Origin of the sequence: Streptomyces sp. NPDC058307 (genome assembly GCF_042880295.1) — a bacterium.
Taxonomy (GTDB): domain Bacteria; phylum Actinomycetota; class Actinomycetes; order Streptomycetales; family Streptomycetaceae; genus Streptomyces.
In genome coordinates this window covers 1-41,769 of the sequence record NZ_JBHVYZ010000072.1, presented here as the reverse complement: position 1 = coordinate 41,769, position 41,769 = coordinate 1, and the positions used below count along the sequence as shown (strand labels likewise).

Below are 41,769 nucleotides of genomic sequence, written 5' to 3'. Positions count from 1 at the left end.
TCCCCACCCGCTGACTCCCCTGACCCGAAAACACCACACCCAACCCACCACCACCCACACACCCCGCCACCACACCCGAAGCCCCACCACCAGTGCCCCGCGCCACAGCCCCCAGACCCTCTACCAACCGCCCACGCTCGTCACCCACCACCACCAACCGATGCGCAAAAGCCACCGACCGCGACGACGCCAACGACAACGCCACATCACCAACAGGCAGTTCAGGGCGCGCATCGGCGAACTCCCGCAACCGCCCCGCCTGCTCAGCCAACGCCGCCTCGGACCGCGCCGACAGCACCCACGCCACAGGACCCGCAGATGATTCGACTGCGCTGGGAACGCCGGGAGGCACGGGAGGCACGGGAGCCTCCCCGACCACCACGTGGCAGTTGGTACCGCCCATGCCGAAGGAGCTGATCCCGGCGATGAGCGGCTGCTCGGCGCGCGGCCAGGGCGTGGTGCTGGTCTGCACCCGCAGGTTCAGCTCATCGAGCGGGATCTGCGGGTTCGGTGTGCGGAAGTTCAGGCTGACCGGGATCTCGCGGTGGCGAATGGCCAGCGCCACTTTGAGGACGCCGACGATTCCTGCGGCGGATTCCAGGTGGCCGATGTTCGTCTTCGCCGAGCCGACGAGCAGCGGGCCGTGTTCGCGGCGGTTCCTGCCCAGCGCCGCGCCGAGCGCTGCGGCCTCGATCGGATCGCCCAACGGGGTGCCCGTGCCGTGCAGCTCGACGTACTGCACGTCTCCCGGCTGCAGGTCCGCGAGCTGGTGCGCGCGCCTGATGACATCTTCCTGCGCCGCGCTGTTGGGAGTGGTGAGGCCGTCGCTGACACCGTCGTTGTTGATGGCGCTGCCGCGTATGACGCAGTACACGCGGTCGCCCTCGGCCAGGGCTTTCGACAGCGGTTTGAGGACCATGACGGCCCCGCCCTCGCCGCGTGCGTATCCGTTGGCGCGCGCATCGAAGGTGTAGGAGTGCCCGTCCGGCGAGAGGCCGCCGAATTTCGCTTCTTCGGCCGCCGTCTCCGGGCTGATGCTGAGTTTGACCCCGCCGACCAGGGCGATGGTGCATTCTCCGCGGCGAAGGCTGTCGCAGGCGAGGTGGACGGCGACCAGCGAGGACGACTGCGCCGTGTCCACGGTCATGCTCGGACCGGCCAGCCCGAGCGTGTACGAGACACGGTTGGCGATCATCGCGCGTTGCAGACCCGCGTTGCTGTGGGCTGTCGTCGCGCCGGGGCCGCCTTGGCGCAGCAGGGTGGCGTAGTCGTCGCGGTTCGCTCCGATGTACACGCCGACCCGGTCGCCCCTGACGCTGCCGGGTACGATCCCGGCGTCTTCAAGTGCTTCCCAGCCGAGTTCGAGGGCCAATCGCTGCTGCGGGTCGATGGCGACGGCTTCACGGGGGGAGATGCCGAAGAATTCGGCGTCGAATCGGTCGACGTTCTCCAGATATCCGCCGAATGCAGTGCCCGACAGGGATTCGCTCACGCGTGACTGGTCGAGCTCCTGTCGGTCCGCCGGGACCTTCGTGATGGCGTCGCCGCCGCTGCGCAGAAGGTGCCAGAACGCACCGAGGTCCGGCGCCTTGGGCAAACGGCATGACATTCCGACGATGGCGATCAGGTCGTCCTGCGGAGGCAGTTCTTGAGCGCTTGTCATGTCCGTCCCCATGTGAAGAAGAAGGTCCACGTCTCAGAAGGTCAGAGCAGGTCCCCGCCGACGGCATCGACCTATGGCGTGCCCGCCCCGGACGTAAAGGTGCGGCGACAGAAGTGGCGGACGTACAGGGCCGGGGCGCGCTGACAGCGGTGCCGCGCCACCGGGTGCCGGCCTTCGGGCACGCCACGACGGTTTCTGCCGCCGGCCGCCCGTACGCGCCCCGCGGCGGGCCGGCGATCATGCACAGAGTCGAGCCGGCAACGCGAAGAAGTGCCGTCTGTCAGCCGCTCTCGGCAGTTGACCGAGCCGGTGCGGTGTGCTGCCGAAGACCTGCATCAAGTTCACGAACCAACCCTTCGGTCCTTCATGACTGGGTTGTTGGGAACGCTAACTTCCCTGCCGACCGCCCATAATTACGCCGTTCCACGGTGTACCCATCGGGAGGGCAGCGGCCGTCCATCGGCCGGCGTCCGTGGGCCGAAAGGCCGAAGACGGCGAGCACGACGGCATGCGGCCCCGGAACCGCCACTGGTTCCGGGGCCGCCCAATACATGACGTCACGTCATATCAGCTCAGGTCATCGCAGTCGCACCGTGGCCGTGCCCGCCCCGGCGACAAGGAACATCGCGCCCAGTATCAGCCAGCCGGTCATACCGAAATGAATCGCGGTCGAGGTGATCAATACCGGGCTCAGGAGTCTGCCCGCCGCGACGCCGCTGTTGAACACGCCGAGATATTCTCCCGTGTTCTTCGGATTCGCCAGTCCGAAGCTGAGCGCCCAACCCCCGGCGGAGGAAAGGATTTCACCGAAGGTGAATGCCACGATCCCCACAAGGAGGATCGTGGTCGCCAGCGGCCGGGCGACTCCGTGCGCCAGCCCGAACAGCAGGCACGCCGCGGCCAGCAGAGCGCCCGAGCGCAGGCAGGCGCGAACGCCCTGACGCGGTGTCTCGACACCGCGCCCGACTCTGACCTGGAGGAAGATCACCATCAGCGTGTTCACTGCCATGAGCACGGATATGACGAAGCGCGGGACGTCCCCTGACCGCACGATCCACAGCGGTACGCCCACCTCCAGCACTCCCACCTGTACGGCGAGCACGCCGTTGAACACGGTCAGCAGCACGTAGGCGCGGTCGACCTGGGGGAGCCGGAGCCGGAGCCGAAGCCGCCTGCGTGGGGTCCCGGTGGCGCCTGAGGCCGGCCGAGGCCCGGCCGGTGCGGGCGGGACGGACCCGGCCGCTGCCCCCGTGGTGGACCCGGCCGGTGCGGGCAGCGTCGCGACGCCCGATGCCGGCGTGGGGTCGACGACGGCCGGTACCGGCGCGGCGGGTACGGCGACCGGCAGTCGCAGAAGCAGGAGCGCCGCGCCGAGGAAGGTCACCGCATCCAGCACGATCATCGTCTGGTACACGGCGAGGGTGTCGTACTGAAGGGCGATCGCGGCGACCATCGACCCGGCGCCGATGCCGATGTTGCTGACCACCCGTAGCACCGACCGCCCGTACACGCGGGTGTCCGGCGGCAGCGCGACGGCGATGAGCGCGCTGCGTGCGGTGAGTGCCGCCTGGTCGACGAAGGTGACGAGACAGGCCAGGGGCACGAAGACGACCATCGAGCGAACCATCGTGTAGCCGAGGACACCGGCCGTCTCGACACAGAACAGCACGGTCAGGGTACGTCTGGCGCCCCAGCGGTCCGCGAGCCGTCCTGCGGGCACGCCCGCGAGCACGCCGCCGACCCCCGCGATCGTCAGACCCAACCCGACCTGGCCGGTGGTGAGTCCGGCGGACAGCGTGAAGTAGACCACGCTGACCGCGATGAACAGCCCGTTGCCGAAGCTGCTGACAAGGGTCGCCCAGACGAATGTGCGGAGGGTGGGCTGCTGCGGCACCAGACGGGTGAGCACGCTTCGCTGATCCAATCTCAGGCCACGTCTATCCGCAGGGCCGCTCCTGCCGCGTCCAATGCGGTCCGGCACTCCTCGATCGTCTCGGCGACCGCGGTGGCGTAGGCGACGCGGCCGACTCGCATGCCCTTGGGTGGCGGGGACACGGTGTCTCCGGGGGCGGCGATGAGGTAGGTGCGCTCGATCGCCGGGGGAAGCAGGGAGGGCTCGAAGCGGAGGTCGGCGATCGTGGTGTCGTCCTTGTCCGCGTAGTAGAAGCGGATGCCGGCCACGCGTTTGCGACTCGCCGTCAGGTCGGCTTCCTCTCCCATGGACACCGCGGCTGTCACCACGCCGGGATCGATCCCGGTGGCCAGCATTCCCAGGTACGGGATCAGGTCGCCACCGGCGCGCGCGTTGACCTCGATCAGCTTCATGCCGGTGGGGGTCAGCTTGAACTCGGAGTGGGTCACGCCGTGGGTGAAGCCGAGGGCGCTGTGGATCTCGGTGAGCACACCGGCCAGTTCGGGGGAGGTGAGCAGTTCGTCCCCGGCGTCGACGTAGTGCCCGATCTCCTCGAAATGGGGCGGATACCCGATCACCTTGCGGGCCACGAACACCGGGGTGACCTTGCCGTCGCGGATGACGGAGTCCACGCTGATCTCGGGGCCGTCGAGATACTCCTCGACCAGCACCGGGGCTTCGTAGGCCGGCCCGTGCGGGTCGGTGGTGCTCCGGGTGGACATGAAGTGCTCGGTCAGGTCCTCCGGGCCGTCCACGCGGACCACGCCGAAGCTGCCGCCGTAGCCGCGCGGTTTGATGACTGCCGGATAGCCGGTCCTGCCGACGACCTGACGGGCTTCTTCGAGGGTGTCCACCGCCAGGGAGATCGGCTGCGGCACGTCGGCCGCTTCGAGCAGGACCCGCGTCCGGTGTTTGTCCCGGCAGTTCTGGACGGCGGCGGGGTCGCTCGTGGGCAGACCGAGGGCGCTCGCGATCTCCGCGGCGGCGCCGACCGGGGCGTCGCCCCAGCACACCACGCCACCGACCGTTTTGGACTCGGCGACCTTGCGGGCTGCTGCCACCATCACGGTCGGATCCGTGGTGCTGGGCACCACCGTCCAGTCGGTGATGTGCTCCTTTTCCCAGGTGGGTTCCGCGGTGGTGAACATGTGAATCGGGTAGGCGCGACCGGCGGACCGCAGGAGGTCTTCACGGTACATTCGCCTGCCGGTGGCGATGACGAGCAGCAACAGTACTGGTTGGCCTTGCTTTTGCTGAGATTGGTCCGACAATTTCGGCACCTCCGGTTGTCGCACTCCGCCACCGACAGGCGAAGATCCACATCTGTTGTACACGGCAGGTTGGACGGTCAGAAAACACGGTGGCCGCTACGGGTCCTTCAGACCGTTGTGGGGCGGTCCTCGTGTGTTGGCCCGGCCACTTCGCGAGATCCCGGTCCCGGCCCGTGCGAGAAGTGCGAGGTGTCGGCATCGCCTGTGTACGCGGCCAGTTCCGGGGCGTCCGGCGCAAGGTCGAAGAGATCGGCGAGCATGTCCACATACCGCTCACCACCTGGTGCGGCGACCATTTCCTGGACGCGCACCGTGGGCGCGTGCAGTATCTTGTTGACCACTCTTTTGACTGTCTGCGCGACCGCGTCGTTCTCGCGCTCATCGAGGCCGGGAACCCGGGTGGCTAACCGGGCTAATTCTTTGTCGACGACGGATGCCGCTTTGTCCCGCAGTGCCGCGACAGCGGGCGCCACCGCCTCGGCGCGGCGTTTCGCCCGGTAGTCCGCCTCCTCCTCGGCGATAATGCGCATGACGCCTTCGATATCGGCTTCGGTGGCGTTATTCCAGTCGGCGAGGTCGTCCAGACTCACCAGGGTGACATCCTGGTGCAGCGCGGCTTTCGGGTCGATGCTGCGCGGAGCGGCGAGGTCGAGGAGGGTCACCGGGCCGCGCACCATGTCCGCGGTGATCACGTACTCGCCGGTACCCAGGCAGGACACCACCAGGTCGGCGTCGCGGAGCGCTTCCGGTACGGCGGCGAGGGGGATCGCCGTGGCGCGCACGGGCAGGTCGTCGGCCAGCCGTTCGGCGCGTTCCAGGGTCCGGTTCGTCACGGTGACGGCGGCGATCCCCCGTGCGGCCAGGGTTTTCGCGGTCAGCGTGCCCATGGAGCCCGCTCCGAGGACCAGTGCGTGCTTTCCGGCGAGCGGTCCGACGATGTCCAGGCCCACGGTCACCAGCGAGGCGCCGACGCGGTTGACGTCCGTCTCGGATCGGGCACGTTTGCCGACCCTCAGCGCACTCTGCATGATGCCGTGGAGCACTCTGCCGACGGTGCGACGCTCCTGCGCGAGCTGAAACGCGGTGCGCAGCTGGCCCACGATCTGGTCCTCGCCGACCACCATCGAGTCCAGCCCCGACGCTACTTTGAACAAGTGCTCAAGTGCGGTGTCGTCCGCGAATTCGTAGAGATACGGAACGAGTCGGTGGGGCGCGATGTCGCAATGGCGGACGAGCGCATCGGTAATGTTCTTGACGCTCTGCGCGCGGTTATAGACATCGGCGTACACTTCTACGCGGTTGCAGGTCGCCAGGACCACACTCTCGCGTATTCCCGTGGCGCGCTGGACCTCACGCAAGAGTTTATGGACTGTGTCACCGGTGATGGCCGCCTGCTCGAACACGTCGGGCGGGGCACTCCGATAGCTTAACCCTAAAACTAAGAAACTGATGACGATCCCCCTGACTTGACGATCCTATCAGTGGCATCACAGTGTAACCGCACTCTTTTCGCGCGCGGGGGGAGTCGGGGAAGCAGAATTCTGCCTTTCTCGTGCCGGTCGGACATAGCCGGTATGTACGTGTTACCCCCGAGTCAACCGATTCCGAGTTTCGCGAGGAATGGGCGGGCCGCGCGCGCTGGATCAGCTCCGGGCGTTGACGGGGAGACGAATTCGCTGGTCACCGGCCGAAGACCGCGCATGGGCCGCCGGTATACGGTCAGGCCGTCGGCAGAGCAACTCCCTTGCGCGTGACCGCCACCCGGGTGGCACAGTGTCCAACCGGGCCATCGCGGCACTCCCCGCCGTGGAGGCCGCCAGGAGGTCGGAGCCCGCCGTACCCGGCGGCTTCCGGTCACGCCGCCGTACACGCGCCACTATGCCGACAATTGGTCGGGAAAACCTTTCGGAAGCCCGGAGTACGATAGGCGGTGATCCACCATCCATCGGGAGTTGATCACCATGCCAACATATCTGGTCGGCTCGCGGGCAAGTAACTTGGCCAGAACGCAGGTACGCGAATATCTCGCCCCTATTCGTGAGCGCTTTCCGCACGTGACGTTCACGCACCGGGTAATTCTCGAGGGCGGAGACCGGGATCGGAACTCCCTGACGTCCGAGGTCTCGGCCGTCAGTGGCGGAAGCGCGTTCAGCACCGAGCAAGAGGCGGCACTTGCCAGGGGTGACGTGGACGTGGTGATCCACTCCCTGAAGGATCTTCCCACCGCGAACCCTCCGGGTCTGATCCTGCTGCCTCCGCCGGGCCGCGAGGACGTACGGGACGCCCTGTGCGGATCCACGCTGGCCGGGCTGCGCAAGGGTGCGCGGGTGGGTACGGGCGCCGCTCGGCGCATCGCTCAACTCCTGGCGGTCCGCCCCGATCTCGAGGTCGTCCCGATCCGGGGAAACGTCCCGCCCCGGCTGAAGAAGATCGAAACCATGGGCCTCGATGCCGTGGTCCTGGCGGCTGCGGGCCTGCGCCGCCTCGGCCTCGACCACGCGATCGGTGAACTTCTGCCCCTGGACCTGTTTCCCCCCTCGCCCGGCCAGGGCGCCCTGGGCGTCCAGGTCCGCGAGGACAACGAGGCTGTTCGGAAGATCCTCTCCACCGCCGCCGACCATGCGGTCGATGCGCAGGTGCGGGCGGAGCGGGCCCTTCTCGCGGAGCTGCACGGGGGTTGCAGCGTGCCGGTGGGTGCCTACGCCGAGACCGGACCGAACGGCTCTCTCACGCTTCACGCGCAGGTCACGTCCCCGGACGGGACGCAGCGGGTGTCCGGGGTGATGACGGGCCGCGCCAGTGAACCGGAGAAGCTGGGCACGGCTCTGGCCGAAGAACTCATCGGCCAGGGCGCGCGCGAGATCCTTTCCCCGCGGGCCCACGCCGAGGTCTAGCCGGCAAGCAGGCGGCCCCTGCGCGTGATCGAAGGCGACCACAGCCTTGATCGCTCGCAGGGGCCGTTCTCTTTGCGGGGGTCACGCCAAAGTGCGCGCCAGTTCCGCGGCCGCATACGTGATGATCTGGTCGGAACCGGCCCGCTTCAGCATGGTGAAGAGCTCCACCAGCAGGCCCTTGTCGCCGTTGGCGTCCGTGAGCCTGGTGTACTCGCCCGACACCGAGAACGGGGCCAGGGGCACGTCGCACATCAGCTTCAGCTCCACCAGGACGTCGACGCAGAACATCGCGGGTTCCAGCAGCAGCATGTCGGCGCCTTCGACGATGAAGTCCAGGGAAGCCTGGATCGCACGCGTCGGCCGTTGCGGGTCCACCTGGAAGGCTCGACGGTCGCCCGACGCGGGAACGGCGTCCATGGTGCGGCGATAGCCGTCGTAGAGCCTCGAGTCGAAGATGAGGTGCGGCATGACGCGGATGTCCGAGCGCCCGGCTTGGTCCAGCGCCTGCCGTACGCCTCGCACACTGCCGGGCAGCATGGCGGCCGGTCCGACGATGTCCGCCCCCGCCTCGGCCTGCAGCACCGCCTGTTCGGCGATCGCCTCCGTGGTGGCGGCCGTGTCCGGGACGCCCGCATGGTCGCTGACGTGGCACTCCCCGGTGTCGGTGTACGAGCACAGACACGTCTCGGTCAGCACCGTCATCGACGCGTCGGCCGCCTTGATCTCCTGAATCGCCCGCGTCATGACGTTGTTCCGTGTGCGGGCCACCGACCCCTGGGCGTCGCGGCGATCGCCGGTGGCGAAGACCTTGACGGCACCGACCCCGTTTGCGGCCAGGTCCTTCACCGCTGAGCCGATATCGCGCACGGTCAGCGTCGGCATCGGGAGTGTCCCGGCCTCAATGTCCTCCCGGACCAGGAAGACCATGGTCAGATCCGATGGTCTCAGCGTGCTGAACTTCTCGCTGGTGGCCGTTAATCCGCTGACGCCGTGCTCGATCACGAACCCACTCACTCCCATCCCCAGAAGAGGACTGTTGGCTTACGGCCGGGCCGGGCCGCGTCGACCACGGGAATCCGTCGGCTCGATGCAGCACCCAACCACATACGAGTATATGCCAATTACCGTGCACGGCTCAGGAGTTGACGCGGTGTCCGCAATTACGTGGGTTGTCCATACCCGGACGTGCATATCCGTCATCCGCAATTCCTTATCCGGAGGATGGGATGCAGCAGCCGAGCGGCGAGGAGGCGACAGCCACGTCGTCGAACCACGGGGTGTCGTCGCCGGTCCCGTAGCTCTGCGGGTGCCGATAGATCATCCGCACAGGTGGTGGCCTTGATCACTGATCTCCGGCCATACCGGCTGCTCGCCCCGCTGTCTTCCCTTGGGCACGGCGCCGCGGCATCATGATCCGTCGTGCTGCTGCGCCTGGCCTACCTCGTCGTGACCGACACCTTCAGAGATCCTCGCGCTCCGGCACCAGCTGCTGATCCTGCAGCGCCAGGTCGGCAAGCCCGCGTTCACCGACACCGACCGCGCGCTGCTCGCCGGTCTGCTCCACCACTTCCCGATAGACAAGCTGCGCCAACTCCCGCTGTCGGTACGCCCCGACACGATCTTGCGCCGGCACCGCGACCTGCTCAAACGGCGCCACGCCGCAACGTGCGTTCCAAGGCGTCGAGGGCGCCCGCCCACCATCCGGTCGATCCGCAGCCTGGTGCTCCGCCCGGCACGCGAGAACACCTCATGGGGGTACCGGCGCATCCACGGTGAGCTCGCGGGGCTCGGCATCACCGTCGCCGCCTCCACCGTCTGGGAGATCCTCGAGAAACACGGCATTCCGTCTGCACCCGAACGCGAGGCCTCGAGACCCGCACGCTGGCCGACGCGCGCCTGTACGTCTTCGTAGTCATCGAGCACTCCACCCGCAGGATCCGGATCCTGGGCGCCACCGCACACCCCGCCGCGGACTGGGTGGTGCAGCTCGGGCGCAACCTTGCCATGGATCTCCAGGACGCGGGCAGCAAGGCGAAGTTCTTGATCCGCGACCGGGATTCGAAGCTCACGAAGCTCTTCGACGCCGTGATGGCCGACGCCGGGCTGGCGGTCGTCCTCAGCGGTGTCCGGATGGCGTGGATGAATTCGATCACGGAGCGGTGGACACACACCTGTCGGCGAGTTGCCGGACCGCGCCCTCGTCTGGGATCAGCGTCATTTGTTCCATGCTCTGCGCGAGTTCGAGTCGTTCTACAACTGGCATCGCCCCATCGGGCCCTGGGACAAGCGGCTCCGATCCGCCCACTGCCCGAACCGACCATCGAACCAGGACAGATCAAGCACAGCACCCGCAGAGTTGGGGAGCGGTGGCGCACACGAGAGAGCAGTCATGAAGCAGTGGGTCGCGCTTCTTTCCTCTCTCGTCTGCGCTCCTTGTGCCGAGCGCGAGGCTCTTCGAAGGTTCCGGATATTTCGACGATGATCCGGACGCAGCACGAGAACACGGTGAGAATTGCCGAAGCGACGAGCGCCCCGTCCCAGACGAAGAACCCCAGTACAGCGAGCAAACCCCAAGCCGCAGCGGCGGCGGCACCTGTTTTCCTGCGGAATGGGAACAAGGCCCAGGAAACGACCGGGGAGAAGAAGAACACGGCGAAGCCGCGTGCATCCATTGGGGGATGCTGTGCCCGTCGGGATGGTCGGTCGTACTCGTGCCTCCTGCCCTGACCTCGTCGTTCCACTTCGGACCGCGGCCTTCGTGTCCGGCATGGTGCACCTCGACGACGGCAGGCCGCCCGTGCACGCCGGAAGGGCGATGACGTTCTGCGAGGTGTTGATTCCCCAGCCGTACAGGGCCTGGCGCGACTTCAGCGGAGTGTCGAACGCGCTGGATTCCGGTCGGACGTCGATGTCCTGGTCCTCGTCGAAGAACGCGTCGGCCTCGACGGTGTCGGACACGTAGGTGCCGGCGACCGGCTGGAAGGCGACGGCGCCGAGAGCAATGTCGTCGGCGGCGGTGCCGTCGGGCGTGTAGTTCGACAGGCTCACACTCGGGGTGGCCGTGAACTTGTAGGCGCCCAGGGACACCCACTTGCCGTTATTGGCGCTCTGGTCGACGTATCGGTCATAGGTTCCGCCGAGGGCACCGCGGACGACGTAGTGCGGGTCCTCGGTCTGCGCGCCGGTGTCCGGGACGGATGGTCGGGGCGCAGCGCGGTGGGGGCTTCGGCAGCGATCTGGACGGCGGCGCCGATGTCGGTGGCGATGAGCGTCTTCGAGCCGTCGGCGGGTGGTCCCCACAGGGTCTCGGCGGTGGTGCGGGGGGCCATCACGGAGAGCAGGAAGTCGGCCTTGCGGCTGACGTCGGACAGGATGCCGACCACGGTGAAGGGCTGGCCGCCGATGAAGATCGCCGGGTGGGATTCCAGGGTGGTGATTCCGAGGAGGGCAGCGGCACCGGAGCCGATGACGGCGCCGGGCTGTTTCGTCCGGGACGAGTAGGCGTCGTAGAGGCGACCCTGGGCGAGGGTGGAGACGGTCGCCCGAAGAGCGCCGGGTGAGGCGGCGACGACGTCGACCGGCCGGCCCTCGATGCTGTCGCCGACGGGGGCGGCGGCGGCTTTCAGCTCTTGTTCGGAGCCCACGCTCCAGTAGACCCCCGCGTGCTGCACGCCGTTGAGCCGTCCGACGCGGGCGTGGGCATCGGCAGGGAAGGCATGGCCGGCGAACTCGTTCTGCTTGGCCGCCGTGTCCTCGACCGTGACCTCGGTGGCGGTCAGGAGGTCGAAGCGGGCGTCGATCTGGGACGAGGCGGTGGCTGTCAGCCCGAGGACGGCGACGAAGGCGCCCACACCGAGAACTGTGCCGAGTGCGGTGAGGACCGAGCGGGCGGGACGCTGGAGTATCCCGGCGGTGGCCTCGGCGAGCAGGTCGGGCGGACCGAACACCGAGGAGTCCGCGGCCCGCTCGCGGCGTCGGAACCTCAGGCGGTGATCCCGTTCCTGAGCGACAGTCCCGCGCAACTGAGGGCCACCGTGCGCGCGATCGACGCTGCGGGGGCCACCTCCGTCACGCCGCTGGTGCTGCATCTTCGGCCGGGTACTCGCGAGTGGTTCATGGCCTGGCAGAACCGGGAGCACCCGTATCCGGTACGCCGTTACGAGCGGCTCTACGCGGACGGCTCCTACGCCCCGAAGTGGTACCAGCGCCGGATCACCCGTCAGGTCCATGAGCCGGCCCAGGAGTACCGCATCGGTCCCGCGGGCGCGGGGATGCCCCGGCGGATCCGGGAGCCGGAGCCCGAGGTCGAGCCGGTGTCCGAACCTGTCCAACTCACGTTGATCCGAGAGCGTTCGAGGGCACAAACCTGATCAATCGGGTCAATTATTGTCAGAACACGTTCTTCCGGGCGGACTTTCCGGGACGATGCGGCGTGGACCGTGACCTTCGCGGCCCGGAAACCCTCCGTCCTGGGAGGACTTCATGAGAAAACGCGCAGCCGTGCTGTGCGGTGCCGTGGTCGTCGTGGCCGGGACCCTCACCGCCGTCCCCGCCGACGCCAGCGCCCCGCAGGCCACACCATCCGCCCCAGCCGCGAAGCCCGCCTGGAAGAAGTGCGGCACCGCCGACTACCCGACGCTCCAGTGCGCGTCCCTCAAGGTGCCGCTCGACCACGCGAACCCGCGCGGGCGGCAGATCACCCTCGCCCTGTCCCGCGTCCCGCACACCGCGAAGAAGTACCAGGGCCCGCTGCTGGTCAACCCCGGCGGCCCCGGCGGCAGCGGTCTGACCTTCGCCGGGTTCATCGCCTCAGGGCTGCCGAAGGCGGTCGCGGCCCGGTACGACGTCATCGGCTTCGATCCGCGCGGGGTGGGCAAGAGCAAGCCCGCCCTCGACTGCAAGCCGGGCTACTTCAACCCGGTGCGCCCGGACTCCGTGCCGAGCACACCCGCGATCGAGCGGGCCAACCTCCAGCGCGCCAAGTCCTTCGCCGCCGCCTGCGGCCGGAAGTACGCGAACGTGCTGCCGTACATCGACACCGTCAGTGCCGTGCGGGACATGGACTCCATCCGCCGGGCCCTCGGCGCCAAGCGGATCAACTACTTCGGCTACTCCTACGGCACCTATCTGGGCGCGGTCTACGCGAAGCTCTTCCCGCACCAGGTGCGCCGCCTGGTCCTGGACTCGATCGTGGACCCGACCGGCGTCTGGTACGACGACAACCTCGCCCAGGACTACGCCTTCAACGACCGGCACCGGGCGCTGATGGCCTGGATCGCCAAGTACGACGCGACGTACAGGCTCGGCACCGACCCGGAACGGATCGAGGCCAAGTGGTACGCGATGCGGGCGGCCCTCGCCAAGAAGCCGGCGGCCGGCAAGGTGGGCGCCTCCGAACTGGAGGACACCTTCATCCCGGGCGGCTACTACAACGGCTACTGGCCCTACCTGGCCGAGGCGTTCGCGGCCTACGTGAACGACAAGAAGGCCGACCCGCTGGTCGAGGCATACGAGAACTTCGCCGCCGTCGACGCCTCCGGGGACAACGGCTACAGCGTCTACACCTCGGTGCAGTGCCGTGACGCCTCCTGGCCGCGTGACTGGCGCCAGTGGCAGAAGGACAACTGGGACGTGTACGAGAAGGCGCCGTTCATGGCCTGGAGCAACGCCTGGTACAACGCGCCGTGCGCGTTCTGGCCCACGAGGTCGCTGAGTCCGGTGAACGTCGCCAACGGCAAGCTGCCGCCGGCTCTGCTCTTCCAGGCGACGAACGACGCGGCCACCCCGTACGAGGGCGGTGTCACGGTCCACCGGCTGCTGGCCGACTCCAGCCTGGTCGTCGAGGAGGGCGGCGGCAACCACGGCATCACGCTGAGCGGGAACAAGTGCCTGGACACGTACCTGACCGCGTATCTGACCGACGGCAAGGTGCCGCGTGGCGGCGGCGAGGCCGACGCGGTCTGCAAGGCGCTGCCCGATCCGAAGCCGCTGACCGGCAAGGCGGCGTCGACGTCCTCGCGCGGCGCGGCCCTGCACAGGCTGCTGGCCGCCCGCGGCTGAGCGCCTGACGCTCCGTCGGGGACGGGCGTTGTCAGTGCCGTGGTCCACCATGGACGCATGAGTGAGCTGACCAGGATTGCCGCCCCCGACGGTGTCGCCCCCGCGGCCCAGTACTCCCACGTGGTGCTGGGCCGCGGCCGTTTCGTCGCGATCTCGGGCCAGGTCGCCCTCGACGAGGACGGCGAGCTCGTCGGGGACGGCGACGCCGCGGCCCAGGCCCGCCAGGTCTTCGAGAACCTCCGCCGCTGCCTGGCCGCCGCCGGAGCGACCTTCGACGACGTCGTCAAGCTCACCTACTTCGTGACGGACATGGCCCACATGCCGGCGATCCGCGCGGCCCGTGCCCAGCACATACCCGACGACCGGCTGCCGGCGGCCTCGGCCGTGCGGGTGGCGGGGCTGGTGCGGCCGGAGTTCCTGCTGGAGGTGGAGGCGTTCGCGGTGATGAGCGAATAGATCCGAGGCCGGAGCGGGCGCAGGGTGCCTAGGGTGCCGCCATGGACGACGATCGACCCCTCATCCGCCCGATGACTCTCGCCGACTGCGACCGCGTGGCCGAGATCCGGGTCGGCGGCTGGCAGAACGCCTACCAGGGCCTGATCCCGCAGTCGTACCTCGACGCGATGAGCGTGGCGGAGGACGCCGAGCGGCACCGCACCCGCTTCGGCCAGGGGGACGGCAGCGTGGTGAACCTCGTGGCCGAGCGGGACGGCGAGGTCCTGGGCTGGGCCTGTCACGGCCCGTACCGGGACGGCGAAGTCCGCACCCCCGACGCCGAGTTGTACGCCGTCTACGTGGACCCCCGGCACTACGGGCGCCGGCATCGGACACGCCCTGCTGCTGGAGTCCCTGCGCGACCGCACGGCCGCGGGCCACGACCGCATGTTCCTGTGGGTCCTCAAGGGCAACGGCCGTGCCCGGCGCTTCTACGAGCGGGCGGGCTTCGCGGCCGACGGCACCGAGGAGCCCTTCGAGGCGGACGGCGTCCCGGTGCCGGAAGTGCGGTACGTACGGACGCTCGACGCCTGACCGCCCGCCACCGTGCCGGAGCACGGGCGCCCGCACCGCGTCCGTACCCTCCGCCGGACGGCAAGGTGCGCGGTGCCGTGCACGGAGCTCGCCCGCGGCGGCCGACGCCGACACCCCGCCGCCCACCGGCTCACCGCTGCCTCGGGATCCGCGCCAGCGCGTGCACCGCAGCCTCCGCGAGCGCCGGGTGTGCGAGGGCCTCGTTCAGTACCGGTCTGGCGCGGGCGTCGGCCAGGGTGCCGAGGCCCTCCACGCAGGCGAGCGCCACCCGACGGTAGGGGTCGTGCGGGCGCAGCCGGCGCTCCAGCGTGGTGATGAGGGCCGGGACGGACTCGGGGGCGCGCAGCTCGGCCAGCAGCCGGACCGGGTGCAGGGCGTAGGCGACCCGGAGTTCGTTGGTGGCGAGGGTGGCGGCCGCGCGGGCGGTGCGCGGGTCGTCGAGCCGGGCGAGGGCGTACGCGGCGGCGGCGCAGCGCGGCGGGTCCCGGTGGTTGAGCAGCAGGACGAGCGACTCGAAGGCCCGGCGGTCCCCGGCGAGCCCGAGCCGGAACGCGGCCAGTTCCCGGGCCCACAACGGCTGTCCGGGCTCGGTGAGCACTCCGGCCAGCTCGTCCAGGTTCTCGGTCGCCACCAGACGGCCGAAGGCGGCCGACGCTCCCGACTCCTGCCGTAAGCGCTCCGTGAGCGATCGCAACTCTTCGTCCATGAACCCGAGGTTAGGCGGCTCGTCCCGGGCGCGGGACGTACATCACAAATCCGGGGGCTGGCGCACTCGTTACCCACCGGTTAAGCTCAGACGAGCGAGTTACCCACTCGCGGAACTCCTTGCGGTGGCCTGGTGACGCAGCCGCCGCGTGGGGACACCTCCCACGCCCTTGAGGCAGTGGGGGAAGTCGGTTCGGTACCTCGTGTACCACCAGTACGGCCCGGCCTGGGACAGGGCCGGTCGGTTCCACCGTTCTCCGGGCCTGTGCAAGGTCTGCGACGACGGTCCGGGCGTGTGCGCTCGCAGCCCGGCAACACCCGCATGCAGCAGCTCTCTTCACGCACCCGGTGCGCCTTCGGCGTACCGGGTCGCGTTCCCAGTCGTCACCCTCATTCCTGGAGTTCCGCGATGGCCACTCCCCTGTCCGACCCCTCCCTGTCCCCGCTCAGGACGATCGCCGTCGTCGGCCTCGGCACCATGGGCACCGGCATCGCCGAGGTCCTCGCCCGGGCCGGCCGCGAGGTCGTCGGCATCGACGTCAGCGAGGCGCAGGCCGCCAGGGCCGTCGCCGTCCTGGAGACCGCGACCGCCCGCGCCGTGGAGCGCGGCCGGCTCACCGAGCAGGAGCGCGCCGACGTCCTCGCCCGCATCCGCACCTCCAGCGACCTGCGGGCGGCGGCCGACGCCGACCTCGTCATCGAGGTGGCTCCGGAGTCGTACGAGATCAAGCACCAGATCTTCCGCGAGCTCGACGGGATCGTGCGCCCCGAGACGATCCTCGCGACCGGCACCAACGCCCTGTCCGTGACCCGGCTGGCCGCCGACTCGGCCCGTCCGGAGCGGGTGCTGGGCCTGCACTTCTTCAACCCGGCGCCCGCGATGAAGCTGGTCGAGGTGGTCTCCTCGGTGCTCACCGCCCCGGCGGCCGTCACCGCGGTCACCGACCTCGCCCTCGATCTCGGCAAGGAGCCCGTCGCGGTCGGCGACCGGCCCGGGTTCGTCGCCGACGGGCTGCTGTTCGGCTACCTCAACCAGGCGGCCGCGATGTACGAGGCGAAGTACGCCTCCCGCGAGGACATCGACGCGGCGATGCGGCTCGGCTGCGGTCTGCCCATGGGCCCCCTCGCCCTGCTCGACCTGATCGGCGTCGACACCGCGCGCACGGTCCTGGAGGCCATGTACGCCGAGTCCCAGGACCGGCTGCACGCCCCCGCCCCGATCCTCAAGCAGCTCAGCGAGGCGGGCCTGACCGGCCGTAAGTCGGGACGCGGCTTCTACACGTACGAGGCTCCGGGCAGCGCGACGGTCGTGCGGGACGCGTTGACTCCGCTGGAGAGCTCCACGCGGGTGCCCGGCCGCGAGGTCCGCTCCGTCGGTGTCGCGGGCTCGGGGACCATGGCCTCCGGTATCGCGGAGGTGTTCGCCAAGGCCGGGTACGAGGTCGTGCTCGCCGCCCGCAGCGAGGAGAAGGCGCAGACGGCCAAGGCCCGTATCGGCAAGTCTCTTTCACGTTCTGTCGACAAGGGCCGGATGACCGCCGAGGCGGCGGCGCAGACCCTGGACCGGATCACCGCGGCGGGCTCGTACGAGTCCTTCGCGGACGTCGACCTGGCCGTCGAGGCCGTCGCCGAGGACCTGGAGATCAAGCAGCAGCTGTTCCAGGCGCTGGACAAGGTCTGCAAGCCGGGCGCGGTCCTGGCCACCACGACCTCCTCACTGCCCGTCGTCGCCTGCGCCCGCGCCACCTCGCGCCCGCAGGACGTGATCGGCATGCACTTCTTCAACCCGGCGCCGGCGATGAAGCTGGTGGAGGTCGTCCGTACGGTGCTCACGGCCGAGGACGTCCACGCGACGGTCCGCGAGGTCTGCGTCAGGATCAAGAAGCACGCCGTGGACTGCGGCGACCGCGCGGGCTTCATCGTGAACGCCCTGCTGTTCCCGTACCTCAACAACGCGATCAAGATGGTGCAGGAGCACTACGCGTCCCTCGACGACATCGACGCGGCGATGAAGCTGGGCGGCGGCTACCCGATGGGCCCCTTCGAGCTCCTGGACGTCGTCGGGCTTGACGTCTCGCTCGCGATCGAGAAGGTCCTGCACCGCGAGTTCCGCGACCCGGGTCTGGCTCCGGCCCCGCTCCTGGAGCACCTGGTGGCCGCGGGCTGCCTCGGCCGCAAGACCGGCCGTGGCTTCCGCGAATATGCCCGCCGCTGAGCACGCCGGCGACTGGTTCACCGGCGGCGAGGACTGGGGCGGGCTGCTCGATCCGGGCAGCCCGCTCTCGCCGACGGGACCCGGCGGCTCCCCGCCCGCGCCGTACGGGACAAACCCCGGACACGCGCACCAACCTGCGCACATGCAGTACGTTCGGGTCATGCCCCAGCCCGCCAAGTCGTCCCGTACACCAGCCACGCCCGATGTGCCGGAGAGTGCCGCAGGCAGCCGCGCGGCCGCCCAGCGGCTCAAGATGCGCCGAGAACTGGCCGCCGCCGCGATGGAGCTGTTCTCCACCAAGGGGTACGAGGCGACGACCGTCGACGAGATCGCGGCCGCGGCCGGTGTCGCCCGCCGCACCTTCTTCCGCCACTTCCGCTCCAAGGAAGAGGCGATCTTCCCCGACCACGACGACACCCTGGTCAGGGCGGAGGCCGTGCTGAACGCGGCCCCCGCGCACGAGCACCCGCTCGACACGGTGTGCCGCGGCATCAAGGAAGTCATGAAGATGTACGCGGCCCGGCCGGAGATCTCGGTCGCCCGCTACAAGCTGACGCGCGAGGTGCCGACGCTGCGGGAGGCGGAGATCGCCTCGGTGGCCCGCTACGAGCGACTGTTCACGCGGTATCTGCTCGGGCACTTCGACGAGCACGCCCATGACGACGACGCCAACGACGATCCCCTGCTGGCGGAGGTCGCCGCGTCCGCCGTGGTCACCGCGCACAACCACGTGCTGCGGCGGTGGCTGCGGGCCGGCGGGCAGGGGGACGTCGAGGCGCAGTTGGACCATGCCTTCGCGATCGTGCGGAAGACGTTCGGGACGGGGATCGGCGCGGGCCGCACCACGACCTCTCCGCAGCCGGCCGCGGCGACGCTCGCCACCCAGGGCGAGGTCCTGGTCGCGGTCGCCCGCACCGACGTCCCGCTGGACGAGGTCATGCGCACCATCGAGCAGGCGCTCAAAGAGCACTCCTGACGCACTCAAGCATCGAGGGCCGGTACCGGGAAACCCCCGTACCGGCCCTTTCTCGCGTTCGAAGAAAAGTTTCTCTTCGAACTCTTCACCAAGGATGATCCAGCTCCTCCGCGATCTTCATCGAAAATTCCTCTCTTGATCCAGGGGCGTGCCATGCTGTCGAACCGTCGGAAAGAAAATCCGCAGGCCTGGGGAGGCCGCGGTCTTGGCGTGGCCGCCGGGAAAAGCCTCGGGGGAACAGGGGAATGAGGCTCGGCGCGCGCCCTCGCAATCCTTTTTTGCCGCCTGCCCGCGGCATTCTTCAGGGGGGATTTCCTTGTCCTTTTCCACTCCGCCCGTCGTCGGCATCATCGGGCTCGGCTATGTCGGGCTGCCGACGGCTCTGGCCCTGCTGGAGTCGGGTCTCACCGTCATAGGCCTCGACGTGGACCCCGCCCGGCTGGACGCCATCCGTGCCCGCCGCGTCGATCTGGTCCCCGACGACCACCGCCGACTGCGTGTGCACACCGGTGAAGGCCCGGGTGCCGACCGGTTCGTCCTGACCACGGACCCCACGGCCCTGCGCGCCGCCGAGGCGGTCCTGATCTGCGTCCCGACGCCCGTGGACGACCACCTGGTGCCGGACCTGCGGGCCCTGTCGGGTGCCTGTGCCACCGCCGCCGCCCACGCGGTCCCGGGGCAGACCATCGTGCTGACCTCGACCAGCTACGTCGGCACCACCCGGGATCTGCTCCTCGGCCCGCTGGCCGAGCGCGGACTGCGGGTGCCCGAGGACCTGAGCGTGGCCTACGCCCCGGAGCGCATCGACCCGGGCAGCACCGAGCACACCCAGAGCACGACCCCGCGGGTGGTCGGAGGAGTCAGTCCCGAATGCACCCGCCGCGCCGCCGACGTGCTGCGGCGCACCGGCGCCGAGGTGCACGAGGTGCTCTCGCCGGAGGCCGCCGAGATGACCAAGCTGCTGGAGAACACCTTCCGGGCGGTCAACATCGCCCTGGCCAACGAATTCGCCACCATCTGCGGTGAGTTGGGCCTGGAGGCCCTGGAGGTCATCCAGGCGGCGGCCACCAAGCCGTACGGGTTCATGCCGTTCTTCCCCGGCCCCGGCGTGGGCGGGCACTGCATCCCCTGCGACCCGCACTACCTGCTGTGGCAGCTGCGCGAGAAGCGGGTCGCCTCGCCGCTGATCGACACGGCGATGACCGCGATCGCCACCCGACCGCACGCGGTGGTGCAGCGCGCCCGGGACGTCCTCGCCGACCGGGGCGTACCGCTGCGCACGGCCCGGGTGCTGGTGGTCGGGGTGACGTACAAACCGGGGGTGGCCGATCTCCGGGAGTCACCGTCCCTGGAGATCATGAGCACCCTCGACGAGGCCGGCGCCGAAGTGGCGTACACGGATCCGCTCATCCCGCAGGTGTCCCTGGGCGGACGGCTGCTGCGCTCCGAGCCGGAGCCCGGCGAGCGGGACTGGGACCTGGTGCTGGTCCACGGCGTGCACCCGCGGCAGGACCTGTCGTGGATCGGGGACGACCTCCCGGTCCTGGACACCACCTACCGGCTGCAGGACTTCAAGCACCGGGCGGTGGTATGAGCGTCCAGGCCCAGCGGCCCGCCACGCCCGGCGGGCCCGAGCCCTCCCCGTTCGTACCCGGTCAGCGCGGCGCGCCGCGGCCCGGCCGGGCACGCCTCGCCGCACTGACCGACCGCATGGACCCGGGGGTACGGCACGCCGCGCGCCGCCTGCTCGTGGTGATCGTGCTGCTCCCGCTGCTGCTGATCCTGGCCCACGAGGCGCCCCGGCTGGTCCAGGCCCCGCTGGTGCTCGGCTACGGCTTCATGGTCCTGACGGTGACCATCTCCATGCTGTTCATCGCCTACAGCCGCTACGACGACCCCTCCCGGCGGACGCTGCGCGGGCGCCCGCGCCACCTGGACCTCTTCCCCGAGCTGCCCGTGCGGCCACGGGTGAGCTTCCTGGTGGCGGTCAAGGACGAGGAGGACGGCATCGAGGCGTGTGTGCGTTCCATGGCCGGAAGCGACTACCCCGACCTGCAGATCGTCGTGGTCGACGACGCCTCCACCGACGGCACCCGCGCGGTGCTGCGACGCCTGTCGTGCGAACTGAACCTGCGGGTGCTCTACCTGGACCGCAACGTCGGCAAGAAGCACGCCCTGGTCCGGGCCGCCGAGCTCGCCGATGGAGACGTCCTCGCCTTCACCGACTCCGACTGCGTACTCGCCCCCGACGCCCTTCGGCGGTGCGTGCGGGCGCTGACACTGCACCGGGAGCTGGGCGCGGTCAGTGGCCACGCCCGGGCGCTGAACGCCGACGAGAGCGTGCTGTCCAAGGCCCAGGACGTCTGGTACGAGGGTCAGTTCCGGGTCGCCAAGGCCGCGGAGGCGACCTTCGGGTCCGTCTCCTGCGTGTCCGGGCCGCTCGCCGTGTTCCGCCGGGACGCCATTGTGAACTACCTCCCCGCCTGGGCCGGTGACCGTTTCCTCGGCGGTGAATTCCGTTTCGCCACCGACCGGCAGCTGACCGGATACGTCCTGGGCCAGAAATGGAAGGGGCTCAAACTCAAGGCGCAGTACGCCGATTCCCCTTTCGTCACCGAGCAGAACCATCCGGAACTGCCGTGGCGTATCGGCTATGTGCAGTCCGCGAAGGTCTGGACGACCGTTCCGGCTCGATTCAGGCCTTTCATGCGGCAGCAGGTGCGCTGGAAGAAGAGCTTCATCCGCAATCTGTTCTTCACCGGCACCTTCATGTGGCGGCGCGGGCTCGGTCCGGCGGTGCTCTTCTACGGGCACGTCCTGTGGGTGCTGTGCGCCCCGCTGATGGCCGTACGCCACCTGGTGTGGGCGCCGTACCACGGGCTGTGGTTCCTGACCGGGCTGTATCTGGGGGGTGTTCTCCTCAAGGGCGTGGTGTGGGGCCTGGCCTTCAAGGCGGACAACCCCCGCTCCACGCGGTGGCGGTACCGGCCGCTGATGAGCCTGTTGTCGTCGGTGGTGCTGTCCTGGCTGCTGCCGTACTCGCTGCTGACCATCCGGCGCGGTGTCTGGTCGAGGAGGCTGTCATGAAGGCCGTACGAGCCGTCGGGCGCGCTCTGGCTGCGCTGCTGGCCACGGGCGTCGTCATCGCCCTGTATCTGCTGGTGCTGACCCGGGGGAGCTGGCAGCCGTGGACCGCCCTGTGACCGGGAGGCGGTCCCGCCTCACCGCCCGTCTGCGCCGCGGCGGCGTCCGCACCGCGCTGGCCGCCCTGACCGCACTCGTGCTCACCGTGCCCTTCGTGGTCGCGTGGCGGGTCTACGTCGACCAGCGCAACGTCAGCCGCCAGGTGAGCGTGCCGGCCGCGCGGGTGGACGCGGCGACCACCGCGCGCTGGAAGGCCGTCGGGGCCGGTCTCCCGGAGCGCGCGGCCCCTGTGATCCTCACCTACCACGACCTCAAGCCGCACAGCGGAAGTCGGTACATCGTGGACCCCGCCGTGTTCGAACGGCAGCTCAGTGCCCTGCGGACGGCGGGTTACCGCACCCTGACCACCGACGAGTTCGTCGCCTACCTGCTCGGCGGCCCGGTGCCGCCGCGCTCGGTGATGCTGACCTTCGACGACGGCACGCACGGTCTGTGGACCTACGGGGACCGCATTCTCGCGCGGCACCGGATGAACGCCGTCTCGTTTCTCATCACCGGCCGGGTGGGCCGGCACCGGCCCTACTACCTGTCCTGGCAGGAGATCGCGCGGATGGCCCGCTCGGGCCGCTGGGACTTTGAGGACCACACCCACGACCTGCACAGCCGCACCCGGATCGGCCCGCACGGAGAGCTGGGCTCGCTGCTCGCCCACCGCAGGTTCCTGGGGTCCACCGGGCAACTGGAGAGTACCGAGCACTATCAGCGGCGGGTGAGGGCGGACTTCACTCGCTCCCGGCAGGAGTTCGCCCGGCACGGACTGGGGCAGCCCCGACTGTTCGCCTACCCGTTCTCATCGCTGCCTGAGAACCGCCGGTACGTTCGCGACCTGATCAAGCGGTTCTTCGCAGGAGCCTTCACGGACAAGAGTGGACACCCGGAGCCGGTCGCCCACCGATCAGCGGTCGGCCAGGAGTACCAGCGTCTTGAGGTGTTCGCAGATACCACTGCCGACACTCTGCTCTCCCGGGTGGCGGCCCGTACACAGGTGTCTCCCTCGGGTGATCCGCTGCGCCACCCGGAACGCTGGACAGGTGCCGACTGGAGACCGCTCGGAAGCACCGACGTGCTCACCGGGAAGGGTTCGGTCTCCGACCGCTACGTCTACGGTGCCTACGCTCCGTACGGCGCTGCCGACTGGGACCACTACACAGTCAAGGCGGGCGTGACCGACCTGAGCGAAAGGAATGGCAGCGGCACGGTATTCGCGAGGGTCGGCGGGGTCAGTCCTGTCGGCGTGCGGGTCTCCTACCACACTGCCCAACTGGTCGGCGGGACACCTGACCGCGTCCTGGCCGAGCAGGCGCTGCCCCCCGGCCCCTCCCACGAGGTCCGGCTGACGGTGGACGGTGCCAGGACCGAGGCGGTGGTGGACGGCCGCCACCGTTTCACCGTGCCGAACAGCAGCGGGGTGCGCGGCACCGGCGGGATCGCGCTGGCCCTGTCCCGCGGGGAGACCGGGCCGTCCTGGCCCGCGTTCGCCCACGTGGAGACCGCCCCGCTGCCCGGCCCGCCCGCCGCCGCCCGGCCCTTCGACGGCCCGGCCGGCTGGACCGACGGGGACGGCCACCGGGCGCGGGCGGTGATCGGCGCCGGTGGCGTGCAGCCGATCGGCTCGCGCGGCTGGAGCTTGGCCACCTACCGGCCCGGCAGCACCGCGCGCTGGTCCGGCTACACACTGAGCACCCGGCTGACGGGGCTGTCGGAGGAGGGGCTGCACAGCTCGGTCATGGTGCGCCGCGGCGCTCCGGACCAGCTCACGGTCCGCCTGTCCCGCGGCTGGATCACGCTCCTGGCCGGACCCGGCGCCCATCCTCGTACCGTGCTCTCGCGCAAGTTGCCGGAAGCCGCGGAACGGGACGTCCGGGTGACGCTCGGGGCGCGGAGGACGGACGTCACCGTGGGCGCCGGGCTGGTGCACACGTCCGTGCCCGCCGCGGGCGGCACCGGCGGCATCGCGCTCGGCGTGTATCGGCGGTCACCGGACCAGCCGTGGCCCGGGTTCGAGGAATGCGCGGTCGGCGGAGGGCGTACGGCGTGATCCGGCGGCTCGTACGGCGTCGGCGGGCAGGGCTCCTCACCGGGGTCCTGCTCGCCGTGCTGCTGGTGTCGGCGTTCGCGGGCGGACTGACGCTGCGCGACACCGGCCGGAGCGGCCCGCCCTCGGAGTTCCGGCCCGAGTTTCCCGAACGGGGCCTGGTCACCAACGAGTTCGCGTACTGGCATCCCGACGCCCCCGGCGCGCGCCACTCCCCCGACTGGACCATGACCAGCGGCTCGCTGTTCGGGCTCGACGGCGCGGGCTGGTCCGGACGCCCCGACGGCGGGCGTCCCGACGCCGAGTCCGTCCGGGCCACGGACTCGGCGGTCTTCCGGCTGGCCTCGCGGCGCCGGGACTTCGGTGACACCCGGCTGTCCCTGCGGCTGCGTCTGACGGACCTGGTGACGACACCGCGCACCCCGGCACAGCCGTACGACGGTGTCCATCTGTGGCTGCGCTTCCACAGTGAGCAGGAGTGCTACGCGGTCAGCGTGGTCCGCCGGGACGGGCAGGTCGTGGTGAAGCGCAAGACACCCGGCGGCCCGGCCAACGGGGGCACCTATGTGACCCTCGCCACCGCGTCGGCCACGCTCGCGCCGGACGCCTGGGCCCTTGCCGTGGCCACCGCCACGAATCTCCCGGACGGCCGGGTGCGCATCACGCTGGAGCTCGAGGGCCACCAGGTGCTGGACGTGACCGACGCCACGCCCGGAGGCCTCTACCAACCCGGCGGAGTCGGCATCCGCGGTGACAACACCGAGTTCATGTTCCGTGACTTCTCGGCACAGTCGGAATGACATAAACGGGACCAATGCCCTACCGGCCGGTAGCTTTGATCGATCATCGCTCATTTGTTACGTAAAGATTTCATCTGAGAGCAATATCTGGCACTCAGTGCCTTGCACGGTGGCACGCGGTGTCTTACGTTGAGGGAAGTCCGGGCGGCCGGCGTGCAGAGACCATACGTACGCCGGCTGTCCCAGCAAGTCATCGATTTGCCCGCCCGGACGCCTGCGTCACAGGCAACCTCCCGCGCCACAAAGCGCTGCCGAACAGCATGACCGCCGAACCGACGGCACCGACGTAACCCTCAGCGTCTCCCCTCAAGACGCCATTCGCCGGAGGCAACACCGTGACCGTGAAGGAAATCCTGGACGCGATCCAGTCGCCGGACTCGACTCCGGCCGACTTCGCCGCCATGCCGCTCCCCGAGTCGTACCGCGCGATCACCGTGCACAAGGACGAGACGGAGATGTTCGCGGGTCTGGAGACCCGCGACAAGGACCCGCGCAAGTCGATCCACCTCGACGAGGTGGCCCTGCCCGAGCTGGGCCCGGGCGAGGCGCTCGTCGCCGTCATGGCATCGAGTGTCAACTACAACTCGGTGTGGACCTCGATCTTCGAGCCGCTGTCGACCTTCGGGTTCCTGGAGCGCTACGGCCGCACCAACGACCTGGCCAAGCGGCACGACCTGCCGTACCACATCATCGGCTCCGACCTCGCGGGCGTCGTCCTGCGCACCGGCCCGGGCGTCAACGCCTGGAAGCCCGGTGACGAGGTCGTCGCGCACTGCCTGAGCGTGGAGCTGGAGTCCTCCGACGGCCACAACGACACCATGCTCGACCCCGAGCAGCGGATCTGGGGCTTCGAGACCAACTTCGGCGGCCTCGCCGAGATCGCGCTCGTCAAGTCCAACCAGCTGATGCCCAAGCCCGACCACCTATCGTGGGAGGAGGCGGCCGCCCCCGGACTGGTCAACTCCACCGCCTACCGCCAGCTGGTCTCCCGCAACGGCGCCGGGATGAAGCAGGGCGACAACGTCCTGATCTGGGGTGCGAGCGGCGGACTCGGCTCGTACGCCACACAGTTCGCGCTCGCGGGCGGTGCCAACCCGATCTGTGTCGTGTCCTCGCCGCAGAAGGCGGAGATCTGCCGGGCGATGGGCGCCGACGCGATCATCGACCGCAACGCCGAGGGCTACAAGTTCTGGAAGGACGAGAACACCCAGGACCCCAAGGAGTGGAAGCGCTTCGGCAAGCGCATCCGCGAACTCACCGGCGGCGAGGACATCGACATCGTCTTCGAGCACCCCGGCCGCGAGACCTTCGGCGCGAGCGTCTTCGTCACCCGCAAGGGCGGCACCATCACCACCTGCGCCTCGACCTCGGGCTACATGCACGAGTACGACAACCGCTACCTGTGGATGTCCCTGAAGCGGATCATCGGCTCGCACTTCGCCAACTACCGCGAGGCCTGGGAGGCCAACCGGCTGATCGCGAAGGGCAAGATCCACCCGACCCTGTCGAAGGTGTACTCCCTGGAGGAGACCGGCCAGGCGGCCTACGACGTGCACCGCAACCTCCACCAGGGCAAGGTCGGCGTCCTGTGCCTGTCCCCCGAGGAGGGCCTGGGCGTGCGCGACGAGGAGAAGCGCGCCCAGCACATCGACGCCATCAACCGCTTCCGCAACATCTGAGACACCCGGGGCCATAGATGACAGAGCGTCAGACCGCGTCTGCGACTGAGCCGGTGTCGAAAGAGACGAAGACAAGGGAGCGAAGCGACCGCGGGCTGAGGAACGTCGACACCGGCACGGAGCACCCTCAGTCGCAGACGCAAAAGGAAAGAGACCGGCCGTGGCTCATGCGCACGTACGCCGGTCACTCCACGGCCGAGGCGTCCAACGAGCTGTACCGGCGCAACCTCGCCAAGGGCCAGACCGGTCTGTCGGTGGCGTTCGACCTGCCGACGCAGACCGGCTACGACTCCGACCACGTCCTCGCCCGCGGCGAGGTGGGCCGGGTCGGCGTGCCGATCGCGCACCTCGGTGACATGCGCCGGCTGTTCCAGGACATCCCCCTGGAGCAGATGAACACCTCGATGACGATCAACGCCACGGCCATGTGGCTGCTGGCGCTCTACCAGGTGGTGGCCGAGGAGCAGGGCGCGGACATCACCCAGCTCCAGGGCACGACCCAGAACGACATCGTCAAGGAGTACCTGTCCCGGGGGACGCACGTCTTCCCGCCGGAGCCGAGCCTCCGCCTGACGACCGACATGATCGCGTACACGGTCTCCCACCTCCCGAAGTGGAACCCGATCAACATCTGCAGCTACCACCTGCAGGAGGCGGGCGCCACGCCGGTCCAGGAGATCGCGTACGCGATGTCGACGGCGATCGCGGTCCTGGACGCCGTCCGGGACTCCGGCCAGGTGCCGCAGGAGCGCATGGGCGATGTCGTCGGCCGTATCTCCTTCTTCGTGAACGCGGGCGTCCGGTTCATCGAGGAGATGTGCAAGATGCGCGCGTTCGGGCGCATCTGGGACAAGGTCACGCGTGAGCGCTACGGCATCGAGAACCCCAAGCACCGCCGCTTCCGGTACGGCGTCCAGGTCAACTCCCTCGGTCTGACCGAGGCGCAGCCGGAGAACAACGTCCAGCGGATCGTCCTCGAGATGCTGGCCGTGACCCTCTCGAAGGGCGCACGCGCGCGTGCCGTCCAGCTGCCGGCCTGGAACGAGGCCCTGGGGCTCCCCCGGCCCTGGGACCAGCAGTGGTCGCTGCGCATGCAGCAGGTGCTGGCCTACGAGAGCGATCTGCTGGAGTACGAGGACATCTTCGAGGGCTCGCACGTCGTCGAGGCGAAGGTCGAACAGCTCGTCGAGGAGTCCCTCGCGGAGATCGACCGGATCCAGGAGATGGGCGGCGCGATGGCCGCCGTCGAGTCGGGCTACCTCAAGTCGCAGCTCGTCTCCTCGCACGCCGAGCGCCGGGCCCGTATCGAGTCCGGGCAGGAGAAGATCATCGGCGTCAACATCTTCGAGACGACCGAGCCGAACCCACTGACCGCTGACCTGGACACCGCCATCCAGACGGTGGACCCGGCCGTCGAGGCCCGGGTGATCGCCGGGCTCCAGCACTGGCGCGACACGCGCTACCAGCCGCCCTTCAACCACCCGCGCCCCTGCAAGGCGCTGGAGAAGCTGAAGGAGGCCGCCAAGGGCACCGACAACCTCATGGAGGCCACCGTGGAGTGCGCCCGCGCGGGGGTCACGACCGGCGAGTGGGCCGGGGCCCTGCGGGAGGTGTTCGGCGAGTTCCGGGCGCCCACCGGCGTCTCCTCCGCGCCGGTGGCGGTCCCCGCGGAGGCGGGCTCGGCCATGGCCGACGTCCGCCGCCGGGTCGAGGTGACCGCCAAGGACCTCGGCGTCGGCAAGCTGCGCTTCCTGGTCGGCAAGCCGGGCCTGGACGGGCACTCCAACGGGGCCGAGCAGATAGCCGTACGCGCGCGTGACGCGGGCTTCGAGGTGGTGTACCAGGGCATCCGGCTGACCCCGGAGCAGATCGTGGACGCGGCCATCGCCGAGGACGTGCACGCGGTCGGCCTGTCCATCCTGTCCGGCTCGCACGCCCAGCTGGTGCCGGACGTGCTCGAGAGGCTGCATGTGGCAGGCGCCACAGAGGTACCTGTCATTGCCGGTGGGATCATCCCCAATGGAGACGCCGAGCAATTGCGGGCAGCCGGAGTGGCCGCTGTCTTCACCCCGAAGGACTTCGACATCACCGGCATCATCGGCCGCATCGTCGACGAGATCCGGAAAGCGAACAAGCTCGACCCCCTGGAGGTCCCCGCATGACGACCGTCAACCGCCTTCGCCCGCGGCGCTCCTGTCTGGCCGTGCCGGGCAGCAACCCCCGCTTCCTGGAGAAGGCGCAGGGCCTCCCGGCGGACCAGGTCTTCCTCGACCTGGAGGACGCGTGCGCCCCGCTCGCCAAGCCCGAGGCGCGGCACACCATCGTCAAGTTCCTCAACGAGGGCGACTGGACCGGCAAGACGAGGGTCGTGCGTGTCAACGACTGGACGACCGAGTGGACGTACCGCGATGTCGTCACGGTCGTCGAGGGCGCCGGCCAGAACCTCGACTGCATCATGCTGCCGAAGGTGCAGAGCGCCGAGCAGATCGTCGCGCTGGATCTCCTGCTGACCCAGATCGAGAAGACGATGGGCTTCGAGGTCGGCAAGATCGGCATCGAGGCGCAGATCGAGAACGCGCAGGGCCTCAACAACGTCAACGAGATCGCGACCGCGTCCCAGCGCGTCGAGACGATCATCTTCGGCCCGGCCGACTTCATGGCGTCGATCAACATGAAGTCGCTGGTCGTGGGCGAGCAGCCGCCCGGCTACCCGGCGGACGCCTACCACTACATCCTGATGAAGATCCTGATGGCGGCCCGCGCCAACAACCTCCAGGCGATCGACGGCCCATACCTGCAGATCCGCAACATCGACGGCTACCGCGAGGTCGCCCAGCGTGCCGCGGCCCTCGGCTTCGACGGCAAGTGGGTGCTGCACCCGGGCCAGGTCGAGGCGTCCAACGAGATCTTCTCGCCCTCCCAGGAGGACTACGACCACGCCGAGCTGATCCTGGACGCGTACGACTACTACACCTCCGAGGCGGGCGGCAAGAAGGGCTCGGCGATGCTCGGCGACGAGATGATCGACGAGGCCAGCCGCAAGATGGCGCTGGTCATCTCCGGCAAGGGACGTGCGGCGGGCATGCAGCGCACGTCGAAGTTCGAGATTCCGGAGGCGTAGGACCATGCAGTTCGGACGCACCTACGAGGAGTTCGAGGTCGGGGCGGTCTACAAGCACTGGCCCGGAAAGACGGTCACGGAGTACGACGACCACCTCTTCTGCCTGCTCACCATGAACCACCACCCGCTCCACATGGACGTCAACTACGCCGAGAAGACGACGGACTTCGGCAAGAACGTCGTGGTCGGGAACTACATCTACTCGCTGCTGCTCGGCATGTCCGTACCGGACGTCTCCGGCAAGGCGATCGCCAACCTGGAGATCGAGTCGCTCAAGCACGTGGCGCCGACCTTCCACGGCGACACCATCTACGGCCAGACGACCGTGCTGGACAAGTGGCCCTCCAAGTCGAAGAACGACCGCGGGATCGTGTACGTCGAGACCAAGGGCTACAAGCAGGACGGCACGCTGGTCTGCGTGTTCCGCCGCAAGGTCATGGTGCCCACCGAGACCTACATCAAGGAGCGCGGCGGCGAACAGCCCGGCCGCCCGGAACTTCAGGAGGGCTGAGCCCATGGCACGCCTCGCCCAGACCCACGGCCTCACGGACATCCAGCAGGAGATCCTTTCCACCGTCCGGGACTTCGTGGACAAGGAGATCCTCCCGGTCGCGACCGAGCTGGAGCACCGCGACGAGTACCCGCAGCAGATCGTCGACGGGCTCAAGGAGTTGGGCCTGTTCGGCCTGATGATCCCCGAGGAGTACGGCGGTCTGGGCGAGTCGCTCCTGACGTACGCGCTGTGCGTGGAGGAGATCGCCCGCGGCTGGATGTCGGTGTCCGGCATCATCAACACCCACTTCATCGTGGCGTACATGCTCAAGCAGCACGGCACGCAGGAGCAGAAGGACCACTTCCTGCCGCGGATGGCGGCCGGCGACGTGCGGGGCGCCTTCTCGATGTCGGAGCCGGGTCTCGGTTCCGACGTGTCGGCCATCACGTCCAAGGCGGTCAGGGACGGCGACGAATACGTCCTGAACGGCCAGAAGATGTGGCTCACGAATGGCGGAACGTCAACTTTGGTCGCCGTTCTCGTCCGAAGTGACGAAGGACACTCCCCCGAAGAGGCGGCCGCCAAACCGCACAAGTCGATGACGACCTTCCTGATCGAGAAGGAACCCGGCTTCGGAGAGGTCCGCCCCGGCCTCACCATCCCCGGGAAGATCGACAAGATGGGCTACAAGGGCGTCGACACCACCGAGCTGATCATGGATGGCCTGCGGCTTCCGGCCGATCGGGTCCTCGGCGGGACCACCGGCCGAGGTTTTTACCAAATGATGGACGGCGTCGAGGTGGGCCGCGTGAATGTGGCGGCGCGTGGCTGCGGCGTCGCTCAGCGTGCCTTCGAGCTGGGCGTCTCGTACGCCCAGCAGCGGCACACCTTCGGCAAGCCGATCGCTCAGCACCAGGCGATTCAGTTCAAGCTGGCCGAGATGGCTACCAAGGTCGAGGCCGCGCATGCGATGATGGTCAACGCGGCACGCAAAAAGGACTCCGGGGAGCGAAACGACCTTGAGGCAGGGATGGCGAAGTACCTCGCCTCCGAATACTGCAAGGAGGTCGTCGAAGACGCCTTCCGGATCCACGGCGGCTACGGCTTCTCCAAGGAGTACGAGATCGAGCGCCTCTACCGTGAGGCTCCGATGCTGCTGATCGGCGAAGGTACCGCCGAGATCCAGAAAATGATCATCGGTCGCAGGCTGCTCGAAGAGTATCGGTTCCAGGGCTAGATGTCCGGATACGGAGTGTTTTCTTGGAGAAGAAGATCACACCCCGTCAGGACGGTTCAGCCGCCGACTCGGCTTCCTGGCTTGCCCAGTTGTGGCCCGCGACCGGTACGATCCCGGTAAGCCGCCGTCCCCCGTCTAGTGCGCGGCATCATCCGCTACGAAGGTCATCCATGCCCCACAGCCAAACCTCTGCACCTCGCGACAGCCGGGCAGGCGTACGCCTCGCGCGCGGAGCATCGCCGTGGCTCCTGCCGACCGTCGCCACCGCAGCACTGAGCCTGGTACGCGCGCGCAAGTCCGGCGCCGCCAAGGCCGTCGCCGTGCCCGCCACCGCGCTGGCGGCGGGCATGCTGTGGTTCTTCCGCGACCCCGAGCGCGAGATCGCCCCGGGCCGGGTCATCTCGCCCGCCGACGGTGTGGTGCAGAGCATCATGCCGTGGAAGGACGGTCGCACCCGCGTCGCGATCTTCATGAGCCCGCTCAACGTCCACGTCAACCGCGCGCCGCTCTCCGGCACGGTGACGTCGGTCGAGCACATCCCCGGTGGGTTCGTTCCGGCGTTCAACAAGGAGAGCGAGAACAACGAGCGCGTCGTCTGGCACTTCGACACCGAACTCGGTGACATCGAGATGATCCAGATCGCCGGCGCGGTGGCCCGTCGCATCGTCCCCTACATCCCGCAGGGCACGAAGGTCGAGCAGGGTGACCGCATCGGTCTGATCCGGTTCGGCTCGCGCGTCGACATCTACCTGCCCGCGGGCGTCGAGGTCGCGGTCGAGGTCGGGCAGAAGACGGTGGCTGGGGTGACTCGCATTGACCGTGATTGATCCTGAGACCCAGGCGGGCTGGGTGCCCGAGGCCGACGAGGTCGACGACGAGGAGGAGATGCCTCTTTCTCTCCGCCTGTCGATAGCGGACACCCTCACCCTCGGCAACGCCACATGCGGTTTCATGGCGGTGTACTTCACCACCACCGGCATCCTGATCCCGCACCTGACCGACAGCCAGGAATCCGGCATGGCGCGCAACAGCGCGGCCACGGCGGTCATCCTGATGCTGTGCGCGGCGGTCTTCGACCTCTTCGACGGCCTGGTGGCGCGCAAGCTGCGCTCCTCGCCGATGGGCGCGGAGCTGGACAACCTCTCGGACCTGATCAGCTTCGGTCTCGCGCCGGCGTACTTCGTGCTCGTCTACGGCATGGTCGCCGACGACGCCTCGCAGCGGGTGGCGGCGGTGGGTGCCGTGGTGGTGCTGCTTGCGGTGGTGCTGCGACTGGCCAGATTCTCCTGCGTGACCCCGGCGAACGGCATGTTCCAGGGCATGCCGTCCCCGTTCGGCGCGCTCACGGTGGTCGCGATCGTGCTGCTGGAGCTGCCCTTCGTGGCGACGCTCCTGGCGATCCTGGGCACCGCGTGGCTGATGGTGAGCCGGGTGGAGTACCCGAAGCCGCGGGGGCGGCTCGCGGGAGCGATGCTCGCCTGGATCGTGCTGGCGATGGGTCTGCTCGCGGCCTGGGCCTTCGGCGCTCCCAGCGGCCAGCTCCTGCTCCAGACCGGCTGCGCCCTGCAGCTCGTCATGGGCGCGGTGATCCCCTTGTTCGCCACGGCCCGCCGGGTGAACAACTTCCGCGGCAACAGGCGCGAGGCGCGGGCGGCACAGCTGCCGTAGCGCTTGCGGCGTTGTACTCCGAGGGGCCCGAACCGATATCGGTTCGGGCCCCTCGGCTGTGTCGGCACCGGTTCAGTCATGACGGGTCACCGGCTCGGCCCTGGACGCGGCCCGGCTTGGACGGTGGCCCAGCCCGGGCACCGGCTCCACTCCAGGCAGCGGCCCGGCCCGGACGGCGGCTCAGACCGGGCACCGGCTCCACTCGGCGAGCGGCTCGGTCGGGATGCCGGCTCGGTCCGGCCGACAGTTCGGCCCGGTCGGCAGCTCGAGCCCGTCCACGAGCTTGCCCCGACACCCGCTCAGCCCCGTCGGCTGCCCGGCCCCTGGTCCGCGCCCCCGTGCAAGGTGGTCCAACGCAAAGGCGCGCTCAGATCAGGAAGTCGCGGCCGATCCGTTCCGCCACGGCCTCCAGGATCGGGCCCGCCTCGGAGATGCACCTCTGGATGTCGGGCTCGGTGTCGGTGAGGGGGTAGGCGCGGCGGATGCCCGCGCGGCCGAGGGCCTCCGGGGGCAGGGCGAGGCGGCCGCAGACGGCGACGACCTCCTTGTCCTTCGCGCGGGCGGCCGCGGCGACGCCCGCCGGAGCCTTGCCGTGCAGGGTCTGCTCGTCGAGGGAGCCCTCGCCGGTGATCACCAGGTCCGCCCACTCCAGCGCGGGCGCGAAGCCGAGGACATCGAGCATGACCTCGATGCCGGGGCGGAACCGGGCGCCGAGCAGGAGGGCGCCGTAGCCGATGCCGCCGGCCGCGCCCGCACCCGGTGCGGCGGCGTACTCGGCGGCCTTCGCGCCGACAGCCTCCTCCAGCACCTTCGCGTAGTGGGCGAGGGCGCTGTCCAGGGCCGCCACGTCGTCCGGGGAGGCGCCCTTCTGCGGGCCGTAGATCGCGGGGGCGCCCTTGGGGCCGGTCAGCGGGTTGTCGACGTCGCTGGCCAGGATGAACTCGACGGCCGCGAGCCGCGGGTCCAGGCCGGAGAGGTCGGCCGAGGCGAGGTCGGCGAGGCCTTCGCCGCCGGGGGCCACGGGCTCGCCGTCGGCGTCCAGGAAGCGGGCGCCGAGCGCGGAGAGCATGCCGGCGCCGCCGTCGGTGGTGGCGCTGCCGCCGACGCCGAACACGATCGTGCGGGCACCGGCGTCCAGCGCGGCGCGCAGAAGCTCTCCGGAGCCGTACGTGGATGCCGTGAGCGGGGCGAAGACGCCCGCGGGCAGCCGCTGGAGCCCGCTGGCCTCGGCCATCTCCACCACAGCGGTGTCCGCGCGTACCGCGAAGGCGGCCGTGATCTCCTGGCCGAGGGGCCCGGCGACCGCCACTTCCCGGCGCTCGAAACCGGCCGCGACCGCCGCGGCGACGGTGCCGTCACCGCCGTCGGCGACGGGCAGCGACTCCACCTCCAGGTCCGGCACGACCCGGCGCAGCCCGGCTGTCACCCGCTCGGCGACCTGTACGGCCGTGAGCGAGCCCTTGAACTTGTCCGCGGCGATGAGCACGCGCTGTGTCACGTCTTCCCCTTGCTCTCCGGGCCTCGCGCACGTCAAGGCCAGTCGCGCCGTTGCGACCTTAACCGGAGACGCCCCCCGGCGTCATGCGCAGAGGGCGAGGACACCGAGTCCGCCGTCACCAACGGCCTCGGGCACACCGGGCGCATCGTCACCGCCGCCGCCTGCCTGCTCGCGGTGAGCTTCTTCGCCTTCGGTACGGCCAAGCTCAGCTTCATGCAGATGTTCGGCCTCGGCAGCGGGCTGGCCATCCTCATCGACGCCGTCGCCATCCGCGGTGTCCTCGTCGCAGCAGCGATGCGCCTGCTCGGCGGCTCGGCCTGGTACGCGCCCGGCTTCCTGCGCAGGTTCCACAGCCGGTTCGGCCTCAGCGAAAACGCGCCCGAGCCCGCTGCCGAGCCCGAACCCGCAGTTTCGCGGGGTTGACTCCGGCCCACAGCGTCCTGCCCGGCGCAGAGTCCGGCCGGGGTGACACAGCCCAGCGGGCCGCGAGCTTGCTGACGAGGCTGCGCCCCCGGCTGTTCTCGGAGTACGGATGATCCAGGGTGCACGGACCGGCGGGGCGGGCGGCAGCAGCCCCCGCCCCGCCGGTCGTCAAGCGAGGACGGTTTGCGTGCGACTGGGGACTCGGGTGTTCACCGAGCAAAGGCCCAACTACGCTTGCCCTATGACAACAGACCCCGTTCGGCTACGAGCGGCGATCGGGCGGGGCTTCAGCACGTGCGACGCGCTGCAGCCATGAGACCCAACTACTGGAGCACATGCCAAGCGGCCTGCTCTGGGCGCAGTTGAGGACGGTGACCGACATCCACAACCAAAAGCAGCCGGTCCGGTTCTCCGTCCGGTCCGAGGTGGTCGACGGCGTCCTGGTCGTTACGGCGGACGGCGAGATCGACCACGACGTCATGGACGACTTCGGCCGAGCGCTGCTGTCCCAGGACGCCCCGGCGCCGCCCCGGATCGTGGTGGATCTCAGCGGGGTGACGTTTCTGGACTCCAGCGGGATCAACGTCTTCATCGCCGCCTACCGCCGCGTGAGCCAGGCTCAGGGGTGGCTGCGCATCGCCGGCGCCCGGGACCCGATGCTGTACCTGATGCAGATCGTCGGCATCGACGCCCTCATCGACTGCCATCCCAGCGTCGGACAGGCTCTGAAGGCCTGACATTCCTGCCGCGCACGATCAGGGCCTGTCCGTCGGGTGTTTCGTCGACGGCCAGGCCCTGCTGGACCAGCACCCCTGCCACTGCGGCCTGGACCAACGCTCGCACGCTGTCGCCGCTCGAAGCGCGACCGGCTTCACGAGCCAGAGAGGTGAACTCGTCCGACGCGGTCCAGTTGACCGCAACCCCCGCGTCCACCTCCGTCAACCGCAACCCCCGGACGTCACTGTCCGCGTCACCCACCGGGAAACCAGCCTGGACCAGGACAGAGCGCACCCGCGGAATGAGATCAGTCGGCCCGCCTGGCACCCCTGCCGCCTGCCCGTAAAAGTTCAGACCATGCCAACCGATTTCTCTCACGCCGATCATGCGGACGCGCTGGCGTGAGGCACAGACGCGCGCGCGAGACGAGAGCGACCCCGAGTAAAGCCGACCCGGGTCGCCGGGCCGGTAGCCGGCGTGGTCGAATTGTTCGCTGGTTTGGGGGTAACGGAGACGGGTACCCCCGGCACTTTGGACGCGAGGCGGATGTATGGACCTGGCTGGGCAGGACGAGGGCCAGGAGCCCCTCGTTGCACGTCCGATCATGGTGTTCGCCTGTTTCGAGGGCAGTGAGGAGATCGCCGCCGCCCGCGACACCGCCCGCACGTTCCTCACCTCCGTACAAGCCGTCCACGGACTGCCCGTCTCGAAACGCGCCATGGGCATGGTGCAACTGGTGGTCAGCGAGCTGATCACCAACGCCCGCAAATACGCGCCCGGACCCTGCCTGCTCGACCTGGAGATCGTCGACGGCGCCGTCGAGATCAGCGTGTGGGACAGCAGCCCCACCCCGCCCTCGGTCCTCGGGGCCGACCCCGGCCGGATCGGCCAGCACGGCCTGGAGATCGTCATGGCCGTCTCCCAGCGTTTCGCCGTCCAACGCGAACCCGTCGGCAAACGGATCACCGCAGCCGTCACCCTCGCCGACGACCCCGGCGGAGACGTCGCCGGCCACCAGATCCTCTAACGCCCGCCACCCGGCCACAACGAACTCTGTCATCGCGCCGTGTCCATGTCGCGGGCCCTCTTGCCCTGTCGTGCACAGGAAGCATGAGCGAGGGCACCGGCGCCACGACCACAGCACCGACGTCAAAGGACACCGATTCCTGCCTCGGCATCACGGACGATCACGGTCTGGTCGAACTTGGGTATGAACAGCGACATTCCTGGACCCCCTGACATCGGTACGGACGCGAGCGGCTCATCGTCACGGCTGCGCGGGAGCTGGCGGAGGCGGAGCGCTGGAACGCGGTCACCACACGGCGGCTGGCCGCCGAGATCGAGTACAGCCAGCCGGTCCGCTACAGCCACTTCAAGGGCAAGGACGCGATCATGACGGCGGTCGCGGTGGAGGGCTGCGCCGAACTGGCCACGGAGTTGGCGGCGGCGCGCAGGGCGGTGACGGAAGGGCCGGGGACGTCCGGCCCGCGCGCGGCGGGCGTGCGTGAGCTGCTGGCCGCGGTCGGCGAGGCGTACACGGCGTTCGCCCGACGGCGGCCCGCGCAGTACGACGCGATGTTCACCCACGTCGTGGGGCTGCCGTTCGCCACGGCGGAGGCACCGGCCGCGCTGTGGGAGGCGTTCGACGAGCTGGCGCGGGCGGTCGAACCGATCGCGGCCGAGGGCGACGAGCCCGGTCTGCTCACGGAGACGTACCGGGCGAGCCTGCACGGCCTGGTGACACTGATGCGCAGCGGCCGTCTGCCCGAAGAGACCCACGGACGCCGCCTGACCCTGCTCACCGGTCGCTTCGCGGTGCGCACCGACTGACGGCCGACTTCCTGTGGCGGCTGCCGGCCCCGGGAAGACCTCAGTCGACGCGGCGATGTACGAGCGATGAGCGCCGCGGTGGCCAGGGTGTCGGCGGAGCCGGGCGAGGCTCCCGTCCAGCGCGGCTGCGGCCCGGCTGGTGCAGGGCGCGGGCAGCGGCCTGGTCACCCCCAGATCCTGTCGCTCATCCGGGCCGCTACCCCCGCAACACGCCGACCGCGTGCGCTGGGCCTGTACGGCGCCACCATGGCCGTTGCGTCACTGGCCGGGCCGCTGATCGGTGGCCTCGTCCTCAGCGCCGCGGGCAGGGTGGCGATCGTGACCGGGGCAAACGGCGGCCTGGACTTCGAAACCGCCCGAGCACGGGCAGAACACGGGGCCACGGTTGTCCTGGCCGTGCGGGACGTCGAGAAGGGCAAGAAGGCGGCCGCACGGTGACGGGCAATGTCACCGTGCAGGAGCTGGGCCTGACGACGCTGGAGTCGTCCGCTCCGCCGCGGCCGACCTGCACGGAACGTTCCCGGGCATCGACCTGCTGATCAACAACGCCGGCGTGATGTACCCGCCGAAGCAGAACACCCGGGACCTGGTCAGGCGGCATGTTGATACTCGTGGAGGGTGCCGCCGTGTCGCGCCCGCCGTCGTATGTCCAGATGGGCGATCCGGTCCGGGTCCTCGATCGGAGCGGGCAGCGAGTGGAGAGGACGGGCATTCGCAAGACCCTGGTGCGGCCGGTGCTCGTTGTAGAACGTCTCGAACTCGCGCAGGGCGCGCAGGAGATGGCGCTGGTTCCAGATCAACGTACGGTCTAGCAGCTCTCGCCTGCAGATCTGCACCCACCGCTCCATGATCGAGTTCATGCACGGCATCCGGACGCCGCTGAGCACCACCTGGATACCCGCGTCCTTGAGCACCTCGTCGAACGGCCGTGGGAACGTCCCGTCCCGATCCCTGATCAGACGAGGTCCCGGACTGCTTCGGTGGGCTAACCGGCGGTCGTGGTCCCGCTGACCGTGGCCGCGGGGCCGGTGCCCGCCGCCGTGACCGCGGCGACCGTCACGCTGTAGGCCGTTCCGGGTTTCAGTCCGCCGATCACCCGGAACATGCCCTTGGCGGAGGGCTGGGTGACCAGGACGTCCCGGCCGGTCACCGCGATCGGATCGCGTCCGTCGGAGACGGTCACCCGGTAACCGACGATCTTCGCGTCACCCGTACTGGTCGGCGGGGTCCAGGCGAGGGTGGCGGCCGTGGCCGCGGCGCGCAGCTTCGGGCTCGTCGGCGCGGCGGGCAGCGCGCTCGCGGCCGTCGGGCTCAGCGGCGCCGAGGCGAGCGAGGGGGCGCCGGTGCCCTGGTCGTTGCTCGCGGCGACGGTCACCGTGAAGGGGCCGCCGCCCGCCGGTAGTCCGTCGATGCGCAGCAGGGCGGTGCGTTTGAACTCGGCCGCGGTGACGGACTGCTGGGCGACCTGACGGCCCGTGGGGTCGTACGCCCGTGCCGTGTAACCGGTCACCGGCGAACCGCCGTCCGCGAAGGTGGGGTTGAAGGTCACGTACAGCGCGTCGGAGCCCGCCGTGCCGGTGCCGACCCGGGCCGGCGCCTCGGGCACGGAGACGCCGCCGACGCGCAGGGTCAGCAGGTGCCGGTATGCGGGTTCGAGTCCGGCGTTCGCGAGGACGTCCGGCGGTACGTCGGACAGTCCGGCCATGATCTTGTTTCCGCTGGTCACCAGGCCCTTGTTGTCCCCGTCGGCGGTGCCTTCCTCCCACCAGTTGTCCTTGATCAGGGTGGGGTCGTTGTTGCCGAGGCCGTCGCGGTAGTCGGTGTGCCGGGAGGCGACGTTGGCGTAGGAGGCGCGGTAGAGGACATTGCCCTCGACGGTCTCGTAGGTGCAGCCGTTGTCGGTGTAGACGCTCTTGCCCAGGCCCCACTGGCCATGGATGACGTTGCCGGTGACCTTCTCACCGTCGGTCAGGGAGGTGCCGGTCAGACCCTGGGTGTAGACGCCGCCGCCGTCGTCGAGCAGTTGCATGTAGTCGAAGACCAAGTTGTCGCGTACGGCGTTGTCGTGGCTGGGATTCGGGGTCGCCGGGTCGCCGATCTTGTCGGGCCAGCCGCCCCATCCCATCGAGATCGCCGAGTAGGCGACGTGGTCGATCTGGTTGTGGGCGATGGTGGTGTGCTGGGCGTAGCCGTTGAGGATGCCCACACCGCCGTGGTACTCGCGGGGCAGCCCGTACAGGTGGTTGTCCGTCACGCGCACGCCCGACGCGGGGGTCTGTCCGTCCACTGAGCCGATCTCCAGCCCGTTGCCGGACACGTCGGTGAAGACGCTCCCGCTGACCGAGGAGTCCGCGCTGCCCGCGCCGAGTTCCAGTCCGGACGCGCCGAGATGGGCGAAGACGTCGTCGGTGAACTCCACGCGCTGGTCGTGGGCGAAGGAGACGTTGCCCGGCATCTTGGTCCAGGAGGCGAACGGGCAGGTTCCGCCGGGGACGTGCTGGCAAAGGCCCTGTGTGGCCCAGCCGCGGTCGCCGGTGATCGTGTAGCCGGCCTGGATCTCGGAGAAGCCCTCCGGCCGGGACGGAGTCAGCCAGGTCGCGTAGCTGAACCGGATGCCGCGGAAGGTGAGGTCATGGACGGGGGCGTCCGCGGTGCCGCGTCCGTCGAGCAGCTTCTCGGCCGCGGCTGCCTCGACGTCGGCGCGGCCGAGGTCCTCGCCCTTGCGGGGAAGGTAGTAGACGGTGTGGTCGCTCTTGTCGAGGTACCACTCGCCGGGCTGGTCGAGGAGTTCGTAGGCGTTCTCGACGTACGACGGCTTGCCGCCGTTGGTGAGGTGGCCGGGGCCGACCATGCTGACCGTGCGGCCGGGGATGTCGGGGAACTCGACCCGTTTGTTGGAGTTGTCCCAGCAGGGCTGCGCCATGGTGACGGTGGTGCCGTCGGCGGAGGCGATCGGGCAGCGTGGCTCGGTCCACTGGCCGAGCCCGTTGCGCTCGATGTTCCACAGCGCTTCGCCGCTGGTGTAGACGAACTCGGCGTCTTCGGGATGCTTCCAGTGGGCGAGGGCGTCGGAGGAGGCGGTGTAGCCGGTCGCGGTCTGGGTCAGTGTGACCGGCACGGTCCCGCGGGCCCGCTGGGCGCGCACTCCGTCGACGTACAACTGCCGTGTGTCGGTGAGTCCTCGGGGAGCGGGAGCGGCCCACAGGCCCTTGTGCCCCGGGGCCCGGTGCCATCCGGCCACTCGGAGCCCGCCGCTGATGACCGTGTCGCCGGCGCCCTGCCAGATCACCCGGTGCCCGTTCGCCCCCGAGTCGCGGGCGTCCAGCACGAGTGGGCCGGTACGGCGATAGGTGCCCGGCGCCAGATGGACCGTCAGGTCGGCGCGCAGGCCGGCGACCCGGGCCCGCACCAGGTCCCGGGCCCGGTCCAGCGTGCGGACGGGGTGCCGGGCGCTGCCGTCGGCGTGGTCGTCGCCTCCGGGGGCCGCATAGACGTCCGCGGAGGCGGCGGGGCCCGGCGCGCCGAGCGCGTGAGCGGCGAGCCCCGGTGGGCCGAAGGCCAGGACCGTGGACACGAGGGCGACGAGGGCGGCTCTGCGGTGCGTTGGCATGGACCCCTCCCGTGGGATCTGGAACTCAACCCAGGGAAAGGTAGGACCACTTGGATGTCAGGTCAATGCGATCGGCGGAATTGCAGGCCTCGTGTGGACGTATCTTGAGAATTCATCGGGCCACTTCAGTCGAAGTGAAGGGTGCCCCTGTGTTGAAGGTGGGGCGGTCGGAGGAAACGACGCCGCCATGGCCGACCAGAACACCCCGGCTTGCCGCGGGATCCAGGCGGTCGACGGGAGGAGGCCGGGATGCCCCGCCTCAGGTGCCGTTCATCAGCGGCATCGGCATCCGCCGCGCCCGGACCTGCCTCCCGCTTCCGCTCCGCAGATCCTCCGCCGGCCCCTCGGTCGCCAGGGCTGTCAGGCGGGTGGCCGGCTTCGCAGGGTCATGTCGGCCACCTACTGGAGTTCGTCGCGGGGGCGCCGCCGGCGGCTTGGACGGCGATGCCGTTCGCCACGGTCATGAGGTAGCGGGCGAGCAGGCCGCAATCGGTGTGGCTTTCCTCGCTTGCGAGCAGATATGTCGGCTCCCGCACTGTCCGGGCCCCCGTGGTCGGGCCGCCGGTTTGACCGGATGCCGCCTCCGCTTTACTCTCGAGTGCATACGGAGGCAGCATCCGTTTGATGCGGCCGCAGGGCAAACGACGGGCAGGAGGGCGCATGAGCGCCGGTGCACAGCGCGAACGCAAGCCCCGCGCGGACGTCCAGCGCAACCGCGCGGCCCTGCTG

General features: G+C 69.5%; 31 protein-coding genes and 5 pseudogenes. 25 read left to right on the top strand and 11 right to left on the bottom strand.

Annotation, left to right across the window (positions count from 1 at the left end):
* From ACFVYN_RS35060 to ACFVYN_RS35045, 4 genes are all read right to left on the bottom strand, one after another.
* A partial coding sequence (locus ACFVYN_RS35060) for a type I polyketide synthase (RefSeq protein WP_390006012.1) occupies window positions 1–1,693 on the bottom strand: 1,693 nt, incomplete at its 3' end.
* A 547-nt stretch (window positions 1,694–2,240) separates the two neighbouring features.
* Window positions 2,241–3,572: an MFS transporter gene (locus ACFVYN_RS35055; protein WP_390006010.1), complete on the bottom strand. Its 1,332-nt coding sequence runs from the start codon at window positions 3,570–3,572 to the stop codon at window positions 2,241–2,243.
* Between the two features lie 17 nt (window positions 3,573–3,589).
* Window positions 3,590–4,723, bottom strand: a complete 1,134-nt coding sequence (locus ACFVYN_RS35050) for an ATP-grasp domain-containing protein (RefSeq protein ID WP_390006009.1) — start codon at window positions 4,721–4,723, stop codon at window positions 3,590–3,592.
* Between the two features lie 230 nt (window positions 4,724–4,953).
* Window positions 4,954–6,297 carry a glutamyl-tRNA reductase gene (locus ACFVYN_RS35045; RefSeq protein WP_390006020.1) on the bottom strand — a complete coding sequence of 448 codons (1,344 nt, stop codon included), beginning with the start codon at window positions 6,295–6,297 and terminating at the stop codon, window positions 4,954–4,956.
* Window positions 6,298–6,807: 510 nt separating this feature from the next.
* Here ACFVYN_RS35045 and hemC point away from each other — a divergent pair.
* Entirely contained in the window at window positions 6,808–7,740 is a 933-nt protein-coding gene (hemC, locus tag ACFVYN_RS35040) for a hydroxymethylbilane synthase (protein WP_390006008.1), read from the top strand.
* An 81-nt stretch (window positions 7,741–7,821) separates the two neighbouring features.
* On the opposite strand, the gene ACFVYN_RS35035 is transcribed toward hemC, so the two are convergent.
* Window positions 7,822–8,754, bottom strand: coding sequence for a hypothetical protein (locus tag ACFVYN_RS35035; RefSeq protein ID WP_390006006.1), 933 nt, complete (start codon window positions 8,752–8,754; stop codon window positions 7,822–7,824).
* Between the two features lie 405 nt (window positions 8,755–9,159).
* On the opposite strand from ACFVYN_RS35035, the pseudogene ACFVYN_RS35030 reads away from it, so the two are divergent.
* Window positions 9,160–10,083 (top strand): annotated as a pseudogene (locus tag ACFVYN_RS35030) (integrase); the annotation flags it as partial.
* A 44-nt stretch (window positions 10,084–10,127) separates the two neighbouring features.
* Here ACFVYN_RS35030 and ACFVYN_RS35025 read toward each other — a convergent pair.
* Complete coding sequence (locus ACFVYN_RS35025; RefSeq protein WP_390006022.1) at window positions 10,128–10,412, bottom strand: hypothetical protein; 285 nt, start codon at window positions 10,410–10,412, stop codon at window positions 10,128–10,130.
* An 86-nt stretch (window positions 10,413–10,498) separates the two neighbouring features.
* On the opposite strand from ACFVYN_RS35025, the gene ACFVYN_RS35020 reads away from it, so the two are divergent.
* Window positions 10,499–10,702, top strand: a complete 204-nt coding sequence (locus tag ACFVYN_RS35020) for a hypothetical protein (RefSeq protein WP_390006005.1) — start codon at window positions 10,499–10,501, stop codon at window positions 10,700–10,702.
* 82 nt (window positions 10,703–10,784) lie between these two features.
* Here ACFVYN_RS35020 and ACFVYN_RS35015 read toward each other — a convergent pair whose 3' ends face one another.
* Window positions 10,785–11,687 (bottom strand): ABC transporter permease, encoded by a 903-nt coding sequence (locus ACFVYN_RS35015; protein WP_390006004.1) that lies wholly within the window; start codon window positions 11,685–11,687, stop codon window positions 10,785–10,787.
* 42 nt (window positions 11,688–11,729) lie between these two features.
* Here ACFVYN_RS35015 and ACFVYN_RS35010 point away from each other — a divergent pair.
* From ACFVYN_RS35010 to ACFVYN_RS34995, 4 genes and pseudogenes are all read left to right on the top strand, one after another.
* A pseudogene (locus ACFVYN_RS35010) lies at window positions 11,730–12,110 on the top strand (radical SAM protein); the annotation flags it as partial.
* A 112-nt stretch (window positions 12,111–12,222) separates the two neighbouring features.
* Complete coding sequence (locus ACFVYN_RS35005) at window positions 12,223–13,800, top strand: alpha/beta hydrolase (protein WP_390006003.1); 1,578 nt, start codon at window positions 12,223–12,225, stop codon at window positions 13,798–13,800.
* Between the two features lie 57 nt (window positions 13,801–13,857).
* On the top strand, window positions 13,858–14,256 hold the full coding sequence (locus tag ACFVYN_RS35000) for a RidA family protein (protein ID WP_390006001.1): 399 nt from the start codon (window positions 13,858–13,860) through the stop codon (window positions 14,254–14,256).
* 41 nt (window positions 14,257–14,297) lie between these two features.
* Window positions 14,298–14,829 (top strand): annotated as a pseudogene (locus tag ACFVYN_RS34995) (GNAT family N-acetyltransferase).
* 130 nt (window positions 14,830–14,959) lie between these two features.
* Here the strand turns inward: ACFVYN_RS34995 and ACFVYN_RS34990 are convergent.
* Complete coding sequence (locus ACFVYN_RS34990; RefSeq protein WP_390005999.1) at window positions 14,960–15,535, bottom strand: adenylosuccinate lyase; 576 nt, start codon at window positions 15,533–15,535, stop codon at window positions 14,960–14,962.
* A gap of 408 nt (window positions 15,536–15,943) precedes the next feature.
* Between ACFVYN_RS34990 and ACFVYN_RS34985 the strand changes: the two genes are divergently transcribed.
* The 13 genes from ACFVYN_RS34985 to pssA all read left to right on the top strand — a co-directional run bounded on the left by ACFVYN_RS34985 (window position 15,944) and on the right by pssA (window position 32,962).
* Window positions 15,944–17,749 carry a 3-hydroxyacyl-CoA dehydrogenase family protein gene (locus ACFVYN_RS34985; RefSeq protein WP_390005997.1) on the top strand — a complete coding sequence of 602 codons (1,806 nt, stop codon included), beginning with the start codon at window positions 15,944–15,946 and terminating at the stop codon, window positions 17,747–17,749.
* 142 nt (window positions 17,750–17,891) lie between these two features.
* Window positions 17,892–18,725, top strand: a complete 834-nt coding sequence (locus ACFVYN_RS34980; protein ID WP_390005995.1) for a TetR family transcriptional regulator — start codon at window positions 17,892–17,894, stop codon at window positions 18,723–18,725.
* A gap of 316 nt (window positions 18,726–19,041) precedes the next feature.
* Window positions 19,042–20,319 carry a nucleotide sugar dehydrogenase gene (locus tag ACFVYN_RS34975; protein ID WP_390005993.1) on the top strand — a complete coding sequence of 426 codons (1,278 nt, stop codon included), beginning with the start codon at window positions 19,042–19,044 and terminating at the stop codon, window positions 20,317–20,319.
* Window positions 20,316–21,812, top strand: a complete 1,497-nt coding sequence (locus ACFVYN_RS34970) for a glycosyltransferase (RefSeq protein WP_390005992.1) — start codon at window positions 20,316–20,318, stop codon at window positions 21,810–21,812. Before ACFVYN_RS34975 ends, ACFVYN_RS34970 begins: the two co-directional genes overlap by 4 nt.
* Window positions 21,813–21,912: 100 nt before the next feature.
* The gene (locus ACFVYN_RS34965; RefSeq protein WP_390005990.1) at window positions 21,913–23,967 is read left to right on the top strand and encodes a polysaccharide deacetylase family protein; all 2,055 of its coding nucleotides are present in this window, start codon (window positions 21,913–21,915) and stop codon (window positions 23,965–23,967) included.
* The gene (locus ACFVYN_RS34960; protein ID WP_390005988.1) at window positions 23,964–24,764 is read left to right on the top strand and encodes a hypothetical protein; all 801 of its coding nucleotides are present in this window, start codon (window positions 23,964–23,966) and stop codon (window positions 24,762–24,764) included. The genes ACFVYN_RS34965 and ACFVYN_RS34960 overlap by 4 nt, the downstream gene beginning before the upstream one ends.
* Window positions 24,765–25,099: 335 nt before the next feature.
* Window positions 25,100–26,443, top strand: a complete 1,344-nt coding sequence (gene ccrA, locus ACFVYN_RS34955) for a crotonyl-CoA carboxylase/reductase (RefSeq protein WP_390005986.1) — start codon at window positions 25,100–25,102, stop codon at window positions 26,441–26,443.
* A gap of 95 nt (window positions 26,444–26,538) precedes the next feature.
* Window positions 26,539–28,605: a protein meaA gene (locus ACFVYN_RS34950; RefSeq protein ID WP_390006018.1), complete on the top strand. Its 2,067-nt coding sequence runs from the start codon at window positions 26,539–26,541 to the stop codon at window positions 28,603–28,605.
* Complete coding sequence (locus ACFVYN_RS34945) at window positions 28,602–29,564, top strand: CoA ester lyase (protein ID WP_352381390.1); 963 nt, start codon at window positions 28,602–28,604, stop codon at window positions 29,562–29,564. The genes ACFVYN_RS34950 and ACFVYN_RS34945 overlap by 4 nt, the downstream gene beginning before the upstream one ends.
* 4 nt (window positions 29,565–29,568) lie before the next feature.
* Complete coding sequence (locus ACFVYN_RS34940) at window positions 29,569–30,075, top strand: MaoC family dehydratase (RefSeq protein WP_007385824.1); 507 nt, start codon at window positions 29,569–29,571, stop codon at window positions 30,073–30,075.
* Between the two features lie 4 nt (window positions 30,076–30,079).
* Entirely contained in the window at window positions 30,080–31,294 is a 1,215-nt protein-coding gene (locus tag ACFVYN_RS34935; RefSeq protein WP_390005985.1) for an acyl-CoA dehydrogenase family protein, read from the top strand.
* Between the two features lie 170 nt (window positions 31,295–31,464).
* Window positions 31,465–32,121: a phosphatidylserine decarboxylase gene (locus ACFVYN_RS34930; protein ID WP_390006016.1), complete on the top strand. Its 657-nt coding sequence runs from the start codon at window positions 31,465–31,467 to the stop codon at window positions 32,119–32,121.
* 22 nt (window positions 32,122–32,143) lie between these two features.
* The gene (gene pssA / locus ACFVYN_RS34925; protein WP_031042070.1) at window positions 32,144–32,962 is read left to right on the top strand and encodes a CDP-diacylglycerol--serine O-phosphatidyltransferase; all 819 of its coding nucleotides are present in this window, start codon (window positions 32,144–32,146) and stop codon (window positions 32,960–32,962) included.
* A 367-nt stretch (window positions 32,963–33,329) separates the two neighbouring features.
* Here the strand turns inward: pssA and ACFVYN_RS34920 are convergent, their stop codons facing one another.
* A complete protein-coding gene (locus ACFVYN_RS34920; RefSeq protein ID WP_390006015.1) occupies window positions 33,330–34,448 on the bottom strand; it encodes a glycerate kinase in 1,119 nt (372 codons plus the stop codon).
* A 105-nt stretch (window positions 34,449–34,553) separates the two neighbouring features.
* Here ACFVYN_RS34920 and ACFVYN_RS34915 point away from each other — a divergent pair.
* The 5 genes and pseudogenes from ACFVYN_RS34915 to ACFVYN_RS34895 form a co-directional block, all read left to right on the top strand.
* Window positions 34,554–34,883 (top strand): annotated as a pseudogene (locus ACFVYN_RS34915) (MMPL family transporter); the annotation flags it as partial.
* 335 nt (window positions 34,884–35,218) lie between these two features.
* Window positions 35,219–35,620 carry an STAS domain-containing protein gene (locus ACFVYN_RS34910; RefSeq protein WP_390005984.1) on the top strand — a complete coding sequence of 134 codons (402 nt, stop codon included), beginning with the start codon at window positions 35,219–35,221 and terminating at the stop codon, window positions 35,618–35,620.
* Between the two features lie 530 nt (window positions 35,621–36,150).
* Complete coding sequence (locus tag ACFVYN_RS34905; RefSeq protein WP_390005983.1) at window positions 36,151–36,627, top strand: ATP-binding protein; 477 nt, start codon at window positions 36,151–36,153, stop codon at window positions 36,625–36,627.
* Window positions 36,628–36,863: 236 nt separating this feature from the next.
* Entirely contained in the window at window positions 36,864–37,430 is a 567-nt protein-coding gene (locus ACFVYN_RS34900) for a TetR/AcrR family transcriptional regulator (protein ID WP_390006013.1), read from the top strand.
* Window positions 37,431–37,676: 246 nt separating this feature from the next.
* Window positions 37,677–38,016, top strand: a pseudogene (locus ACFVYN_RS34895) (SDR family NAD(P)-dependent oxidoreductase); the annotation flags it as partial.
* 4 nt (window positions 38,017–38,020) lie between these two features.
* On the opposite strand, the gene ACFVYN_RS34890 reads toward ACFVYN_RS34895, so the two are convergent.
* A complete protein-coding gene (locus ACFVYN_RS34890; protein WP_390005981.1) occupies window positions 38,021–38,344 on the bottom strand; it encodes an integrase core domain-containing protein in 324 nt (107 codons plus the stop codon).
* 71 nt (window positions 38,345–38,415) lie between these two features.
* Complete coding sequence (locus ACFVYN_RS34885; protein WP_390005980.1) at window positions 38,416–41,040, bottom strand: fibronectin type III domain-containing protein; 2,625 nt, start codon at window positions 41,038–41,040, stop codon at window positions 38,416–38,418.
* Between the last annotated feature and the right edge of the window lie 729 nt (window positions 41,041–41,769).

What these genes read in the sequence shown, in the direction of transcription:
- ACFVYN_RS35050 (WP_390006009.1), bottom strand. Translation starts at nt 4,723, where the DNA reads ATGTTCACCACCGCGGAACCCACCTGGGAAAAGGAGCACATCACCGAC.
- ACFVYN_RS34935 (WP_390005985.1), top strand. Translation starts at nt 30,080, where the DNA reads ATGGCACGCCTCGCCCAGACCCACGGCCTCACGGACATCCAGCAGGAG.
- ACFVYN_RS34980 (WP_390005995.1), top strand. Translation starts at nt 17,892, where the DNA reads ATGCAGTACGTTCGGGTCATGCCCCAGCCCGCCAAGTCGTCCCGTACA.
- ACFVYN_RS34940 (WP_007385824.1), top strand. Translation starts at nt 29,569, where the DNA reads ATGCAGTTCGGACGCACCTACGAGGAGTTCGAGGTCGGGGCGGTCTAC.
- ACFVYN_RS35000 (WP_390006001.1), top strand. Translation starts at nt 13,858, where the DNA reads ATGAGTGAGCTGACCAGGATTGCCGCCCCCGACGGTGTCGCCCCCGCG.
- ACFVYN_RS34930 (WP_390006016.1), top strand. Translation starts at nt 31,465, where the DNA reads ATGCCCCACAGCCAAACCTCTGCACCTCGCGACAGCCGGGCAGGCGTA.
- hemC (WP_390006008.1), top strand. Translation starts at nt 6,808, where the DNA reads ATGCCAACATATCTGGTCGGCTCGCGGGCAAGTAACTTGGCCAGAACG.
- ACFVYN_RS34990 (WP_390005999.1), bottom strand. Translation starts at nt 15,535, where the DNA reads ATGGACGAAGAGTTGCGATCGCTCACGGAGCGCTTACGGCAGGAGTCG.
- ACFVYN_RS34945 (WP_352381390.1), top strand. Translation starts at nt 28,602, where the DNA reads ATGACGACCGTCAACCGCCTTCGCCCGCGGCGCTCCTGTCTGGCCGTG.
- ACFVYN_RS34905 (WP_390005983.1), top strand. Translation starts at nt 36,151, where the DNA reads ATGGACCTGGCTGGGCAGGACGAGGGCCAGGAGCCCCTCGTTGCACGT.
- ACFVYN_RS35005 (WP_390006003.1), top strand. Translation starts at nt 12,223, where the DNA reads ATGAGAAAACGCGCAGCCGTGCTGTGCGGTGCCGTGGTCGTCGTGGCC.
- ACFVYN_RS34885 (WP_390005980.1), bottom strand. Translation starts at nt 41,040, where the DNA reads ATGCCAACGCACCGCAGAGCCGCCCTCGTCGCCCTCGTGTCCACGGTC.
- ACFVYN_RS34985 (WP_390005997.1), top strand. Translation starts at nt 15,944, where the DNA reads ATGGCCACTCCCCTGTCCGACCCCTCCCTGTCCCCGCTCAGGACGATC.
- ACFVYN_RS34970 (WP_390005992.1), top strand. Translation starts at nt 20,316, where the DNA reads ATGAGCGTCCAGGCCCAGCGGCCCGCCACGCCCGGCGGGCCCGAGCCC.
- ACFVYN_RS35025 (WP_390006022.1), bottom strand. Translation starts at nt 10,412, where the DNA reads ATGGATGCACGCGGCTTCGCCGTGTTCTTCTTCTCCCCGGTCGTTTCC.
- ACFVYN_RS34910 (WP_390005984.1), top strand. Translation starts at nt 35,219, where the DNA reads ATGCCAAGCGGCCTGCTCTGGGCGCAGTTGAGGACGGTGACCGACATC.